Source organism: Myxococcales bacterium, assembly GCA_022563535.1.
GTDB lineage: Bacteria > Myxococcota_A > UBA9160 > UBA9160 > UBA4427 > DUBZ01.
This window is the reverse complement of record JADFNE010000006.1, coordinates 1-57,671: the sequence shown is the minus strand read 5'-3', so window position 1 is coordinate 57,671 and position 57,671 is coordinate 1. Positions and strand designations below refer to the sequence as shown.

The window sequence follows — 57,671 nt, the reverse complement described above, 5'->3', positions numbered from 1 at the left end:
AAAACATTCAGATCACCGCACAAGAGCTTCCCCGTAACCTCGAACAGTTGATCGACCAGGGAGTGATGTTCAACGCCTGCTCCCTGCTGCAATTGGAGCGCTACGGAGAGCTGTATCCGGGCCGCGAGGTGTCGGTGCGGATCAATCCGGGTCTGGGTTCGGGCCACAGCAACCGCACGAACGTTGGCGGTCCCTCGGCGAGCTTCGGGATCTGGCACGAACAACTCGACCAGGTGCTGGAAATTGCCGCCCAGAAAGATCTGTCCATTACCCGGATGCATACTCACATCGGGTCGGGCTCGGATCCGGATAAATGGGTGGTGTGCGCAAAGATGTCCCTCGCCATCGCGGCGCGACTGCCCGATGTCCGCAACCTGAGCCTGGGGGGTGGATTCAAGGTCGGACGCATGGCCAACGAAGACACGACCGATCTCGTGGCCATCGGCCAGAAGATTGTTCCCGAGATCGAAGCTTTTGCGCGGGAGCATGGACGCGAACTCACCCTCGAGGTCGAACCTGGAACCTACATTGCGGCGAGCTGCGGTGCGTTGGTGTGTACCGTGACCGACCTCGTGGAAACCAGCGCGAACGATGGCTACCGCTTCATCAAGATCGATGCGGGGATGTCGGAAATGATACGACCCAGCATGTACGGCGGTCAGCATCCGATCATCGTGGTGCCGGGCAATGATGAGTCGCGGGGCACTGGCGAGTACCTGATCGTGGGCCATTGTTGCGAGAGCGGTGACGTCTTGACTCCCGCGCCCGGCAATCCCGAAGCCCTGGAGACGCGCACCGTGGTCGAACCCCGGGTTGGCGACGCGTTGGTGATCGAATGCGCGGGCGCCTATTGCGCGGGAATGTCCGCAAAGAACTACAACGCCTTTCCCGAATGCGCGGAGGTTCTGCTGCGCAGCGACGGTCGCGCCGAGCTGATTCGTCGGCGCCAGACCCTCGAGCAAATGCTGCAAAACGAGGTCTGACCTTGTTCGAGCGAATCGCCAGCGCGACGATCCTGGTCTTTGTGTTCGCGTGGGTCATTTGTGCGACGGCGATCGCTGATGCGGCGGAAAGCAAACGCGACGGATCTGATCTCGTGGGAACCTGGTTCGTCCTGGTCCACTACCGGGACGCCAATACCTATAACGAGACTTCCGATCGTTGGCTCGACAGGGTGTGGACGTTTGCCATGAAGGGCAGCCGGCTGTACTGGGTCGAGTATCCGATCGTCGTGTTCGAGAGCACCGCCGGCCGATTCGAAGCGTACAAGGGAAACCCGCGCAGCCGTGTTCTCGGCAAGTGGGAGCCAAACGTCGCTCAGCTGGCCGAGATCATGGATGGGCCGCGGGTCAACACTCGGGGGATGAAATCGAACTCGCTCCGGGGCAACGACGCGATGGGTTGGAAAACGACCGGCCGGGGTCGCGTCGCCGGAGTCAACGTGTTGGGCTTCCACGAAGAATGGACCATCGCCCCCCATGGCGAGTGGCGCGAATTCGCGATCAGCGAGGTGATCGGAAACTCGCAGCGAGCTGATGCCGAGGGCAGAACGTCCTATGTCGTCGAGTCGGGAGATGTAGCTGGCCTGGAGTTTGCGGGTCGATACGATCGCGACGGCTCCCGCGTAGGTACATTCAGAATGTTTCGCACCGCCAGCATCCGTCCCTTACGCAGCAGTGAGGAAGCAGGCACGGCGAACGATCGCGCGCGCGCTGGAGTAGCGGTACGCTTTTTCGGATAGGCCGGTAACCAGGCATTAGCTCGGGAGAGTCAGAGAAAGGGAGAAACACGGTGTCAAACGCAACCCCCCAGCTCGAAGGTGAGAAGATTCTGATCACGGGCCCGACCAGCCAGGTCGCGCTCCCCATTGTCAAAGCCCTCGCCCAGAACAATCAGGTCTTTGGCCTCGCGAGATTCAGCAAGCAGGAAGACCGAGAAAAGATTGAAGCCTTGGGCGTCGAAACCCTCGCAGTCGATCTCGCCGGCGCTGATCTCGACGCAGTTCCCCGAGACTTCTCAATCGTGCTCAATTTTGCAGTGGTGAAGAGCGGGGACTTCGAATACGACCTCGCCGCGAATGCCGAAGGTGTGGGCCGATTGATTGCGCACTGTCGACCCGCGAAGGGTTTTCTCCACTGTTCGACAGCCGGAGTTTATGAATCTGCGGGACATCACGCGCTAAAAGAAACCGACCCTCTCGGAGACAACCATCGCGTCCTGATGCCGACCTACAGCATCTGCAAAATCGCGGCAGAAACCGTGGTGCGCTTTGCTGCACGCCAGTGGAACGTTCCAAGCGTGATTGCTCGCTTCAGTGTCCCTTACGGTGACAACGGAGGCTGGCCATGGTTCCACCTCATGATGATGAAGGGCGGCGTACCGATCCCGGTTCACAAGGACAAGCCGAGCATCTACAACCTGATTCATGAAGACGACTACATTTCCATGATTCCCAAACTTCTGGACCTCGCCGACGTACCTCCGGTGACGATCAACTGGGGTGGGAGCGAGCCGACGAGCATCGAAGAGTGGTGCGGCTACATGGGTGAGCTGACGGGCCTCGAGCCCAAGTTCAACTACACCGAGGACACCCTCGCCAGCGTGACCCTGGATCCGAGCAAGATGCACGAGTTGGTGGACAAGACTCGGGTCGATTGGCGCGAGGGCATCGAGCGAATGGTGCGGGCGCGCAATCCGGAGCTGCTACGCGATGCTTCGTGAGCGCAAACGGGCAACCTGCTAGTCATCACCCATGCGCACCTTGAAGTTGCCTCGGCTCTCGTCGTACTCGAGTTTCAGGTAGCCGCGATCTTCCGCGTCCTTGAGTAGATCCGCAAAATTTTTGTAGCCGGAGTTGAGTTCGTTGAACCCGGGGTAGACACGCCGGATGGTCTGCTTGATCATCGATCCCCACAGCGGGTCATAGTCTTGCTCCAGCGAACGAGCAATCTCGATGAGTTGGCCCAAAACCTCCGGCTCCTCCTCGGTCGCCGCCTTTCCGCGGCCCTTGCCGCTCGAGTCCTTGGAGGCCTTCAGGCGCTTTTTCCTGGGCCTGGACTTTTCGGAGGCGCGTACGAGATCATCGTAGTAGATGAATTCGTCGCAACAGCCAATCAGGAGGTTCGAGGTCGAACTCTTGACTCCGCAACCGATGACTCGCTTGTTGTTTTCCTTGAGCTTCGAGGCGAGGGGCGAAAAGTCGCTGTCTCCCGTGAGCAATGCAAAGACATCGATATGGTCCTTGGAGTGACTGAGATCGAGTGCGTCGACGACCATGTGAATGTCCGCACTGTTTTTCCCACTCATTTTGGTGCGCGGAATGTCGATCATCTCGATCCCGTGACCGTGAAACTCCCGCACTTCGGTGCGGTACTGACTCCAATCGCAATACGCACGCTTGTATACGACACGCCCCTTTTCGAGCAGACGCTTGAGGATCAAATCGATCTGAAATTTACCGATCTTCGCGTCCCGGACACCGAGAGCGAGATTTTCATAGTCCACAAATACCGCGATTAGCGCTTCGTCCGCCACACTGCCCCCCTAGGCGTTTTGCGACGCGAAAGATCTCTTCAGCTGCCGAAATGGCAATCGATCATTTCGCGTGTCGATCCGCTCGATTCGGAATCATGAGATCCACTTACCAAGCGAGGTTCCGAACAAGAAGCGTACGGCCTTTTGTATCTGGTCGTCCTTCTGAACACTGAAGGGATAGAACGAGCGCGAGTTCTTGCCCTTGAAGCGATCAACAATCACGGGCATCTGGTGGCAATAGCCGCGAATTCCGTTGTCGCCGTTGATCTGACCCACTCCGCTCGACTTGCGCCCACCAAAAGGAGCTTCGAGACAGCCATAGGTAATGGTCATGTCATTGATACAGACGCTGCCCGATTCGATCTTTTGCGCGAGTCGAACCGCCCTCTGATTGTCCGACGTCCAGATTGTGGCGCCGAGGCCATAGTGCGAGTCGTTGGCGAGTCGGATCGCCTCGTCTTCGTCCTTGACCCGCATGATGGGGAGAATGGGACCGAAGGTTTCGTCGACCATGATTTGCATGTCGTGAGTGACGTCGGTCAGCACCGTGGGTTCGTAGTAGAGACCTTTGAGATCGGGGTTGCGGCGTCCGCCCACCCGCACTGTCACTCCCTTGGCCACCGCATCCGCCATGTGAGCCTCGATGATCTCCATTTGGCGCGGCCAGAAGATCGCCCCGACATCGCTCTCGCCGGTATCCCCCTGACGCAATGCCCCGGCGCGCTTTACCACTTCTTCGATGAATTCGTCGGCAACCGAATCGACGACGTAGACACGCTCGGTACCACAGCAATACTGTCCGGTGTTCATGTACGCGCCGGACAACGCCCCGGCGGCGGCGCTTTCAATGTCGGCATCTTCGCAGACGATCATCGGATCCTTGCCCCCGAGTTCGAGGGTGCAGGGAACCAGGCGACGTCCGCAGACCTCGGCCACTTTGCGTCCCGTGGCGGCACTGCCGGTAAACGTGATCTTGTCGATGTCGGCTTCGCACAACGCCGCGCCGGTCTCGCCGTCTCCCGTCAAGACCTGGAAGACAGCTTCGGGCAATCCGGCCTGCTCGAAGAACTCCGCGAGCAGCTGGGCCGAGAAGGGGGTGACTTCCGAAGGCTTGAGCAATACCGTGTTTCCCGCAACCAGGGCCTGCGCGACGGGATTGACGGCGAGGATGAAGGGACCATTCCAGGGCGTGATGACCCCCACCACTCCGAGTGGAACCTGGTGGATCGTCATCTTCTTCATGAAGCGCATGACACCATGAAGGCTTCGCTTTTGGGGAGCCAGGAGCTTCGACGCGCGCTTCGCATAGTATGCAAGCGAATCGCAAGCCGAGAAGACTTCCATCGTGATCGCTTCGCTGCGAGTCTTGCCGGTTTCGCGAATGACGGTCTCGATCACGTCTTCCTGGCGTTCGATCACGATCTTCAAAACTTTGCGCAGGTAGCCGGCGCGACTTTCGACCGAAAGTGCCGCCCATTCCGGCTGCGCCTTTCGGGCACGTTCGACCGCCGCGCGAACTTCGGCTTCTGCCTGGACTTCGATCTCGCCGATGGGTTGGCTGTCCACAACACTGCGAAGACGCAAGCGACGGGGCTCTCCTGCTGGGGTTGAGGCTACGGGTTCAACGATCGCCATCTCGCGGGTCTCCGATGTGGGGGATTAGGTCGAATCTCTCCCAGAGTCTACCACCACACGCGGGATCCGACCCCCGCCCGGGGGAGGACCGTACTGGTTGTCGCGAATGCTCCAGCAGCACCCCGGCCAGCACACTAAGCTTTCCCGCGATGACCCCAAAGAACGACGACGAGATCACGGCTCTGCTCAATCGGCCTGACCCGTCAGGGGGTCCCGCCGATCAGCTCTGGGAACTGGTCTACCCCGAGCTCCGCCGCCGGGCGAAGAACCTGTTCAAGAACGAGCGCGCCGATCACACCCTCTCGGCCACGGCAGTCATCAACGAAGTCTTTGTGCGCCTCACCACCGCTTCGGCGCGAGAATGGAAAGATCGCACTCACTTCTACTCGGTGGCTTCGGGAATCATGCGGCACGTATTGGTCGATCACGCGAGAGCGCGCGCCGCTGATAAACGCGGCGGAGGTTCGGTGCGGGAAACCCTGGACGAGAACGTATTCCCTGCCGTTCCCACTTCTGAGCAAGGGTATCGCGAAGCCCGAGATTCCCTGGATCAACTCGCGTTCGAGAACGAGCGCGCGGCACTCGTCGTCTCCCTGCGAGTCTTCGGCGGCCTTACGATCGAAGAGATCGCCGAGGAACTCTCGATCTCTGAACGAACGGTCAAGAGCGACTGGGTAGTCGCGCGAGTGCGGCTGAAGAACATCCTCCAAAATCACTGACAGTTCATTGATGCGACTCCCGTGGAGTCAAACGCTCAGCACCTGGTGCAATTTTCGATTGTTGTCTGCCAGCGTGCGACGGGTGCGGAACAGGCTGATCTTTACGGCCTGAGGCGACTTGCCCATTGATTCGGCAATCTCGCGCATCGAGAGATTTTCGATGTAGCGCATTTCGAATGCTTCGCGCTGCGTGTCCGAAACCTTCTCATTGAGTAGCCGACTGCAGTTGCGCAGGATGCGAACAAAGTCTGTTTTCTGGTCAGCCGGGGTCTGGTCGGTGGCGAGCGCATCGACTTCATCGGAGTCGAGCGAAAGCAACAGGGGCCGTCGGCGTCGGTAGCGGCGACATATTTGATTGTGCGCGATACCGAACATCCAGGTCAGTAGCGACGATCGACCTTCGAACTTTGCGAGACCGCGAAACACCTGGAGGAACACTTCCTGGGTGACATCTTCCGCATCCGATGGGTCGCGCATCCGCTTGAGTGCAAAGAAATAAATTCGCCGCTCGTAGTGCCGGCAGAGATCGTCGAAGGCCGATTCCACGCCTGCCAATATTTCGCGGACGAGACGGTCGTCATCCACTTCATTGGGGTCCTCGAGGGGGGCTGTCATTTTGTATTTCCTCCAAATACTCATCTTCTTGGTCCGCTGGCAGCCCATTCGCGGAGTCGGGGGTTTGCATGAGGCTGCCCAGTTAGAGAGGCGAGAAATCGAGCGGAAAAGGGCAATGGAGGGCGAAGATTTCTCGTTTTATCTCAGGAAACCGGGCCCAGGGCCCGGATTCGGGTCTCTGCCGCTCAAGTGCAATGCCTCGCGCAGTCGATAGGTAGACAGCGAGAACGAATCCTCGAACGCTCTGAATCCCCGTGGGGCTTTGGCTCGAGTTGTTGGAGACCGTGATGAAAGAACCGCGAAAAGTTGGCCTTGCCCTGATCTTCCTCGGTGTGGTGATCATGCTCGGCAATACCACTGAAGCCTTGCCGCCCGAGGCGTTCTTCGCAGGACTCTTCCTCTACCCGATCGGCGGACTGCTGTTCTTCAAAGGCAGTCGCGCAGCGATCAACAAAGCTGAGGCTCGCGCCGCGCGCATCGTGGCTCCCCGTCTGCGAAACAAGTCGGCGGAGAAACAAGCCCAACAGCAAAAAGAAAACATCGACGCGCACGGATCGGTCGACGCCCAAGTCCATTCTGCACCGGCTCAATCACGGTCCCAGGCTGTTGCTCCGAGTCAAGACGGACCCGCACCAGACCTCGTCCTGTACGAAGTAGACGCCGACAGTGGCATGGAAGGAAAGGACGACTTCAAGGTCGTCACCGACGTGTCCTTTCCGCTCGAGGTTCAGGAACAGGATTCTCTCGCAGAGCAGATCATGAAGCTCCATCAGCTCCGAGAGAGCGGCATCATCACTGAAGAAGAGATGACGATCGCGAAGGCCAAGCTGCTCAGCTAACGCCCAGGGTCACGAGCCCAACGAGTCCTTCGCGCGACTTCCGAACTGAACTGCTAGCTTTTCGCTTCGACTGAACTCTGCCCGGAGCAAGCTTTGTTGGACAGTGCAAGCCGCCCCCACTCCGATCGATTCCACCTCACCGCGCCCCAGGCCGACGCCAAATTGCCGTCGTTCGCCGACGAAGTCCGCAGGGGATTGTCCGCGAAGTTTCGCAGCCTGCCGTGTCGTTTTTTCTATGACGACGCCGGCTCGAAGATCTTCGAAGAGATCTGCGGTCTCGAGGAGTACTACCTCACCCGGGTCGAGCGGAGCATTCTGCAGGACCAGGCGCAACACATCCGCGAGCACTTCAACCGCGACATTGAGCTCGTTGAACTGGGAAGCGGCAGTGCGGAAAAGACGCGACTCTTGATCGAGTCGTTTCTCGCCAGACAGCAATCGCTGGTCTATGTCCCGATTGACATCTCGCGGACCGCCCTCGAAGAGAGCAGCGAATCACTCTTGCTCGATCATCCGCGGCTCGAGGTCCACGCGATCTGCAGCGAATACGAAGCGGCCCTGTCCATCTTGAACGATCGACACACGACTCCCCGCTTGATCCTGTGGCTCGGCTCTTCGATCGGCAATCTTCACAAACCGGAAGCGCAGGACTTCCTCGCACAACTCCGCGCGAAAATGGGTGAGGAAGACCGGATGCTGATCGGGATCGATCTGCGCAAAGACCGCGAGCGACTCGAGCGCGCCTACGACGACGCCCAGGGCGTGACCGCTCGCTTCAACTTGAACCTGCTGCTGCGAATCAACCGCGAACTCGCAGGAAATTTCCAACCGGATCAGTTCTCGTTCCGCGCCCGCTACCGAGAAGACTCGGGCTCGGTGGAGAGTTTCCTGGTGAGTCTATGCGATCAGAAAGTTGCTATCGGCGCACTCGACGCGAGCTTCAGCTTTCAACAAGGCGAAGAAATCCACACCGAAAATTCCTACAAATACTCAATCGAAGAAATCGAAGCCCTGGCCGATGGCGGAAACATGCACTGCGAAACCCGCTGGCTGGACAACCAAGGCCTCTACACCCTAAACCTCTTCGCCCCCGGATCAACAGCAAATCCCTAGTGAGCAACCCGCCAGTTTTCACCAATGCCAATATCGACCACTAAAGGAACTGCCAACTCAAATACCCCTTCCATGTTCTCCCGCACCAAACCCGAAAGCGAGTCCACCTCCTGCTTCGGCACTTCGAATACAAGTTCATCGTGGACCTGAAGCGTCATGATCACGTCGAGGCCAGAACTGGCGAGCGCCGTATCCACCGCGACCATCGCCGTCTTGATCAAATCCGCAGCCGTACCCTGAATCACCGTGTTGACCGCCATGCGTTCGGCCGCCTGTCGCAAGACCCGATTCTTCGACCCGAGGTCCGGGAAATATCGACGCCGCCCGAGCAACGTCGTCACATGGCCCACCGCCTTTGCATTCTTCACCGTCTCGTCGAGAAACCGACGAACCCCTACATATCGCGCGAAGTAGGCATCGACGATGGCCTGCGCTTCACCGGTGGCAATCCCCAGGTTGTTCGCCAATCCAAAGGCAGACGATCCATAGATGATTCCAAAGTTGACCGCCTTGGCCCGAGCTCGCTGATCCGCATCGACGTCGTCCACTGAAATCCCGGCCACCTCTGCGGCGGTGCGACGATGAATGTCTTCGCCCTTCTGGAAGGCGTCGACCAGGCTCTCATCGCCGGAGTAGTGCGCGAGAATGCGGAGTTCGACCTGAGAGTAGTCGGCCGAAAGCAACAGCCGGTCTTCGGCGGGAATGAACGTCTCGCGAATCCGCACCCCCTCTGCGGTGCGGATTGGAATGTTCTGCACGTTAGGATCTGAAGCCGACAAGCGCCCAGTCGCCGCGCCGATCTGATTGAAGCTCGGATGAATGCGCCCAGTTTTCTCGCTAATGAGTTTCGGCAGCGCATCGATGTACGTGCTCTTCAATTTTGACAGCTGGCGCCACTGCAAGATTTTCCCCGGCAGCTCGTGTTCCGAAACCAGTTGCTCGAGCACCGACTCGGCCGTCGAAAACCCAGTCTTTGTCTTCTTGAGAGGGGTCAGGCGCAACTTTTCGAACAAGATGACCTGAAGCTGCTTGGGCGAACTGACGAGAAACTCCTCTCCCGCGAGTGCGTAGATTTCCTTCTCGAGCGCGGCGAGGCTCACTTCGTATTCCTGCGAGAGGAGGGCGAGCTGCGCTTCATCGACCCGCACGCCATTGCACTCGATTCGCGCCAGTACCGCGGTCAAGGGCAGTTCGACGTCTTCGAACAGTGGCAGCAAGCCATCCTGTTCCAGTCGCTGGTGGATCTTGCCCCGCAGCGCAGTCGCCGCGGAGAGTTGTTGTCCCACCCAGGCTGCGACGTCGTCAACCGGGACCTCCTGTGCCGGAATCGCCTTTGCGCCGCGTCCCGCGAGATCCTCCCAGGACTGGATCGACTGACCCAGGAACTGCATCGCGAGCGGGGCCAGCTCGTGGGAGCCGCCCGGGTCGAGCAAAAACGCGCCAATGCGCACGTCGAAACACGGGGGCGAGACTTCGAGACCGTGTTCCGAGAACAGCGATTGAACGCGCTTCGTACTCCAACCGAACCAAGGCTTGGCGGAGGCCGATGCGAACAGGTGTCTCAGCGATTCGACCACCTCTTCGATCGGTAGTGTCACCGCCTGATCCTGGCCGAGAGGCAGATCCTCCTGAGCGGAGACCACTTCTGCAATGGGGAGATAGACTGCACCTTCACCGGATTCGGGTCCGATCGCCAGGCCCACAATCGGCGCATCGACCGCGCTTCCCTGCCCTTCGACGGCCCATACGACCAGGCATTCGGCCTTCGCAAACTCGGCAGTGGCCTTGCGAAGCCGCTTTGGATCTCGAACCACTTCGAGGTTAATTGCCGCGGTCAGCACCTGGGCCTCAGCGGCTTGCGTCTCGCCAGCTCCCTCGCCCAACCCGAGACTTTCGAGCAGACGCGTAAACCCGAGTCGCTGGTAGAGCGCACGCAAGACTTCCAGATCCGGTGCGGCGATTGCGAGAGCGTCGAACTCGATTCCCAGATCTACGTCGTCGCGCAGGGTCGACAACTCCTTTGAAAGCACCGCGAGATCGGCGTGTTCAATCAACCCTTCGCGCGCACGCTTGCCCGTCACCTCTTCGGCATGGGCGAGAAGGTTTTCCAGGGTGCCCCATTCTCCTATGAGCTTCGCCGCCCCTTTCACGCCGATTCCCTTTACACCGGGAATGTTGTCGCTGGGGTCTCCGACCAGCGCGCGCAGGTCGAGCATCTGATCCGGGGGCACGCCAAACTTTTCGGCTACTTCGGCTGGGCCGAAGCGGCGATCTTTGATGCCATCGACCAACTCGACTCGCTCGCTGCACAACTGCATCAAGTCCTTGTCCGTAGAGATGATCGAAATCGACACATCTTCTGGTGCGCAGCGAACCAGGGTGGCGATGACATCGTCCGCCTCGAAGCCCGGCACTTCGATGCGCGGGATCTGAAACGCATCGATCAGCTCGCAAACCAACGGGAACTGGACGATCAGATCCTCTGGCGTCGCATCGCGGTTGGCCTTGTATTCGGGATACATCTCGTTGCGAAACGAGCCCCCCTTCGGATCCATCGCAACTACGATGAAATCGGGCGCTTCCTCTCGGATGAGCTTGTTCAGGATGTTCGCAAAGCCGAGGACGGCGTTGCTGGGCGTGCCGTCCGGCGCGCGCAATCCCGGGATGCCGAAGAAGGCGCGAAAAATCGCGTTGGCTCCGTCGATCACCACGAGCCGTCGCTGCTTCTTGGACGCAGACTTTTGCGTTGCGGTTTTGCTCTTGCCTTTGGCTACCACGGCGCACCTCGCCTCGTGCTGCGTATGGCTTTCATCTCAGAAAGTGCTCGCGAACGAGACTAGCAGCCCACTCGCCAGAATTTGTCGCTCGCGGCGAGAGGAGACTGTAGGGTTCGCAACGTGAATCTCGACCCAAACCCACCGAGGACGACCCAGCGCGACGGACCGCGGTATCGACCCGTGGCCCTGTTGGGCCTGCTCTATTTCGCATTGCTATTTTTGGGTTTTGGCTTGCTGCTGGTCGTACCTGAACTCGTTCAGGTGTTCGAAGAAATCGCGCCAGGTCCGGAACAACAGGCCGCCGCACAGCAGGCCGTGCACGAGGTTTTCCGACCTCGCTTGCCAATCGCCCTGGTAATGGCATTGGCTGCCACGGCGGTCGGCACGCACTTCAAACTACTGCCTGGATTTCGCGGTTAGTTCTCGGTTTGTGAAGGTCTTGAAGGAAATCGTGGAGCCGCGCTCAGGCCGCAACCTTGGTGATGATGTACCGCTCGATATCCCCGACCGTCTGCATGGCTTCGGCATCTTCGTCTGAAATCTCGATATCGAAGGCTTCTTCGATCGCCATGACGAGCTCGACCACATCCAGCGAGTCGGCACCAAGGTCTTCCAGAATATTGGCTTCCGACTTCATTTCAGCGGGATCGATCCCGAGTTGATCCGACATCAATCCGCGTACGCGTTCGACCAATCCATCACCCATGGCTCTCACCTCCCCATATTGACAGAGCGTCATTCTCATCGATCGGACAGGGCATAGCAACAAAATGCCGCCATCACCCGGACCTAGTCAGGATGCGTCTTCTTTGACTCGCGAAATCCCTAGCAACATCAAGTCGATTGCGTCGCGAAAGACCTCACGCAGGGGGCGTCCCCGCAGTTCCTTGTGAAGGGCCGAAGAGTAATCGGACTGGATTAGAGCGTTTGACATCGTCCAGAATATGTACGCGACCTCCCATGTGTCACAGGGAGCGATATCTCCCTCTTCGACACCGCGATCGAGCACTTCCTTGACTATGGAGAGACATCCCTCCCAGAGGTTGGAGACTTCACGCAGGGCAGCGTCTGGCAGGCCACCGATCAGCGATTGATTGTCGACCGCCCAAAAGATCTGGAAGTATTCGGTGTTCGCCGTCCAGTGTTCGATGTAGAAGTCGCCGAGGCTTCGCAGGGTCTCGCGAGCCGGACCGCCGTTTTCCGCAACTTCTCTCATCTTGGCTACGAATCGCATTCCATTTTCGGCCAACACGGCGACGTAGAGATCGGCCTTGCTTTCGAAGTATCGATAGAGGGTTCCCTTTGCCACGCCGGCTCGGGTTGCGACCTCGTCGAGGTTGGCCAGCATGAAACCGTCGCGAAAAAAGACGTCGCGTGCTGCGTCGAGTATCCGTCGACGCGACTGCATTTTCTTTTCTTCTCTCGAGCTTCGTTCTACGTACTCTTTGGGGTCACGTGTCATTTTCTTGGGTCCAGTTTCGCTAAGACCGGCCGCGGGGGGCATAGTCGGACTAGCCAATATCATCACTCCCTTCGTATCGACAGGCTTCAAAGAGAGCCGTCTGAATGTAGCGCTCACCAAAATCAGCAATTACTGTCACGATCAATTTCTTTTCATTACCCGGCCGTTTCGCATATTCGATTGCGGCGGTTACGTTGGCACCCGAGGAGATGCCGCACAAAATCCCCTCTTCCTGCGCCATGCGCAGGGCCATTGAGATGGCGGCTTCGTTTGAAACAGTGATCACGCCGCTCAGCAGGCTCGTGTCCATCACCTCGGGAATGAAACCCGCGCCAATTCCCTGAATCTTGTGTGGTCCGGGAGCACCGCCAGAAAGCACTGGGCTGGCTTCGGGTTCGACTGCGATCGACTCGAAGGACGCCTTCCGCTTCTTGAGTACCTGCGCAACGCCGGTAATCGTGCCGCCTGTTCCCACTCCTGCAACCAGGGCATCGATCTTGCCGTCGGTGTCCGCCCAGAGTTCTTCCGCAGTCGTTCGTCGGTGGATCTCGACGTTGGCGGGGTTGCGAAACTGCTGGGGAACGAATGAATCCTCAATTTCGTCGGCAATCTGGTTTGCCCGTTCGACCGCGCCGTTCATTCCCTTGGCGCCTTCGGTCAGAACCAGTTTCGCGCCAAAGGCACGCAAGGTGACCCGGCGCTCAGGACTCATGGTGTCGGGCATGGTGAGAATGCAGTCGTAACCCTTGACCGCCGCGACCATTGCGAGGGCAATACCGGTGTTTCCGCTGGTCGGCTCGACGATCACCGTCTTGCCCGGCGTGATGACGCCCTCTTTCTCAGCGGCCTCGATCATCGCCAGCCCGATGCGGTCCTTGACGCTGTTGCTCGGGTTCGCGGATTCGAGCTTCACGAAAATTTCGGCCGTGGCTCCGTCGGTCACCCGATTCAGGCGCACCAGGGGCGTGTTTCCGATCAGCTCGGTGACGTCGCGATAGCTACCCAATTTGAGCACCTCTTCTCAAAATTCGTCGGTTCCCGATTCGGTCCGCGGCCACTGCGCTAGCTGCGCTTCAGGGCCGGAGGCTGTCCCGTCATCCTGGTGTTAAGGGTAACCCTCAGTGACTATCCACACCTAGCTCTATTTGCAGCGGACCGAAGACTTCTTCGAGCAATACCGTGGCATAAGTGCCGCTAACTAGGGTGAAGTCGAGCTTAGCCGCCCCGTCACCCGCGCAGAACGCCAACTCAAGTGGGCGCGCGCGCAGCGCTCTGCGGGCCCCTCGCAGCGAAAGTCCACGAGGCGGCCTTAGATTTGCCGGATCAGGAATTCCGTAGGCCATCAGGGCATCCCTCTCTCGTTCTGCGGGCGCCCCAAGGGGTCTGGACACTTTGGTCCCAAAGATTGGCCCAGTTGGGCTGATTTCGAAGCTCCGGGCGCGTTCATTTTCCGTGGCCACGTCTTCGACGCAGAAGGAACCACCCGATTCGTGTTTGATGGCGAGGTCGCCGACTTCGAACTGATCCAGTGGCAGCGGCCGAGATTCGAGGACGTGATTGAACACGAGAGATTGAAGCGCCGAGACCAGAAACCGCGCCTGCTTGCGCTCTCTCGGCCGCGCTTTTCCCTGCAGGACGGCTAGCCCGCGCTTGGCGTTGTCTCCGTCGCGTCCGAATCGCTGGGCGCCAAAACGATTGGGAAAACCCGTGACCGCGAACGTCTCGATCTTGCCCTGCGCCCGCTTGATCTGTTCGTCCGTCAGATCGCGCACCCAGATCGAGAAGCGGTTTCCCTTCAGATGTCCGGTTCGCAATTTGTTCTGATGCCGAATGGCTTCGAGCACTTGCGCACCGGAGACTTCGAACTCGCTGGCGCGATCGGGGTCGAGATCGGGAACTGAAAACCATTGACGCGTGAGCGCGACCCGATCCTTTCGCCCGGCGCAACCAATGTCGCGACGCTTGACCCCAAACACCCGGGCGAGGTCGCCGATGACTTCTTCGGTTGTGCGCATGCGTTTTTCGATGCGCAAGAAGGTGTGGGGTCCGCTGCCCTGGGCTTCGTACAGCGGGATCTCGTCGACAACGAAATCCTCGGGGCTGGATTTGATCGTGGGCAATGCCATCAGGGTCTGGCGGTTCGGGTCGCCACGGCAGACACCGGCGCAAAGGAACGACGATGAACGGGGCTGGCGCCCAGGCGCTGTAGCGCTTCGAGATGCAAGGCGGTTCCGTACCCCATGTGACGCGCAAAGCCGTATCCCGGATAGCGCGTGTCCAGTTCCCGCATCAAGTGGTCCCGGTGGACCTTTGCAACGATCGACGCGGCCGCGACGGATCCATCGATCGCATCGCCGTGAATCAGTGCCTGCTGCTCGTAGGTTGGCGATTCGCCCGGAACCCCGGGAATCGTGCGGGCGTCGACCAGACAATAGTCGGGTGCGGGGTCGAGCCCTGCGACCGCACGCCGCATGGCTTCGAGGGACGCCTGGAAGATGTTCAAATGATCGATCTCCTGATGCGATACTTCGCCAATCGAGATTGCCACGGCTTGTTGCCGAATCGCGAGGTCGAGTTTCTCCCGTGCAGCGCGGCTGAGCTTCTTTGAATCGTTGATGCCGGGCAGTTCGACGTCGTTGGGAAGAATCACCGCGGCCGCAACCACTGGACCTGCCAGCGGTCCAACCCCGACCTCGTCGACCCCGGCAATCCTCTGCCACCCGGCTTCGAACAGCGAGTGCCGCAGAGCGAACAGGCGAGCAACTCGATCGCGCTCGTCTTTTGCGGCCGCGAGGCGTCGCACCACGCTCTTTACCAGGCTCTGCGCTCCCTGCCTTGGATCATCCGTCAGCGCATCGGCAAACTTCTGCAGCTCGTTTTCCGCCTCCAGCGCGACGATCCCGCGCAAGCGTCGTCGCAACGCGTCGAGAGACTGCGCTTTCAGGGGAGTCGATTCGTCTGATGGAATTGTCATTTCTCCGGCGGATCTTCTGGCTCTGGCTTTTTACTTGGCTCCGGCAGATCATCTATCGAAGTCACTCTCGGCGAATCCGTACTGCCCCGCAACCCCAGGGTTCGTTCGAGTGCGCGCAGGCGCTTCAACATATCGGGAAGCCGCTTGAGCGCCGCCATGGCGCGGTGCCATTGTCGATTTTCCATCTGGGGCGTGCCGTAAACCCGCGCGTGATCGGCCACGTCCTTGTGCAGGCCCGCTCGCGCGCCCAGGAAGGCCCGCGTCCCGATCTCGAGGTGTCCCGCAACACCGACCTGGGCCATCACGATCGTCCCGCGACCGATCTGGACGCCGCCGCTGAACCCCGACTGGGCAGCCACGATCACATCGGGAGCAAACCTGCAGCCGTGCGCGACCTGAATGAGATTGTCGAGCTTCACACGATCGTCAAGCAAAGTCTCGGTAAGGGCCGCGCGGTCGATCGTGGTATTGGCACCGACCTCGACGTCGTCGCCAATGACGACACAACCGATCTGCGGAACCTTGTGCAGGACACCGGTTTCGTCGGGTACGTAGCCAAAGCCATCTCCGCCGATCACGACACCCGGTTGAAGAATCACGCGGGCCCCCAGCACCGAGCCCTCGCGAATCACCACGCCCGCGTGAATCGTACAACTCTCTCCGAGCACAACATCGGGGTAGAGGGTCGCGTTGGGATATACAACGCAGCGCGCACCGATGCGACTGCGCGGGCCAATGCTCACTCCGGGTCCGATGCTGGCGCTTTCGGCAACTTCGGCGCTCTCGGCGACGAACGCACCGGGATCCACTCCGGCGGGCGGGCGCGGCGCGGGACAAATCTTTTCGATCGCTTTGGCAAAGTCGAGCAGGGGATTGTTCGAAAAGATTGCGGCCTTCGCGCCGGGATCGAAACCATCGGAAAGGATGACAGCCCCAGCCGAGCAGGCGTCGAGGCCCGCGACATGTGAGGCGTCCCGCACGTAGACGAGATCGCTCGGCCCCGCACTCTCGAGTGAGCCGACTCCGCAGATCTTGAAATGTGGGTCTCCTGTAAACCGGCAACCGAGAGTTTCGGCCAGGTCTTGGAGACGGACTTCCGGCACGGCGCGCCGACTACCGCGCGAGTAGAACGGCGACCGGAGAGGTGCGAGCCACCGCCGCGGCGTTGCTCCCGGTGAAGAAATCGGTAATTCGGTTGCGCCCGAATGCACCCATGATGATCAATCCCGCACCCGCATCACGCGCTGCGTCGACCAGCTTGACGTCCGGGCGGCCCAAGGTCGAAGAAGTCTCGCGGATCGGATTCGCGAGCCCGACTACGAGCTTTCGCACTTCCTCAAAGCGAGTGATTGCGCGCCCCTTGTCCTTGGAATCGACAAACACATGAACCTGTTCGCCGAGGCCATTGGCGAGGAACACGGTCAGCTTGGCGGCGAGCCTGGACCCGGGTGATCCGTCGAAGCCCAATACGATGGGTCCCGAGAGTGTTGCTCCCGACGGGACAATCAGCACGGGCTTGGTGGTCTTGCGGGTAACTGCCTCGGCGGTCGACCCAAACAAACCGCCGCGCACTGCCTCGGTACGACTGTCGCGACCCAAGACGGTGAGGCTCGAGGCGAGAGAGCGTTCGACGATGCGATCGTCGGCAGTGCCCTGCACGACATCACAGCTGACATTGAGACCCGCGTTCCGGGCGCGCTCGTTGAACCGGCGCAGGACGGCGTCGGCGCGGGCGCGATGATAAGCGGCGAGTTCAGTCTCGGGGAATGCTGGGAGACTCAGACCTTCGCTTGCCGGCGGTCGAACGAGTCGATCTTCGATCACCGTCATTGCGGTAAGGCTCGCGCTGAGCTTTGAAGCCAGCGTGATGGCGCATCCCTCGGCGGCCTGGGCACACTGCGATCCGTCAGACGCGACCAAGATTGTTTCGATCATATTCAGCTCCCTACAATTTCGCCGAACCCGGATGTGATTGGCGATCCGACCGGATGTCTTCCCTGACCTCCCCCGAAAACATTCCCTGAGGGAAGAAATTTTCCCCGCGCGGGTGCCCGGGGGGCAGATCGGGAGAATACGGCACCCCCGAGGGACACGCAAACCTCACGACCCAGGGGAGACAGGTCGTTGGCCCATGTGCCGATTCGGGCTGCCGGACTGGAAAGCGTTGGATGTTAAGATTTTTGTGCTCGATCTCCCCGCTGGATCCTGTCGCCAATTTTTTGAAGATCACTGCTGGAGCGCCAACCGAAGATGACTCCCACGGCTGAGCATGAACCGACGCGTGAAGCGCTGAAGACTCGAGGGCTTTGGGGCTGGCTCAGCGTGGTCGTCAATTTTGGTTATACGGTGTTCGGCTATTACGGTTTCGCGCCGCCCCCCGGAGGCATGCCCACCGACTGGTGGCATGGGCGAACCTACATCCTGGATTTTGAGAGTATGGGCGGGTACGTCGACAACCCGCTCATGGGCGCCTTCCTATTCGCCCTGCCCGCGATCGGCGTCTGTCTCGCGACGTTTCTCAGCAGCAGGTCGGCGATCGCCCGCATGCTTTCACTTTCACTCGCGCTGACTTCGACACTTTTCGCGGTTGCGGGCTACGCCGCGGCTTCTCCGTGGGAACTATTCAGTTGGCGATTTACAGCGGTGCTGGCCTTGACTGGCCTGTCGCTTGCCGCCGCCGTGGTCGCACCCCTGCTGGTAGCAAGTTGGCTTCGGCTTTCGTCGCGAGCGCGCTGCATTGTCTATCTCCCAATCTTTTTTTGCACGATGGCCGCGGTGCGGGGTGCCACCGGGACCAGTGAACACCTGATGTTCATGATTTCGCCGTGGCCGTTGTTCACGACAATGTGTCTCGATGACTGCGTTCTCGTCGTCGCCGGATTCTTGTTTTCCGTAGCACTCGGGGTGGTGTCCGTGGCTCGTCGAAAAGTCGACATCGCGGCCGTGGTGGGAGTTCTGGCCGCGCTCTGGGTGCCTGGTTTCTGGGTCGCGCGAGCCTGTACATCGATCGGACTGCCGGAATTGGCGATTGGAACCGCCGGGCCGTCCGCTTTGCTCGCGGCGGCTTTGATCGCCGCCTGCTCGATCGATCGGCAAAGCCGCAAGCGAAGAGAAACCGCGCTGAACCGCGGCTTTCACCTGGGGCTCGGGGCGACCTTGGTCTTTGTTCCGGTGTTCGCCGGTCATTCTCTGGCGGCGGGAGACTACGCGGTCAATCGCTTCGTGCGCGCGCCCCAGGTCATTCACGCCCTGCAGCAGCACATCATGGCCGAGGAGTTCTACCCCGAGACCCTCGACGATCTGGTCAAAGCCGGATACCTCTCGGAGTCGCCCAGACCGCGCATCGGATTCGGTTTTCTCGAGAAAATCGGTCTCGCCGACGAGGTCAAGTATCGCTACAACGAGTATGGAAGCAGCTTCATCCTCGAATTTGACTCGAACTACTGGGTTCAGTGCGCCTATAGTGGAAACTACTACTTCGATGACGAAGCTGAAGAACTCCAGGAAGATGCTCCCGACTGGACCTGCCTGAACAAGACTCCGATGCTCTTTGACGCTGGTGTTGAATCCGAAGATGAATACGAAAACAAAAGTGGGTACGAAGACGAATAAATAGGAGGCTGGATCCCATGGCGATGGACGCGCTCACGACTGCGTTCAGCTTGAAAGAACGTGCCGAACGCGTCCGCCGCATCAGCCTCACCTTCGGCAAAGTCTACCTGGGCATCAAGACCAACCAATGGATCGCCAAGTACATCGATCCCCCCAACATGTCGAAGCGTTGGTCGCATCATCACCAAGTATCGGCTCGCGCGATCTACCAGACTGCAATTGATCTGCAGGGCCTCATCCTCAAGGGTTGTCAGTTCATCGGCTCGCGAGCGGACGTCGTTCCCGTCGAGTACGTAGAACAACTCTCGAAACTTCAAGATCGCGTCCCTCATCGCTCCTTTCGCGTCGTGCGCGATACGGTCGAAGAAGAACTCGGAGTCCAGCTTCACGAGATCTTCAGCGAGTTTTCCGAGGTGCCCGTCGCCGCCGCCTCCCTGGCCCAGGTGCACGAAGCTCGCCTGCTGAGTGGAGAACGCGTCGCAGTCAAGGTTCAGTACCCCGAGATTGCAGCCACCGTGAGTTCAGATCTCGCCAACCTGCGCGCTCTGATCGGAGCCGTAGGCCTGATCGAACAAGAACTCGATCTCCTGCCGCTACTCAACGAACTCGGAACCCATGTGCCAAAGGAACTCGACTTTCTCAACGAAGCCCAGAACGCCCACCGAATCGCGGGCTTCTTCGAAAATTCCCCCAACGTCGCAGTTCCGTTCATCTACGAAGCCTTCAGCACCAAAAAAGTCCTCGTCATGGAGTTCATCGACGGAATCAAAATCGGCGACCGCCAGGGCATGGTCGATGCGGGAATCGACCCCGCCGAAGTCATGCAGATCATCGGCGCAGCCTACGCCGAACAAATACTGCGCCGCGGTTTTTTTCACGCCGACCCCCACCCCGGAAACCTGCTCGTGCGCAGGCGCACCGATGGGATCGGGGCCGAGATCGTCTTTCTCGACTTCGGGCTCGCCAAAGAATTGCCTCCGTCTTTTCGCGCCGGAATCACGGACTTCACGACTGCGATTTTCAAGAACGACGCAGGCGCAATGGCAGAAGCACTGATTGCGGTCGGGTTCGAGACCCGGGACGGGGACTCGGACTCGCTGCGAGAGATCTCGAAGGTCGTGCTGGAAAGCGCAATCGAGGTGCGGGACGCCGACGATTCAAGCCCGCCCGAGGTGCGCCGGTATGGGAGGAAGATCGTAAAACTCGTGCGAGAGAACCCGATCGTGCAGATGCCCAACCATGTTTACTTGCTGGGGCGGGTTCTCGGTTTGTTGTCGGGACTGGCGAAGACCTTGGGGGTACGGACGAACCTGATGCGGATGATGTTGCCGTTCCTGGTTGGGCGGAAGTGACCTAGAGTCTGCGCGGTAGAAGGCGCAGGCTCCTAGGCCTCGCCCGACTCCTCGTCATCCCGCACGAACGTCACGAACGCCATGGCGGGTCGCTTCGAAGAGTCTCTCATCGCAAACTGAATCGTGTCAAATGTCCACCCCTTGGCGGTCCACGAGTTGAGCGTTTTCTCGATGTCTTCCGCAGAGACCATGCTGAGTTCTACGACCTTGTACACCACTGCCACAGTTGGCTCCTAAAAAAACAAAACTGTCTACGTTCAAGACTTCAGCTTTGCCGCCATGTCGGCGGCGGCGTAGGTGAGGATCCAGTCGGCTCCCGCTCGCTTGATCGAGATCAACGCCTCTTCCATGGCCCGGTCTCCGTCGATCCAGCCACGTTCGGCCGCGGCGTGGATCATCGCGTATTCCCCGGAAACATGATACGCGGCCAGGGGCACGTCGAACTCTCTACGGGCGTCTGCAAGGATGTCCAGATAGGGCAGCGCGGGCTTGACCATCAAGACGTCTGCACCCTCTTCGAGATCTAGTCGCATCTCGCGCAGTGCTTCGCGGCGGTTCGGCGGATCCATCTGGTAGGAACGTCGATCGCCAAACTGGGGGGTGGATTCGGCTGCATCGCGGAACGGGCCGTAGTAGGCGCTCGAGAACTTGGCCGCGTAGGCGAGGATGATGGTGTCCTCGAATTCATTATCGTCCAGGCGCTGACGGATTGCGGCAACGCGGCCGTCCATCATGTCCGAAGGTGCAACGATGTCCGCCCCGGCGCGCGCGTGGGAGAGTGCGGTACTGGCCAGGCGTTCCAACGAGGGATCGTTCAATACCGTTTCATCTTCGATCAAACCACAGTGACCGTGGTCTGTGTACTCGCACAGACACACGTCGGTCATGATGCACAGCTCGGGCACGGAGCGTTTGACCTCGGAGACTGCACGTTGGACGACTCCGTCAGGTGCATCGGCACCGCTGCCAATGGCGTCCTTGGTGTCGGGAATACCGAAGAAGATTACGGCTGGGACACCGAGATCGAAGACGCGCTTTGCTTCATCGACGACCTGATCGACCGAGTATCGAAACACCCCGGGCATCGACGACACTTCTTCCCGCACCCCGCCGCCCTCGACGACAAAGAGGGGCAACACGAGATTGTCCCGGGAAAGCCGGGTTTCGCGAGACATCCGCCGCAGGGTTTCGGTTCGGCGCAAGCGCCGCATACGATTTTTGGGAAAACTCATGACTTCATCTCCACTATCCCGAACTACCCCGAGTTTGCGCCACATATTCTGCCAGCGCCGCAACCAACTCGCTGCCGCCAGGTCGCGCGGGAATTACCTGCGCTACCGCGCCCTGTTGCTCGAGGGCCTGACTCGTGGTCTTTCCCACCGCCGCAATCAACAGACCCTTCGCAGCCGTTTTGGCCGATTCGTCGAGCAGCGCGAAGAAGTTAACCACGGCCGAGGGGCTCGCAAAAGTCAGTACATCGAGGTCGCCCGAGAGTATCGCCCGGCGCAGCGCTGCGGCATCGACGTCCGCCGCAATGTTGCGATACGCCTCGACGACATCCACCTCGGCGCCGGCCTCTCGCAGCGTGTCGGGAACCACGTTGCGACCGATGTCCGATCGGGGCAGCAGAAAACGACGACCCGAGGGCGGCAGAATCGCGATCAGTTCGCGCAGGAAAGATTCGGAGTCTCCGCGGCCCGACCCGGTCAAATGAACAGGCAGTCCCGCTTCCAGGGCGGCCCGGGCCGACTGCGGACCCACACATAGAACCTGAGCACGCAGAGCCGAAAATGCTGCGGCCCGCCCCAACTCTCTCGCGCGCGCGGCAAAGAACCGCACCGCGTTGGCGCTGGTAAAAAGTAGCCCGTCGTAGCGATCGAGTTGAGACAGAGCGAGATCGAGCGCGCTCGTATCTTCGGTCGGCACGAGTTCGATCATCGGAATCAAGACGGGTTCTGCACCCGCCGCCCTCAGTGCACTGCTCATCTCTCCGGCCTGGGCATGGGTGCGGGTGACGAGCACGCGCTTGCCGAACAATGGCGTTCGCTCCCACCAGGCGAGTTGGCTGCGCAGCTTGACCACGTCGCCGATTACAATGACAGCCGGTGCTGTGAGTCCCGCTTCGGCGACCCGGGTAGCGAGTTCGGACAATGGGGCAACGACAACACGTTGTGTTGCCAGGGTGCCGTTCATGACCACCGCGGACGGAGTCGCAGGAGAGCGGCCGCCTTCGATGATGCGCTCGATCAACTGCGGAAGCTTTTGCATTCCCATCAAGATCACGAGGGTATCGACCGCGCTTCCCAACTCTTGCCAGCGCGTCATCTCCGCCGAGGGCACGGGATCTTTGTGTCCGGTCACCACGGCAAACGATGCCGCATGGCGGCGATCGGTCACGGGAATGCCCGCATACGCGAGCGCGCCGATGGGCGAACTCACCCCGGGCACCACCTCGCATGGGATTCCGTTTTCAGCGCAGACGCTCGCCTCTTCTCCGCCGCGACCAAACACGAAGGGATCTCCGCCCTTCAGCCGCACGACCGACTGTCCGAGCTTTGCGCGTTCGACGATCAAGGCGTTGATGTCCGCCTGGCTTCGCGTCGGCAGGTCGTGGCCGCGCTTGCCGACGTTGATCCGCTCGGCGCGCTCGGGCGCCAGATAGAGAAGCTCTTCAGTGGCAAGCTCGTCGAACAGCACGACGTCGGCCGAGGCCAGCGCCGCAGCGCCGCGAACCGTGATCAAATCGGGATCCCCGGGACCCGCACCGACCAGGGTCACTCGCCCTTCCCCAGGGCTGGTTTGTTTCTTGACTGCCATCAGGAATTCACCGAGTGCTCTGCAGTTCGCGGAGAATCTCGGCCCCCCCTCCTTCGAGGACCGCTTCCGCAACCCGGCGACCCGCCGCCGCCGCTTCGGACGACGCCACCTCTTCTTCGGCGCGAACGATCCGCTTGCCGTCCAAACTCGCGACGAGTCCCCGCAACCAGACGCGTCCTTCGCCGCGCTCGACCAGATGAACGGCCATCGGAACCGTGCAATCGCCCTCGATTCGCAAAAGAAAGCTCCGTTCCCCGGCAACGGACAATGCCGCGCTGGGTTCGTCAAGCCGGGCGATCAACTGCGCCACCGCGTCGTCTTTGCGGGTTTCGAGTGCGAGCGTTCCCTGGCAGACCGCGGGAAGCATGACTTCGCAGCTGATGCGCTCGCAAATCAAGTCATCCATGCCGAGCCGTTCGAGACCCGCGCAAGCGAGGATGACCGCGTCGAGATTTTCGCTTTCCAGTTTTGCGACCCGGGTTGGAACGTTTCCTCGCAGGGGAACAATCTCGAGATCGGGTCGATGCGCCAACAGCAGCGCAGCACGGCGCGTACTCCCGGTACCCACCCGTGCGTTTTTTCGCAGGCTTTCCAGGGTGAGAGTGCGGTCCCGCGAAACCAGCGCATCCCGGGGATCCACACGCTCGGGAAACGCAGTCAATACGAGCCCGGGTTCGAGTTGCGCGGGCAGATCCTTTGCGCTGTGGACGGCGACGTCCGCGCGACCGTCGAGCAGCGCCTCTTCAATTTCCTTGACGAACAGACCCTTTCCCCCGATTTCGGCCAGGGGAACATCCAAGATCTTGTCGCCTTGCGTCTTGATCACCAGCAACTCGGTCTCGTGGTCGAGTTCTTTCTGAATGCGGTCCGCGACAAAACGGGCCTGGGCCAGCGCCAGTTCGCTGCCCCGGGTGGCGATCCGAATCACGCTCATCGGTCTTCCCCGTCTTCATCGAGCGCAGGGTCAAACGAACTGTCGTCCTCAGCGACTTCCGTCGCACCACTGGTACCGGCTTCTGCTGACGCCGCTTCTGCCAGGCGAGTGCGCTCCATCTCTTGACGCAGGGCATCGTCGGCTGCGGCGCCGGGAGCTGCGTCGTCGTCCAGCGCAAACAGGACGCGCGCTACTTCGAGAGATTCGACACCCAGTCCACCTTCGGCTTCGTTGCGCAAGTGGGAAAGGGGTGCGTGCAGGAGCTTGTTCACGATCGCGCGGGTAAGGGCTTCAACCCCCTGGCGCTGTTGTTCGTCGAGTCGCAGTCGTCCGGCCATGCGCTCCATTTCGCCGGTGCGAATCTGCTCCGCTCGCGCGCGCAAGTGACGAATGGTCGGCACCGCCCTCAAGGCCGCCATCCAGCTATCGAACTGAAGCTGTTCCTGGCGAACGATGGCTTCCCCTTGATCCGACTCTCGGCGACGTTCTCCCGCATTGGCATCGGCGACGCTCTGGAGATCGTCCATGTCGTAGACGTAGGCGTTGTCCAGGGATTCGATCCGCGGATCGACGTTGCGCGGCACACCCATGTCGATGAAGAAGACAGGACGACTCCGGCGAGCATCGAGGGCACGTTTGACCATTGAATAGCCGAGGAGCGGTTGGTCTCCACCAACACAACAGAGCACGACGTCCGCTTCGGGCAAGAGCGACTCTATCTCATCGAGCCGATGGGGAGTCGCAGAAAACCGAGCGGCGAGTTCCTCCGCATTGGCGAGTGTGCGGTTGGCAACCCGAATCTCGCGCAAGCCTTCACGCTGCAGTGCAATCAGGGAAAGCTCGATCATCTCGCCTGCACCCAGCAGCAACGCGCTCTTGTCCCCCAGGTTCTCGAAGATCTGCCGAGCCAGATCGACCGCGACCCGGGCCACCGACACCGGGCGTTGGGCAATCCGCGTTTCGTTCTTGACCCGCTTCGCAGTCGCGAAGGCGCGCTGAAAGAGCCGGGAGAGTACAGGGCCACAGACTTCGTTCTCAACCGCGAGACGGTACGCGTCCTTCATCTGGCCGAGGATCTGCGGTTCGCCAACCACCATGGAATCGAGGGAGGACGCCACCCGAAATACGTGTTGGACCGCGTCGCGATCCCGGTGTTCATAGGTGAAATCGTCGAGGGACGCTCCCGTGACACCTGCGCTGTCGCCGACTAGATCGGTGCGAAAGAATCGATGCACTCGAAGTACTGCATCTTCGATTTGCCGAGTCGTCACCACGAGATCGACCCGGTTGCAGGTCGATACCAGGACCGCTTCTTCGATCTCCTCGCACATTACGAGTTTGCGCAGCGCGGGACCCGGGTCCTCCGCGGCGTAGCGCTCGCGAACCTCGAGGGGCGCGGTGCGGTGATTCATGCCGATCAGCAGGATCTTCAACTCATGACTCCCACGCCCATGACCCCGAACAACAGGAAGGCGAAACCCGCCAGGGCACTCGCCGCAGCTTGTCGCGCACCTTGTCTACCCGCATAGCGCGCCGCGACCAGACCGGCATAGATGGTCCACGAGATTACCATCCAGGCTTCGTGGGTGGTCCCCATCCAAGCCATGCCCCGGGTCTCGTGCAGCCAGATCATGCCCGTCAAGATTCCGAGGGTCAGTAGCGCAAAGCCCACCGCGGTGGTGACGACGTTGACTCGGTCGAGCGCTTCCAGGGAGGGCAGCGGAATGCTCGCGGCCACGGGTGGCTTTGCTTTGAGTCTTCGGTGTTCCAGCAGAAAGAAGAGACCCGCCAGGCCGGCAATTCCCAGCAACGCGATGCCCCCGCTGGCCAACAAGACATGAATATGCGGCCAGGTGCCGGTCTCGCTGACGTCGATCGGAACGCCACCCCCGGCCTTCCAACCGAGCGACGCGACAAAGACACCGAGAAACGCCAGTGGACCCACCACCGCAGCAAGTCCCGGCAACCGAACCTTTAAACTGAGCAGCACGGCGAAGACCACGGTCATCCAGGCACTCGAAGCCAGCACCACGGACAGCGACGTGATTGGAGGCGAATCCGCGACTCGATGTAGCGTGGCGAAGGCGGCGGTCTGCACCGCCGCTCCGAACACGAGTCCCCAGACCGCACCTCGACTCATGCGCGGCGCAGGCAATACGACACCCACCAAGGCCCCGATCCCCGCTGCGAGATAAATCGCGGCCGCGAGTTGCTGAAACTCAACCACCAGCTGTCTCCGTGTACTTAGTGTACTTGGTGTACTTGGTTTAGACACGATCTGGAAATTCGCCAAGTCCGTACATCGGCAATTTCAGGCGAAAGATCAGCGGTTCAGTATAGGATTGGATGGCCGGATCCGCCGGGAGGGGAATCCCTCAATCGCGCTTGCGCAGTTTGGCCATGCGCTCCATTTGGGCAGCGACCTTGGCCGAGTCGTTGACCATCTCGAAGACCCGAAACGCGGGCTCACCGAACAGCACGAAGCGAATCTCTTCGAGGGAGGTCTCACCGGCCAGGTGAAGCCTGGCCTCTTCGAGGGAAACTTCGGCGCAACGCTGCACCGCGAAACCTCCAATACCGGTCCCGATGGCCGGAATCGCAATCGTGCGAAGCCCCTTCTCGGCGGCGAGCACCAGGGATGCACGCAGCGCATCTCGAACATTCGCTTCCTCGGCAGCACCTCCCGGCGTCATGCCCGCCGCGTGCACGACGTATCGCGCCTTGAGATTACCCGCGCTGGTTACCACCGCAGTGCCGACTTCGATCGGTCCGATCTCGTCGCACTCTTGCTGGATCGTCGGGCCGCCCTTTTCCCGAATGACTCCGGCGACTCCGGTACCGAGAAGCAACTCACTGTTCGCTGCGTTGACGATCGCGTCGACATCCTGATCACTGATGTCGCCCTCCACCAAGTTGATACGGCCCAAGGATCTCCCCTTCTCTGTGCCCTCACGATAGGAGCCTGCGCGGCAGAAGGCGCGGACTCCTAGCCCTTCATTTCTCAGCGTTTGCGGCCACGTCCAGATTTCCGGGAACCGCGAGCCGAAGACTTTTCGTGCGCCTCGATCACCCCGGCCGACATCAGCGGAACCATGATCTCGTGTTGTCCCACCAGCGAGTAGCCCTTGCCCCCCAGTCGCGTGGGCCTTTCGACGATGTTCACCTGGGGCCGATAGTGTCGAATGAAATCGAGATTCACGGCGGTGATGCGCCGAACCGGATTGCCGAGATTGCGCGCCAGTGAAAGCGCTTTCAAAAACACTTCCGGCAAGATCACCGCGGAACCCACGTTGAACACCACCCCGCCCTCGAGTCCCGCCACCACCGAAGACAATTTTTCAAAGTCGCGAAAGCTCGTCTCCCCCAGCGCGGCACCGTCGGCGCTGGGGTGCATGTGATGGATATCGCTCCCCACTGCGATGTGGACCGTGGCTGGAATGCCGAGGCGAACCGCAGCCGCGAGAACAGACCGGTCTTTGTAGCGATATTTACCCTCGAGAATCTCGCGACCGATGCTCTCTCCCATGCCCAGGCCTTCGCCCGCACCCCGGTTGATCGCGCCGTTGAGCTGCTCTCCGGTTTCTCGGGCCATGCCGAAGCTGCCGTCGTCCAGCGCCTCGCCGACTTCCTCGCTGGTGCGTCCCATCAGCGCAATTTCGAGATCGTGCACGCTCCCCGCCCCGTTCATGAAGATTGCCGAGATGGCACCGCGCTCCATCAGGTCGACGACGACGGGCGCGAGTCCCACTTTGATCAGATGTGCGCCGAAGCCCCAGAGGACGCTTCGGTCACCCGTCCAGGCCTTGTCCCAGGCTCCCACGACTTCGCGCAAATCTTTTGCGCCGAGGATATCGGGCAACCCCTTCAGGAACTGCGAGAACGAAGTCCCCGCCTCGTATGGCGTCGCCTCGTCCCGGAGCGTGACCTTGCTGTGTCGGCTCCGCGCGGGAATTGTCTGGACCTTTGCACGATCGATCGCGCGCAGTTTTCGGTTCACGACTTTGAGGTTTTCCGAAACACGCCGCGTATTTTCTGCACTCGCTCTTCGGCTTGCGCCATGGAGTCGCTACCTCGCAATGCTGTCTCGCGTAATCGAGATCACCTTGGGGGGAAAGATACCGAGTCGAAGGAATGCGGGCTATAACCTCAACGCCCAGCGAGACGATCATTTCGAGGAGACGATCCCATGGCAACCATCACCGATGCAACTGACGCGACTTTTCAGGCTGAGGTTCTCGATTCGGATATTCCGGTGATTGTCGACTTTTGGGCCGAATGGTGCGGACCCTGCAAGCAGATCGCTCCGGTGCTCAAGGAGCTCGCCGAGCAATACGAAGGACGGATCAAGATCGTCAAGGTCGACATAGACAATTCGCCGGGCACCCCGGGTCAGTACGGAGTCCGCGCGGTGCCGACGGTCCTCGCCTTTCAGGGCGGCCAGGTCGTACAACAAATCCAAGGCGCCCGGCCGAAGAGCGACTTTGTCGAGATGGCTGAGAAGCTCGTCTAGCAGCCCGCTAGACATCCCCGACACCGGGCTACGGTTCATCAAAAATGCGAATCGGCCAGCCGCGTCGGGTTGCGGTGAGGTAGAGCATCGGGTCGGGATTGGTTGCGACCGGATGACCGACCAGGTCGAGCACCGGCAGGTCAGTGATCGAATCCGTATAGAACCAACTGCGGGCGAGATCGATCTGGTGGCGTTCGATGAAACCCTGAAGCCAATAGATCTTCCCCTCCTCCATGCAGACCGGTTCGACACAACGGCCGGTCAAGATACCGTCGAAGGTTTCGAGTTCGGTACACAGCACGTGCTTGACCGAGAGCGATTCCGCCAGCGGTTCGACCAGGAAGCGGACCGAACCAGAAACGATCGCCACGACGTGGCCCTTGTCCAGATGCTCGGCGATCAGGCGCGCGGCTTCGGGATAGATTTTTGGGGCCATGTATTTTTCGAACAAGGCGCGCCCGTCCTCGAGCAACTCGCTCTCGGGTTGTCCCTCGAGACCGCGCAGCATCTGGACGGTCCAGGCCTGAATGTCCAGGGTCCCGAGCTTGTACTGCAAAAACGCACCCGCGCCCCGCACGAGATCCCAAACAGTAATTTCGCCGCGCTCCCAGCTATGGCGCAAGAAGATCGATCCCGAGTTCTCCGAAATGATCGTCTTGTCCATGTCGAAGAATGCAGCGATTTGACCGCGACTCAAAATAGATACCGGCGCATGGAAATGTTCAGCAACAAGCCCAGCGAAATGAAGGCTGAAAGCATGGCCGACCCACCATAGGAAAACAGCGGCAGCGGCACGCCGATGACGGGGGCGAGCCCGAGCACCATCGCGATATTGATCGCGGCCGGCCAGAAGAGCGTCCCCACCAGGCCCACTGCGAGCATGGCGCCAAACTGGTCCTTCGAACTGGATGCGATCCACAGCCCCCACAACAACATCGACAAGAACAGCGAAAGCATCAGAATGCTGCCGACGAAACCCCACTCCTCGGCGAGCACTGAAAAGATAAAGTCCGTGTGCTGGGTGGGGAGGAAGCGCAGTTGAGTCTGGGTGCCCTCCATCCATCCCCGGCCAAACATGCCACCTGCACCGATCGCGATTCGCGACTGCATCGCCTGGTAGCCCGAAGCGAGGGGGTCGCGTTCGGGGTCCAGAAAATCGAGAATCCGCTGCTGTTGATATGGCCTCAGGCCATAGGCCCAAAGCGCGGTGAGCGCCCCGACCCCGGCCGCCGCAATGCCGACCCAGGCACGCAAAGAAATGCGCACGAAAGGCAGGAACGTCATCGCCACCAACAGGGTCAGCAACGCGACCCCCATGTCCTTTTGCGCAATGATCAGCCCCACGGGCGGTGCCGCGATCAAGACCGGGCGTATCAACTGACGTAACCCTGCGTTGGCCTCGGGGGGATTGCGGTGGAAGTGGCGCGCCAGCACGAGCACCAGCGTGATTTTTGCCAACTCCGAAGGCTGCATGCGTCCCTCGAACAACCACGCGCGTGCGCCGCGGGTTTCGGGCGCGATCACCAGCGTGGCGACCAGCAGGAGCAGGCTGCCGATGTAGAGCAGGAAGGCGAAGCGTTCGAAGTGTCGATAATCGATCATCAAGATGATGACCATCACGACACTGCACAGTCCGACGACCATGCCCTGGCGGCGCACGATGTCGGAGGTGCCGCCTTCGACGCCAGAGTTGGTCGCCGACGTGAGATTGACGAACGCAAACACGATCAGGATCGCCGCAATCGAAAAGAACACCCAGTCGAAGTACTGCAGCGATCGGCGATCAATATTCATTGCCGCCCTTCCTGCGCATGACCTTGTGGATGCCCTTGTAGACGCTCCTGCACAAGCACGACCTGAGTCGGCTCTGGGGCAGGCTCCCGGGGATGTTTTTCGAAATAGCGCGCGAGCACCTTTTGAACGATCGGCGCGGCCACGGTCCCACCGCCTTTACCCGCGTGCTCGACCAGGGCCACAACGACGATCTCCGGCTCCATGGCCGGAGCAAACGCCACAAACAATGCGTGGTCGCGATAGCCAATGGGGATTTCCTCGGGTTCCAGGTTCTTGACGAGATCGAGGCTCACCACCTGGGTCGTACCGCTCTTGCCCGCAACGATAATCCCGGGCACGCGAGCCCTTCCACCGGTTCCCCGTTCGCCTTCGACCACGGCGATCAAAGCATCTCGCACCACTTCGATGATCTCCCGCGAAACCGGCACCCGAGACCGCTCTTCGGGGATCATGATCTTGAGCACCTCCCGGTCCCAGGTCTCGAAGCGTTTGACGAGTTGTGGGCGGAGCACGCGTCCCCCGTTGGCGATGGCCGCATACGCCACCGCGAGCTGAATTGGAGTAACGAGGTTGTAGCCCTGCCCGATCGCGGCCGAGACCGTCTCGCCCTTGATCCACTCCTCACCCTTGACGCGCCGCTTCCATTCCATGGTGGGAATCAAGCCAGCCTTCTCGGCGGCGAGATTGATGCCCGTGGCCCTGCCAAAACCAAAACCCTTGGCGTAATGCGCCATGCGATCAATTCCGAGGCGGACCCCCAGATTATAGAAGTACACATCACACGATTCCTTGAGCGCCTGCTCCATGGCCACGTCTCCGTGACCTCCTCGCTTCCAACAGCGATAGACCCGCCGCCCCATGCGGTAGTAACCGGGACAGAAGATCTCCTCCTCCTGGGTGATCTCCTCCTCCGCCAGTCCAGCCGCCGCAATCACGGCCTTGTAGGTCGAACCGGGAGAATATTCGCCGGACACCGCCCGGTTTCGCAGCGGCTTCCAGGGATCGGAGATCAGTTGATCCCAGGTTTTCGAATCGATACCGCCAGCGAACGAGTTCGGGTCGTAGGAGGGTAGTGAAACTAAAGCCAAGATTTCGCCGTTGCTCGGGTCGATCGCGACGAGTGCCCCCATGTGGTCCGGCACTTCGGGATCGGAGGAGCGAAAAGCTTCCTCTGCAACGCGCTGCAGATCCAGGTCGAGGGTCAACACCACGCGGCCGCCGGGGATTGGCTTGATCTCGTCGAGCAATTCGATCTCACGGCCCGCCACGTCCACGACCAGGTTGCGGCCACCGGCGTGACCGCGCAGATGGGCCTCGAGCTCGGCTTCGAGACCGAACTGTCCCACGATTTCCCCCGCGATGTAATCGCTAAACTGTGGCAGGGCGAGCTGTCGCGTCCCCACTTCACCAATGGTTCCCAACAAATGAGCCGCGAGATCGTCTTCGACGTAATGACGCCTCGGACCGATGTTGGTCACGACCCCGGGCAGTGCGTAGCGGTGTGATTCGACCTGGGCGAAGCGCTCGTAACCGAGATCGCCGCGCAACACGACAGGTTGGAAGCGTCGGCGCCCGGTGGGGTGGCCCACCCGTTTCGAGATCTCCCCCGGCGCCTCACCCAGAATCTGACTCAGCGCGCGGAACGTGCGATCGCCGCGGTGGAGTTCGTTGGGGATGATCTGCACGCGATACGCTGGCCGGGTGGAGGCCAGAATACGGCCCTCGCGATCCACGATATCTCCGCGCGGCGCTTCCAGACGGACGGTTCGCACGAAGTTCTGTTCGGAACGACTCCGAAGCTGCGCCCCATCGACAATTTGCAGCTGGAACAGCCGCAGCGAGAAAGTGAAGAAGGTCAGAATCAGCACCGCAGCGATCACGCCAAGACTTCCCGAATTTTCCTGGGACCCGCCCCCGGAGAGCCGGCCATCGCCATAGCCGGAACTCATGAGGTGGGCCTCCTGGCTTCGATTTCGAGGCCGCGCGGACTGGCTTCACCGTCCGCCCACTCGCAGACTCGGAGCACAAGCGCGGATACGAGCGGCGCACAAACGGCGTTGACGAACGTATGTGGGAACAATCCCCCGATCCCCGTCCATCGGAAGCCGTTTGAGTCGGCGCCGAAGAATCGCATCAAGACAAACAGCCCCAGGGCGTAAAAAATTGTCATACCGCCCGCAAACAAAGCCAGTGCCACCCCACTTCGCAGGTCCATCCGCTGACGCGAGATTGCGGTCGCCGCATAAATGAGAACGCGCATCAATGCGTGTCCACCGAAGATCGAACTCGAAAGCATGTCCGCCGTAAAGCCGAGTACCGAGGCGATGAACAATCCACTCGTCACATCTCGCCAGTGAAGGCCGATTGCGATCACCACCAACAAGCCAAGGTCTGGGCAGAGTTGACGTGGAATGACCATGGACAGGCCGCTCTGAATTCCGAGTGCGATCAAACCGACCACCAACACGGAGAGCAGGCGCTTCATCGAACTTCTCCGCTGGGCCTGGCTGCCACGGCCCTCATGACGCAGGACTTGGCGGGTCGGGACCGGCGGCAACTGCAGCGGCGGACTCCGTACCCGACTTGTTGCCCGATTCGTCGTCACTCGGGGCCGGGTCGTCGTCTTCTTCGTCCCCGGTGAGCGCAGTGGAAGTTCCGTAAAGCAGTTCCATCGTCGGACCCTGATGGAACATCACAAACACTTGCTCGAGACGTTCGAAGTCGACCGCAGGGGTGAGGATTGCGACCTGGATCAGATCACTTCCGCGATCGCGAATCTCGCTCACCGAACCGATGCGCAGCCCTTTGGGATAGACCGCATCGAGACCCGACGTGAGCACAATATCGCCGGGAAGAATGTCACCCTCTCGGGCCACGAATTCGAACTCGAGTTTTCCGGCACCAGTACCGTGCACAACGCCCCGGGTGCGGCTGCGCTGCACGACGCCGTCGACCGCGCTCTGTCGGTCGAGCAACAACATGACCTTGGCCACATGGCTCGATGCCGCAGTGACTAGGCCCGCCACTCCGTTGTTGGTGATGATCGGATTGCCCGCGTTGACGCCGTCGTTGCGTCCGCGGTCGACCACCACCGTGCGAAACCAGAGCGAGATGTCGAGACCCACGACTTGTGCCGGCAGCATGGGGATTTCGAAATCTCCGCGCATGGCGGCAATCCGCTGCAGATGCCCGCTCGCTACCAGGGCTTCTTGATACTGAAGACTGATCTCTTCGAGTTCAGCGACCCGCTCGAGCAGGCGTTCGTTCTCGATGCCGACGTCGATCAGGTTCATGTACCGGCCCCACACGTTGCGAACCGCGGTCGCAGGAACAGAAACCAGCTGCTGCACGGGCGCCACGACCTCGAGCACCAGTTCCCGCCACCACGGGAGTTTCTGATCTGGGTTCTGGGTGTCGCCCACCATCGCGACCGCTGCGATGAGCAGCAGGCCGACAAACGCGATGGGTGCGCTGAAGCGCTTCAGGAACTCGAGCATGTTCCCCCGCTGCGACAGTCAAGATCGCAAATAAACCAACAACTCCAGCGAAGTGCAGCCGACTGCGGCGCGACACTCCGCACCGGTGCAAGGCGAAATTGGGCTCAGAAGCGAATCGAAACTTCCTTGAGCAAACGCGGCTCGTCGAGACAGCGACCGGTCCCCATCACGACAGCGGTCAGCGGATTTTCGGCCAGCATGACCGGCAGACCGGTGACTTCTCGCAACAGGACGTCCAAATTCGACAGCAACGACCCACCGCCAACGAGCACAATTCCCTTGTCGACAATATCTGCCGAGAGTTCTGGGGGAGTTCTCTCGAGCGCCATCTTCACGCTTTCGACGATCGCATTGATCGGCTCGGCGAGTGCCTCACGAATCTCTTCCGACTTGATCTCGAGAGTCTTGGGGATACCCTGCACGAGATCGCGCCCCTTGACTTCCATCGATTTGATTTCATCGGTGGGATACGCGGTGCCGATCGTGATCTTGATCAGTTCCGCCGTCCGCTCACCGATCAGCAGGTTGTACTTGCGCTTGACGAAGTTGATGATGGCTTCGTCCATCTTGTCGCCACCTACCCGGGTCGAGTTTGAGTAGACAACACCCGAAAGTGAAATCACCGCGACCTCGGTCGTACCTCCGCCGATGTCGATGATCATGTTGCCCGAAGGCTCAGTGATCGGAAGACCCGCGCCGATCGAAGCCGCCATGGGCTCTTCGATCAGGTAGACCTCCCGCGCGCCGGCGAGCATGGCGCTCTCTTTTACCGCCCGCTTTTCAACCTCGGTAATCCCCGACGGAACCGCGATCACGATCCGCGGGCGCACCAGGCGCTTGCGATCGTGCACCCGGGCGATGAAGTAACGAAGCATGGCTTCGGTGATTTCGAAGTCGGCGATGACGCCGTCTTTGATGGGACGAATTGCGATGATGTTTCCGGGGGTACGGCCCAACATTTCCTTGGCCCGGATACCGACGGCGCGGACTTTGTCCGGACCGCGACTATCTTTGCAGATGGCCACAACGCTCGGTTCGGAAACGACGATCCCGCGACCCTTGACGTAGACGAGTGTGTTGGCGGTTCCCAGGTCGATGGCGAGGTCGCTCGAGAACAAACCCAAAATTCTGTCGAAAATCATATTGCTTTCCCTCTCGCCTGGTTCTGTCAGACTTGCATCTTCACTGCGTTGCGTAGCGCTTTACCTGCCAGAAATTTTCAGTTCTTTCTCACTCGAACTCCAGCTGAAACGACGATGGCCGCCAACGGAAGTGTCGGCTGCTCACGGGCCGCACCACAGGCATAGTCCACACCTAAGTCCTCGAATTTGCGGAAGTTTGAATGTGTCGCGTCCCGTGTCCGCACGATACCAACCGACCCGAACGTCCACAAGCGCCGAAGCGCGGGCACCGGCCGGCTTGCCCGATGCGAAGTGCATAACTACTCTCCGGCGCCTCCTCGGCGAACCATTTGCCCGCTCACACGATCCCTGATCCGATTGGCGTTGAATTGGCTGTAAAACCACGTGTCGGATCGGGTAGGAACGAATTTTTTCGCAGTCGATTCGGAAGGAGATCTCGTGCTCAAACTAATTCGCAAGAGTCAGCGCTGGCTCACGGTGATATTCATTTTCGCAATCGGCATCGTGTTCGTATTCTTTCTCGGCCAGGGGGGCTCAGCGCCCGGTCCGGGTGCCTCGTCGCCCGGGGCCGATATCGTGGTCGAACTCGACGACACGCAGATCCAGCTCGCCGACTACCTGCGCGTTCGCGCTGAGCAGGAAGAGCAGATCAAGGAGTCTCTCGGGGCAGAATACGACGCAAAGACACTCTCCGCGTACCTCGACGCCCAAGCCTTGAACTCGATCGTCAGCAAGGTGGTGCTGGCCCAGTCCGCACGCGACCTGGGCCTGGTCGCGAGCCCCGATGAGGTCAAGGATCTGCTGCGCCACGATCCAAGCCTGCGCGATGCCGATGGACGATTCGATCAGGCGAATTTCGACGCCAACGTGAAATGGAACTACGGCAGCCAGGCTGCCTTCATGAGCACCGTGCAACGAGACCTGTTACGACAGAAATTGTTCGAGTTGTTGATTGGACAGGTCCAGATCGGCGATGCCGAGGCTCTGAGCGCGGTGGAATTCAGGACCGAGGAGGTGCGGATCGCGTTTGTCGCAGTCTCAGCGGAGACGCTCCCAGAGTCCCAGCGGGCCGGAGATGACGCGGTGACGCGCTACCTCGAAGACAATCGAGAGTCGCTTCAGGACGAGTACGACGCGGAGAACAGTCGCTTCAGTACCCCCGAACAACTGATGATGCGACACATCCTGCTGCGGCCCGCAGACGCAGGCGGAGACACTGCGGCTGCAGACAATCGCATGCGCGCCGAGCAGGTCCTCGAGCGACTCGCCGCGGGCGAGAAGTTTGGCGATCTGGCCCGAGAGCTTTCAGACGATTCGAGTTCCAGAAACGATGGGGGCAAGCTCGGAGCGATCAGTCGGGGCGACGTCGCAGCCAACCTCGAAGCCGTGGCTTTTGATCTCGCATTGGAAACGCCGAGTGAGATCATCGAAGGAAGAGATGGACTGCACATCGTTTGGGTCGACGAAAAGATCGAAGCGAGCAAGCTCGACTTTGACGAAGCGGGCATGACCCTCGCGGCAGCAGGAGCCGCCGCGGAAGCGGCGACCCGGCTCGCACAAGAACTCTCCGACGCAGTCGCTGGAGGGCAGAGCCTCGAATATGCAGCGCGCAATGCGGGATTGACCCTCGAACGGACCGGCCTGTTCACGCGGAGACGCGACGGTTTCATCCCCGGGCTCCCGAGGCCCTCACTCGAACTCCTCGCCACGGCGTTTGCCCTCACCCTCGAGGCGCCGAGTTCAAAGCAGATCTTTTACGTGGGAGATAAACACGTCCTGATCCAATTGCTCGAACGCCAGAAGCCCGACACGGCAACGCTTGCTGTCGCCGTCACGGTGGCCAAGGAAGCACTTTCGGATCAACGCGCGAACGATTTGCTCCAGGCCTGGATCGACGATCGCCGAGACGAATTCCAAAACCAGCAGCGACTGCTGGTCCGGGCGGCCTTGATCGTAGATCGCTGAGCCGTCCGTGCGCTCAGGTGCGCTCAGTAAAAAGAATCTGAACGGTGTCGAATCAGTTCCATGAACTCGGAACGGGTCTTCGAATCGGTTTTGAATCTACCGCGCATGGAACTCGTGGTCGCGATCGAGTTCTGTTTTTCAACGCCGCGCATCACCATGCACAAGTGTTTGGCTTCGACCACCACCGCGACACCTTTCGGGCGCAGGACTTCCTCTATGATGCTCGCCACCTGCATGGTGAACCGCTCCTGTACCTGAAGCCGTCGCGCAAACATTTCGACCAGGCGAGGGATCTTTGACAGCCCGACCACCTTGCCGTCCGGGATGTATCCCACGTGCACCCGTCCGAAAAACGGAACCATGTGGTGCTCGCACAAGCTGTAGAAGTCGATGTCCTTGACCAGCACCATCTCGTCGTAGTCCACTTCGAACAGTGCGTTGTTCAGGGTCTCCATCGGGTCCTGGGCATAGCCCTTGGTAAAGAAGCGCATGGCCGCCGCAACCCGGGCAGGGGTCTTCTGCAGACCATCGCGTTCCGGCTTTTCGCCGATTTCTGTCAGGATGGTCGTGACTGCGGCTTCGATGGGGTCGCTCATCGGGGGTCTCCAAATTCGAAAATATTGCGCGGGGTTTCGGTGAGTCGAACCCGAACCAGTCGGACCGAACCGCAGCGCGCAAAGGCGGGCGCAAGATCTTGATACACGATTTCTGCGAAGTTTTCCGTGGTTGGAACCAGCGCGTCAAACGACTCGCACTGATTCAAAAGCTTGTGGGAGTATCGATCGACAATCGTCTCGGCAAAGATGCTGTCGAAACGCTCGGGCGCGAGGATTTGACCGGTCATAGCGTCCACCGGCCCGGTGATCGTCACCTCGAACTCGTAGTTATGGCCGTGACCATTTTCGTTTGCGCATTTGCCAAAGAGTTTATCGTTCTCCAGTTCGGTGAGCAGCGGGTTCGCCAGCACGTGCGCGGCGGGCAAGCTGTAGCGGCGGGTCAATTCCAGCATTGGTTCCAGCATTGGTGTCTATCCCCGCTCAATTTACGCCACGACTTCGACGTAGAAGTTGGCGTCCTGGTAGAGGCGCAGCCGATCGAACATTCCCGCCGGCAACGCGGCAGCAATGATTTCGTGAATCACGGAAGCCAGGTTTTCTGGGGTCGGGGGCACATCCTTGAAGAACTCGGTGTCGGCGTTCAGGTCCTTGTGGTCGAAGCGCGACATCACCTCGCGCTCCAGAATGGCCTTGAGTTCGGTCAGATTGATCACCATGCCGGACTTCGCGTCCGGCTCGCCCCGCACCGTCACCTCCAGACGGTAGTTGTGGCCGTGCTGCTCGGCGTCCAGGCCAAAGAGGTCTCGATTCTGGGCGTCGCTCAGCCCGTCCGCGCAATAGCGCAGTGAGGCCGAAAACTCGATCGCACGGGTTACCCGCACCACAGCGATAACTCCTTGATTTAAAAGAGAATGAGGAGACTAGAAGTCTGCGCGGTAGAAGCCGCGCAGGCTCCCAGGATAGCGGCCGGGGATTGAGAGCGTCAAGCTTGGGTCCCAGGCTAATAGGTGCGCAGCAGGCCGCGCACGATGCCCTGGATGGTGACGCGCTCGGCGGCCACCACGATCGGCTCCATTTTCTCGTTGGCCGGAACCAGCTTGACCTGGTCCCCGTCTTTGTCTTTGAAGTGGTAGAAGCGTTTGAGGGTGGCGTCACTGCCGTCGATCAGGGCGACGACCGTCTGTCCGTTGCGCGCCTCGGAGCGTTTTTCCACGACGACGAGATCGCCGCTGCAGATCTGGTCCTCGATCATCGAATCTCCCCGCACCCGGAGTACGAAGCTCTCACCGGGTCTACCGGCCATCTCGCTGGGGACCGCCGTGGTCTCGCTATTCTCGATCGCTTCAATGGGTGTCCCCGCAGCGACTGTGCCGACCAGCGGCAACATCGTGATCCCGGCGTCTTCCGCCTGCTCTGTTCTTTCCTGGGTTCTTTCATCTGTTCTTTCATCTGTTCTTTCATCTGTTCTTTCATCTGTTCTTTCATCTGTTCTTTCATCTGTTCTTTCATGTAGAGGCACGGGCTCGACCGAGCGCGATCGATTCCACGCCTTTCGCAGCAGGCCCTTTTCCACCAGGTGCTGCACGTGCTTGTGCACGGTGGCGACGGACGAGAGCCCGAAGTGCGCGGCGATCTCTTCCAGGCTCGGGGAGTAGCCCTGTTCGTCCACGAACGAGGAAATGAAATCGAAGATTTCTCGCTGTCGTCTCGTGAGTGCCATGGTGGCCGCCCTTTCTCTTTAGTTTCGCCCCGCAGGATTCACGAAAATGAGACGAAAGTCAATGGATTGGGTGGATTTCTGGCAACACTGCCCTCAGAAGCGGGGGGTGGGGGGTCAGCTGGCGAGCTTGGTCTCGGGGGATGCCCGGTAGAAGCGGCGCAGCTCTCGGGCCAGCCCTGGGGTGTCGCCGCGTTCGGCAAAACGCCGAGCCAGCTCGCGGCAATAGCGATGGGCCCGCCGGCGCGCGACCTCGTAGCGCTCCCGAGTTTCGGCGTCCATCCAGTCGGCCCATGTGTCGATTTCGAAGCAGTCAAAGCTCAGCTGCCCGGATTCGTGACAAAAGTAGAGGAAACGGTCGATTTCGGACTGGAGCTCGAGAATCAGGGCAGAGACGGGTAAATCGTGCGTAGCGTGCCACAGCAGGCAAACCAGGTGACTGGCTTCTTCCACCAGGGTAACGGGATCATCTCGATCGCTGGGATCCAGGTAGACCCCGAGCTGCAACTCGTCGTCCTGCTCGATCACCAACACCCCAGTCCGGGGGCTCGGGCCCGCCGGAAGTTGTGCTCGAGCGAGCTGGGGGGAGATCAGAAAATCGTCTCCTGTGAGATCGATTTCGAGATCGTAGAGTTCGCTGAAAAAGCGACCCATGCGGGTGATCTCGGCGCCGGGATCGAGCGGTCGCGGCGCTCGGAAATTTCTCTTAAGTATTTGATTTTTCAATGTTTTTATCGAGTTCTAGCGGATTTATTCCAGCTGGGCCTGCTCTGTATTCATCGACCAAACCGCCAGGAAAACTGACCGCTTAGGCGCCACAGAACCCGCTCTTGGCCGCCGCAGACAGGAAAATTTTGGGCCTGCGACTTGACGCTCTCGGCGCAGCGAATAAGTTTCGCCGCCTGTTGGCAGTCGAGCGGTTCGAGTGCCAAAATCACAATCCGCCGAAACGATCGGTAAACGCGTCGTTTCGATCGGCAGGTATTAAAAGTTCACCCAAGCCCTTTCATCGCGCGGCCCAAAGCGGCCATGCGTGCGGGGCCCAGACACAAAAGAAGAGGAAAACGGACTCATGAAGATTCGTCCGCTCCAAGATCGCATTCTCGTGAAGCGCATCGACGAGGAAGACAAGTCAAAAGGCGGGATCATCATTCCCGATAGCGCCAAAGAGAAACCCCAGGAAGGAAGGGTTGTTTCAGTTGGCAGTGGCCGTGTGGCCGAGGATGGCACCGTGCGTCCCCTGGACGTAAAGAAGGGCGACAGAGTTCTGTTCGGCAAGTACGGCGGAACGGAAGTCACTGTCGGCGGTGAAGAGCACCTCATCATTCGCGAGGACGACATCCTCGGGATCATCGAGTAGTAGGAGAATCACGTAATCATGGCCAAAGAAATTAAGTTCGACCAAGACGCCCGTTCGAAGCTGCTCGCCGGCGTCGACGGGCTCGCTAACGCAGTCAAGGTGACCCTCGGCCCGAAGGGCCGCAACGTCATCATCGACAAGAGCTTCGGTTCTCCCACGGTGACGAAGGACGGTGTCACGGTCGCCAAGGAAATCGAGTTCGAAGACAAGTTCGAGAACATGGGCGCCCAGATGGTGAAGGAAGTTGCCAGCAAGACGTCCGACGTCGCCGGTGACGGAACCACGACGGCCACCGTGCTCGCACAGGCGATCTACCGCGAGGGTTCCAAGCTCGTGGTCGCCGGTATGAACCCGATGGACCTGAAGCGCGGTATCGACGCCGCAGTCATCGTTGTTTCCGAGTCGCTGACCAAGCTCAGCAAGGCCACTCGCGACACTGAGGAAATTGCGCAAGTCGGCACCATCTCGGCAAACAATGACGAGACGATCGGCGAAATCATCGCCGAGGCGATGAACAAGGTGGGACGCGAAGGCGTGATCACAGTCGAAGAGGGCAAGAGCCTCGAGACCGAGCTCGACGTGGTCGAGGGCATGCAGTTCGATCGCGGTTACCTCTCGCCCTACTTCGTGACGGATCCGGAAGCGATGGAAGTCGCTCTCGAAGAGCCCCTGATCCTTCTTCACGAGAAGAAGATCTCCAACATGAAGGATCTCCTCCCGCTGCTCGAGCAGATTGCCCGCCAGGGTCGTCCGCTGCTGATCGTGGCTGAGGACATCGACGGCGAGGCCCTGGCCACGCTGGTGGTGAACAAGATCCGTGGCACGCTGAACGTCGCCGCCGTCAAGGCGCCCGGCTTCGGTGACCGCCGCAAGGCAATGCTCCAGGACATGGCGATCCTCACGGGTGGTCAGGTCATTGCTGAAGAACTCGGCCTCAAGCTCGAGAACGTGACGGTCAAGGATCTCGGCAAAGCCAAGAGCATCATCATCGACAAGGACAACACCACCGTGATCGACGGTGGCGGGACCAAGAAGGACATCGAAGGCCGCTGCGCGGAAATTCGCGCACAGGTCGAAGAGACTTCTTCAGACTACGACCGGGAGAAGCTCAGTGAGCGTCTCGCCAAGTTGGTCGGCGGTGTTGCAGTCGTGAAGGTCGGCGCCGCAACCGAGTCGGAGATGAAGGAAAAGAAGGCTCGCGTCGAAGACGCACTGCACGCAACCCGTGCCGCCGTAGAAGAGGGCATCGTGCCCGGTGGTGGTGTGGCGTTGATTCGCGCCCAGAAGGATCTCGACAAGCTCGAACTCGAAGGTGATCAGGCTGCGGGTGTCGAGATCGTGCGCAAGGCGATTGAGATTCCTCTGCGATATATCGCCGAGAACGCCGGGGTCGAGGGCTCGATCGTCGTGGACAAAGTGAAGCGCTTGAGGGGAGCCCATGGCTTCAACGCTCTCACCGAGGAGTACGAAGACCTGCTCAAGGCTGGTGTGATTGATCCGACCAAGGTCGTTCGCATCTCGCTCCAGAATGCAGCCAGTGTTGCAGGTCTGCTTCTCACGACCGAAGCCATGATCGCTGACGCGCCCGAAGAGGGTGGCGGTGGCGGAATGGGTGGCGGAATGCCCGGCATGGGCGGCGGAATGCCCGGCATGATGTAATTCTGCTCCCAGCAGAATCACAGTGTCAATTTGAGGGCCTCGGAGCAACTGCTCCGGGGCCCTTTCTGTTGCTTGCCTTCTCGGGGTCGAACCGCCTCGCGGAAGCCGCCGGCAGCGCCTTCAAGACAAGCCTCAGTTGTGCCGAAAACGAAAGCAGTTGAGAAGGTTGGAGGCGCGACTGCTCGTGAACGAAGCCAGCAACGAATCGAACCAGGCCCGCGTCTCGCGGCGACTCGAGGCGATGGGGATCCGTGTCCGCCCACTCCCGGGTGGCCGCTGTGTGCTGGCGTCGATGCGCTCCTCCGGGCGCCCGCTCGAAACCCTCAACGGAAGCCTTCCGTTCAGCGAATTCGTCTTTTCGACAGTGGGACACGACCGGATCAAGTGCCTGCGCCCTCAGGCGTTGTTCATGCTGCCAATTGTGCGCATGACGAACTGTACCGACGCAGAGTCGCTCGAAGCCCGAATCCTCGGGGCCTGGGCCAGCTACATGCAAGAGCTTCGCAGCGCAGAAGATTGGCTTCGCGGCCTGGGGGTCGATGTCAACGCCGCGAGCAACGGAGCCATGCTCAATGTCGCCATCGCCGGGGAGTGCCAGGCGGTCAAGGTTCAAGTCAACCAACCGCGGAAGGTGATCTTGCCGAGCGACGGACCCCTGTCCGGAGTCACCCTGATGCGCCCCGAAGATCGCATCCTGGAGATCGATCCGTGTGTCGACTCTGCGGTCGACTTCGAGATCATCATCACCTCGCGCCTGGACGAGTTGTCGAGCATGGACAAACGTCTGAAAGAAGAGCAGCGGCGCAAGGCGATGTGGGATTCCGCTGACCTTACGGCAACCAACCATGAACGCGCATCCGATCGACCTCTGCGCATCTTGCTCGTCGGCCAAAGACTCGCAACCGAACGCTCCTGCATCGACTCCCTGCGCCTGCGCAAATACGAAGTCGAGATTGCGCGCAGCCTGAATGAAGCCGTCGATCTCTACAACCACATTTCGCCCGAACTGGTCATTGCAGACGTCAACCTCGGACGTTCAGATGGCATCGAGCTGATCGCTGCCCTGCGCACGGTGGTAGGGATCGAAGAAATCCCGGTGATTCTGGTAGACGATCACCGCCGCAGCAAGCGACGCGCAGCGGCGCAACAGGCGGGGGCAATCGGCTATCTCACCTATCCGATCCAAGTTGCCAAAATTTCTCAGCGACTCGAGGAGATCATCGAGCGGCCCAAACGCCGACGCTTTACGCGCTATCCCCAGCGGACCGCGGTGAAGATCCAGGGCTCGAGCGCGCATTCGACCGCAGTGACGATCGGTCGCGGTGGCATGATGATCCACACAGACGACAATTTCTCGATCAACAGTATTCACAGCTGTGATCTTGTCTTGTCCGAGCTGGGCAGGAACCTGCAGCTGGACGCCGAAGTGCTGTACCGGGTAAACGGCTCCGGTCGGCGGGGCGTTGGTTTTCGCTTTCAGTCGATGACGGCCGAGAACGAGGCCAGTTTGATCGAATACCTGCACTGCTTGCACTGATTTTGCCGCGCTAGTCGCTCGAAACCTGGCGCCCAAAGAAATCTGCGATTGCGGTGGCGATTTCGGGACCGTCGTGGTCTACCGAGACGACATGCCCCGAACGATGACCGATGTGTAGCGCCCGTTCGCTCGCGTTGACTTCAGCAAAAATTTCGCGCGCATCCCGGGGATTCGCGGTCCGATCGAGCGCTCCGTGGCCGACAAAGACCGGCGCCGTGATCTTTGGCAGCCCCTGACGCACGACCTTTTGCATTTTGATGAGCTCGTGAACGCTGGCCAGGGGAAGGGCGTCGAGAGAGGGATGACGCGCCCGGGCCTCTTCGTTCTGGATATCGGTGTTGCCCGATTTTTTGCGATGGGGCACAACGAACTTCAGTAACGGAACTGCCAACCGGATCGGCAGACTCAGTCGCAATGGAGTGCCCATGACCGCCACGGCATCGGCCAAATTTTCTGCGGCCAGCGCGAGGGTCACGAGCCCGCCCATGGACATGCCCGAGATGAACACCTGCTCGGAGTCGGCCCGCAACTTGACGAGTGCGGCGCGTGCAAGTTCGATCCATGCCCGGTAAGGCGTCTTGGCCAGTTCCTCGGCCGTGCGTTCGTGGCCGGCCATGACGGGGCCCACGCAGCGAATCCCTCGACGCACCAATGCTTCGGCGATCGGACGCATCTCGTACGGCGTGCCCGTAAGGCCGTGCAAGCACAAAACGGAGACACGCCCGTCGTAGCCTGGCGGTGTCATCTCGAATGCAGAGCGATCTACCACCGGCCCGCTGGTTTCGCTCACTCGAGCGTATCCTGGGCGGCCAGTTCGGCGGCCTGGATCACTTCTCGTAGGGCAACATCGTGCTTGCGGGCGGCGCGCTTGCAATCGTCGTATTCCGCAGACACATCCATGCGCCCGTCGCTCTTGCGAACAAATTTGACCGCGATGCGACCGTAGGGCGTGATGACTTTTTGACTGTGGCGCGGTAGCACGACCCGGTCCCATTCGACCGTGCGCACACCGAGGGTCGTGGACTCGGCCATCAAGATCTCGGCCAATTCGATCCGTTGATTTGGTCGCGCGAGCACTCGCACGAGAAAACCCGGCCGGTTCTTTTTCATCTGGATGTTCTGCAGCGACACATCGAGCGCGCCACACTTGAACAACCGCTCCATCAGATAGTCGAAGTGCTCCGGCACGAAATCGTCCAAATTGCATTCGAGGGAAACGATGCGGTCGAAGAATTTTTCGCCGGCACTGCCCAGCACCGCCCGCAATATATTGGGCATGGGACCCGGGCGATCGTTCCCCGCACCGTGACCGATCTTTTCCACGGTCATTGCGGGGAGTGGTGAGAACTCGTCGACTATGGTGCGCAAAATGGCTGCGCCGGTTGGAGTCACGGTTTCCCAGGCAACGTGGGCGGGCACGGTGGGAATGCCGCGAAGCAATTCCAGGGTGGCGGGCGCCGGCAACGGCAGCAAGCCGTGTTCGGTCTGCACGCTGCCGTGACCCAGCGCGACCGGTGACGCGGTGACGCGCTCGATGCCCAGACGTTCCAACCCAATGGCCGCACCGGTGATGTCGACGATCGCGTCCACCGCCCCTACCTCGTGAAAATGCACGTCATCCGGTGCTACGCCGTGGACTTTGCCCTCGGCCACCGCCATCGCTTCAAAGATTGCGAGCGCTCGGTTGCGAATGGGCGTTTCGAGATCGGCCTTCTTCAGCAGCGTCCGCACCTGGCGATAACTCTTGCCGTGGCTGTGCGCGTGGGGGTGAACCTGGGCGTGGGTATGGGTATGGGTATGGGTATGGGTATGGGTGTAGTCGTGTGCATGCGGGTGAGGGGCGACCAAGTTTGCCTTCTTCTTCGCTGGGGCTTTCTTCTGGCCCGGAACCAGCACCTCGACATAGCGAGCAGCGAGCGCTCCCCGCGACACGTTCCTCACGCGCAGTTTGTATTCCACGCCGAGGCCCGAGAGATCGCGGTCGAGCTGCTTGCGCGAAAGCCCGAGGTCGAGCAGTGCGCCCAGGAACATGTTCCCCGAAATACCGGAGAACAGATCGAGATGCAGAACACGACTCGATGCCGCGAGCGCCCGCTTCGACCGGCGCCTGGGCTTGGTCTTAGACGTGGTCTTAGACGCGGTCTTGGAGGTAGGCTTGGACGTAGGCCTGGACCCGGCCTTGCGACTAGAGCCGGTTGATGAGGGTCGCGACATATGCGGCACCGTATCCGTTGTCGATGTTGACCGTGGTTACATTGGAGGCACAGCTGGTCAGCATGCCCATCAAAGCAGTCACGCCGCCCAGGGCCACTCCGTAGCCCACGCTCGTCGGTACCGCGATGACCGGCTTGTCCACCAGGCCACCCACCACCGAAGGCAGCGCCCCTTCCATTCCCGCGACCACGATCAGTACGCGCGCCGAGTAGAGAAGCTCTTGCGATGCAAACAGGCGATGGATGCCCGCGACCCCGACATCTGTCAGGGTTTCGACTTTGTTTCCGAAGCGGCGGGCCACCACGGCGGCTTCGGTCGCCACCGGGAGATCGCTCGTCCCGGCACACACGATTGCGATGGTTCCCTTGCCCACAATAGGAACCTCTGCCCTGCCGAACCAGAGCAGCCGCGCGAGGGAGTCGTATTCGCCCGACGGGAATAAACCGAGCACCTCAGTCGCTACCGCTTCTTCGACCCGGGTTACGAGCACGTCCTGTTCCGCTTCGCGCAACGCGGTCACGATTTCGATAATTTGCTCCACGGTTTTTCCGGGGCCGTACACGACTTCAGGAATCCCCATGCGGAGCGAGCGCTGGGTGTCGACGCGTGCACTCGGCGTATCGACAAAGGGGAAGCTCGCGAGGGACTGCATGGCGGCATCGATTTCGACATCGCCTTGCTTTACGTCCTCTAACAACTGCCTGATGCGGTCGCGGTCCATGAAACTTCCTTCTTTACAGAAGGTTCACGGTATCAAAAGCTGATGGGGGGTGCTGGAGTGGCGTCAGCTGGGCTCGGTGGGTTCGAGGTCGGGGACCAGGACTACCATTCCGCCCAGGTTTCCTTCGTCGTCTACCAACTCGCACTCTATCCAGAGTTCGCCGGCGCTGTTGCGGAATTCTGTCACGCTTTCGAGTTGCTCGAAGGCGGAATCGAGGGCCAGCATCGGGATGGAGGGGAGTAGCCGGGCGCCGAGGGTCTCGGCAATTGCGCTGGCTACGTGTGAGGCGAGCACGTTGCCAACTTCCATCAGCGCCGATTCGACGGTCTCGGGCGGGAGATATCCCTCTTCCTGGCCGATCAGGTTTCGCACGACTGCGTCGCGCATGGAGCGTCGGAAGAGAATGGCCACGACGGCGTTCAGGCAGCCGTCGAACTCGAAGATGACTCCGGTCGTCCAGTCGCGATCTTCCCAGCCCGATGGCGTCGCTTCACCGATCACGATCTCACCCTGGCGGACGTCGATCGGCAGACCCGACAAACGAATCCGCGGCACTTTCATCTTGATCGACCGACCCGTGAGCTGGGCAAACGCCCCCGCTGCGTGACCCGCGCCGATGTTGGCGAGTTCGCTCAGTCGATCGATGTCTGTTTCTTGCAGAGCTGTCACGCGAGTTCCATTTTCTTCAGATCAGGTGATTGAGATCCAACAAAAAAACGGGAATTCCGTCTTCCAAAATCGTCATGCCCGCCAGCCCCTTCACGGGTGAAAGCAGGTCGGGAACGGGCTTGACGTAGACTTCGTGCTGACTCACAAACTTGTTGACCCGTAGGGCGACGATCTCACCACGAACGTCGGTCACCGCCAGCGGGACCGGGTCCGGATGATCCGTACTCTCGAGTTCAATACAACGCGCAAGATCCAGTACCAAGATCGGCTCATCGTCGACTAGAGTGAACGTTTCACCGCCACTCTCTTCGATCGAAGCCGCAGGAACTTCGAGGATGCGTTCGACCTTGGAGATCGGCAGGGCTACGCGCTCGCCGGAAACCTCCACCAGCAGGACACGCTGTACGGCGGCTGTAATCGGCACTTCGAGGCGAGTGGTGGTTCCCTGGCCCTGGGTTGTGAGCAGGCTCACCGCGCCGCCGAGGGCTTCGATCGTGGCCTTGACGGCATCCATGCCCACGCCGCGGCCGGAAATATCGGTGACGCTCTCTGAGGTCGAGAGCCCCGGCTTGAAGATCAGGGCCGCGATCTCTTCGTCCGGCAAGTCGTCGGCAAGATTCGAATGCAACAGGCCCGCCTCGATCGCCCGCCTGCGCACCGCGTCGAGGTTGATCCCACCACCGTCGTCGTTGACTTCGATCACGATCGAATTTTGTTCCCTGCGCGCTTCGATCACGAGGTGCCCGACTTCGGTTTTGCCGGCGCGGATCCGGTCTTCGACGCTCTCCAGCCCGTGATCGACCGCATTGCGCACGATATGCAGCAGCGGCTCGTTCAGGCGGTCGAGAATCGAGCGATCGAGTTCGAGTTCGGTGCCCAGCAGTTGTACATCCACACGCTTGCCGAGCGATTCCGCGATTTGACGCGCCACTCGGGGAAGATTTTCCATCACTCGCAGCAGCGGCGTGGTACGCAGATCGAGCACGCGCCGTTGAAGTTCATTGACCCGACGTTCGACTCGATCGAAGTGCTCGGATTGTTCAGCGCTGTGCGCGCCGTGATCGGTGGCGCCACGCAATTGGCGCGAACTCAGGATGACCTCGCCCACGGTACCGAGAAAGCGGTCCAGGGTCTCGGTCCGCACCCGCACGGTGGCCGCGGGTTTTGGCGCCTGGATGCCCGAAAGTTTGCCTGGCGACTGGGCCGGATCTTCGCATTCGTGGGGGAACTCTTCGCGATCGTTACTCGGGACGACCGGTGTCAGTTCAAGTGTTTTTTTTTTGCTCCGGACTCCGCCTCGAGGGCTGCCATTACGGCGACGAGCTCGACATCGAGTTCCGCTGCATCGGCCGGCTCGGGTTCACGCGAGGGGGCCGGGACCGGGGGAGTTTCGAGCGACTCGCTCAACAACGCGATCAAGTCGAAACGTTCTGGGGGCGTCTCTCCGGTTTCACTCACGATCGCGACCATCTGTTCGAGCCCTTCCAGGCCCCGGAACAGCACGCTCAGCGTATCGCCAGCTGGAACACAACCAGCGGTGCGAATGATTTCCATGCGATCTTCGAGGGCGTGCGACAACTCCGTGACCGATTCATAGCCAACCGAAGCGGCCATCGATTTAATGGAGTGGGCCATCCGGAATATCACATCGATGGAATCGGCCGAAGCCGTATCCTTCTCGAGATCGAGCAGCGCGCTGCCGATTTCGGAGAGATGCTCAGCCGCTTCTTCCAAGAAGAGCGCCCGGAATTTGGCCATGTCGAGAGCCACTCGTTATTCGCCCTTGCCGAGAATCTTGTCCAAGGTGGAAATCACCGCGTCGGGCTTGAACGGCTTTACGATGAAGTCCTTTGCGCCAGCCTGCAGCGCCTCCATCACCAGGGTTTCCTGACCCAGCGCACTGCACATCACCACCATGGCCTGCGGGTCTTCGGCGAGAATGCCCTTGACCGCGTCGATCCCCGACCTCTTGGGCATCACGATGTCCATCGTGACGAGGTCCGGACGCAGTTCCAGGAATTGCTCCACAGCTTCGATCCCGTTGGTCGCTTCTCCCACGACCTCGTAGCCTTCAGGCTCGATGATCTCACGGATCATCTGGCGCATGAACGAAGCGTCATCGGCGATCAGAATTCGAGCTTTCATCATTACTCCCAGTCGGCTGCACCACGTTCAGGTGGCAGCACTCTCAATGACTTCTGCCGCACGCGTCACGAGACGCCGCGGATCAATCACACTGACTACTCGGCCATCCACTGGCCGTCTTTCAATTACAACTTGGTTGTCGTGCGGTCTTCCCGGTACCCCATCGACCAATCCGGAGACAAAATCGATAGGTAATCCGAGCGAAGCGGAGGCATCCGGGCGATCTGACACCACCAGGTAGGGCTGAGCCTCTCCAGGAGCGCGGAGAGCGATTGCGGTGCCTCCGAGCAGCAGGTGAGGAGCCACCACCGGCAGCGCTTCGCCGTGCCAGTTGATGATTCCGCCCCGATCGCGCGGGACCATGGGCACACAGTTCACTCCCGTGACTTCGACGACTTCGAGGATGCCGGCGATCGGGAGCGCGTAGCTGGTGCCCGAGACGTCGAAGACCATCAGACGATCGGTGCTCAGCGCTCCAGCCATTTCGCCGCCCATTTCGCTCATGACTGAGCCTCCCAGCCGGGTCGGGCCGTCGCGGTACGGTAGAAGCTCAACAACTCGCGCAACTCTTCGGCCACGGTCAAAAGATCCTGGGAACCGTCGACGATCTTTGACACTGCACTGAGTTGGCCGCGCGCCATGCGCGAAACATCCTCTTGTGCGGAGTCGCTGCCCTCGGCACTCGTCCTGAGTTCGCTCATGGCGGTCACCATGCGCTCGGCGCTCATCACATGGGTGTCTGCGCCGTGAAAAATTTCTTCGGAGCGGGTCGCCGCTTCGCCGACCGCCATGCTGATCTGGCCGAGCGAATCCGCGATGGTGTTCACGTCTTCGCGCCCTTCGCTGATCATCTCGCTCGACTTTCGCATTTCGTCGGCCACGTCGTTGGTGTCCGATTGAATTTCGTTGATGAGCTTTGAGATCTCGTCCGCGCTGCGTCCCGCGCTTTCGGAGAGCTTGCGAATCTCGTCTGCCACGACCGAGAAGCCGCGTCCGGCTTCACCGGCGCGGGCCGCTTCGATTGACGCGTTCAGCGACAGCAAGTTGGTGCGGTGCGCGACACTGGTGATGATCTCCGTGATCTGGTGAACGTGTCGCGTCTTGGCTTCGAGATCGAAGACCATGAGACCCGTTTGTTCGACGCGTTCGAACACGGTGCGCATCTTTTCGATCGCCAACCGGGACACGTCGACACCACTGCTCGCCTTTTGATTGGCCTCGGCCGCAAAACCAAAGGCTTCCCGGGCGCGGCCGGCGTTGAGTTCAATTTCCATCGAGATCTGGCCGATCAGTTCCGTCACCCGTTGCAGCAAATCGCGTTGATGCGCGGTTCCCTCTGCGGCGGCCGCTATGGTGCTCGAAATGCCTTCGTTGCCTTCGCGGACGTGTTCAATCTCGCGATTGAGATTGTGCGCCGAGGCGGTCACGACGTCGGCGTTTTCCTGCACCCGGCCGACGAAGGTGTTGAGCTTGGCCAACATTTCATGAACGCTCTTGGCCAGGTCATCGGTTTCGTCCGGAAAAACAGCAGTGCGGCCCACCGGGAGTTCGACGGTCAAATCACCGTTGCGAATGCGGTCGGTGGCCCGGCTCAGGATTTCAAATTTTTGCCCAAGGCTTCGGGACAACACGAAGCCCAAACCGCCCCCGACTCCGAGCGCGATGAAGACCGATCCCCATTCGGGAAAGTCGAGTCCGAACGCGCGGATACCCCATGGCAATACCGCTGCCGAAGCAGCGACCAAGAGCGATCCGAAGACAAACTTGTGGGTCAAGGCGATTCTCACCTACGGCCTATCGGCCCTCCCGAGTGGCACCTTGATGGCGTATGAGATGCCGAAACTCGATCCGGCAACTGCACTACACCAACGTGCAACTTCAGAAGTGGCGATACCCCACAGCCTTCACCCGACGCGGCAATCCCGTCACGCCCCGGGACTTGGTGATGCACCCCACCTCGCTCACTCTTGCGCCCAAACGCTTGCTGAGCACGGCTTCAGTCGTCCGCTTTGCTGCGGAGGGACGCAGGGTAAACAACAGTTCGTAGTCTTCCCCGGCTCGAATCGCGGTCTGGATGGGGTCGAGTTTTCGTTTCGCACACGCAGTGAGAAAACCTCGGGGCAGCGGGATGCGGGCCGTGTCGATGGCAGCGCCAACGCCAGACGCTTGCAGCACGTGATCGAGATCCGCTTCGAATCCGTCGGAGAGATCAATGCACGCACCGGGCCGCGTCATGCGCGCCAGGGCCCTGCCGGCCGCAATGCGCGGCGTGGGGAGGTGGCGAAGCTTTCCTCCCCGCAGCTGGCTGTTGGCGAGTGCTAGCGCCGCACCACCGAGGGTGCCGGTGACGAAGATGCGGTCGCCCGGGCGGGCGGAACCGCGCAGCAGCGCGCGACCGCGCTTGACCGCACCGACTACCGTGAGCGTCAAGCAGGTTTCGCGTGCGCGACTCAAATTTCCACCGACCAGAGGGCAAGCATGGGTCTTGGCTTCGCGCAGCAAGCCGGTGAGAAAGGCGTCGATGCGGGCAATCTCGAGGGACGGCGGCGCCGCGAGCGCGAGCGTAAAGCCCACGGGTCGCGCGCCCATTGCAGCCAGATCGGAAAGGTTTACGAGAAGCGCACGGCGACCGATCGTCGCCGGGGCTTGATTGTCCCAACAAAAATGGGTGTTTTCTACAAGCGCATCGGTCGAGACCACCAGGTCTTCACCCCGGCGCGGGCGCAGGATGGCCGCATCATCTCCAATACCCACAACGATTTCGGGGGTGCCTAGACCCGCCGCGCGGGCCGCAATGCGGGAGATGAGTTCGAATTCGCCGAGTTGGCCGAGGGTGGACATCGGCCGGAGTGTAGCCTTCCGCGCGACCTGTTTAGCGTTCTTTCACCGACACCACCGGACCGTGGCTGTGGGTCACGATCGGCGGGCCCGGGTTGTCGCTGCGCCAGGTCAGGGGATGCACCAGACATACGTCGAGCACTTCGCGCATGGTCTCGACCGGAATGAACGTGATCTTGCGCTTGAGCTTGGCCGGGATCTCGTCGACTTCGGGCATGCACGACTTCGGCACGATCACATTGGTGATGCCGCTGCGAAGTGCAGCCAAGGCCTTTTCCCGCACTCCGCCCACGGGCAGCACGTGTCCGCGCAGGGTGACTTCGCCGGTCATCGCCACATCGCCGCGGATCGGGATCTTGGTCGCCAGGGACAGCAAGGTCGCGGCCATGGTCACACCAGCCGACGGACCATCTTTGGGAGTCGCACCGGCGGGAACGTGGACATGAATCTGGTTTCCGGTCAGCGCCCGCTCGTCGAGACCCAGGTCACCGAGAATCGAACGCACATAGCTGAGCGCGGTTTGCACCGACTCCTTCATGACGTCGCCGAGCTGTCCTGTGAGCAATAGCCCTTCGCCGTTGGTGAGGGCGGCTTCGATCGTCAACACTTCACCGCCGCTCTCCGTCCAGGCCAGGCCGTTTGCAACCCCGATTTCGTCCTTGCCCGACACCTTGGTGTGTCCAATTGGGGCGGGACCGAGGAAACTCTTGAGGTTGCGCTTGGTGACGTTCACAACGCCCGTATGTCCTTCGGCCGCGCGCTTGGCGATCTTCCGACACACCCGCGCGACTTGCCTTTCCAGGTTCCGCACACCGGCTTCGTGGGTGTAGCCCAGGCAGATCTCGTCTACCGCGGAGCGGGACCAGATCACGTTGGCCGGCAGCAGCCCGTGTTCGGCAACCTGGCGGGGAATCAAGAACTGGGTCGCGATGGCAGACTTCTCTTCGGGCATGTAGCCCGACAGCCGGATGATCTCCATGCGGTCGCGCAACGGCGCCGGAATGGTTTCGAGGTTGTTCGCCGTGGCGATGAAGAGCACCTTGGAAAGATCAAACGGAACGTTCAAGAAGTGATCGCTGAACTTTTCGTTCTGCTCGGAATCGAGGACTTCGAGCAATGCCGCCGAAGGGTCGCCCCTGAAATCGGCGCCGAGCTTGTCGAGTTCGTCGAGCATGAAGACCGGGTTGTTGGTCCCGGCAGTCTTCAGACCCTGAATGATGCGGCCGGGAAGCGCTCCCACGTAGGTGCGGCGATGACCGCGAATTTCGGCTTCGTCGCGAATGCCACCGAGAGACACGCGAATGAACTCTCGTCCCATGGCTCGCGCGATCGAACGTCCTAGCGAAGTCTTCCCCACTCCGGGCGGGCCCACAAAGCACAGGATCGGACCGCGGGAATCCTGGCGCAGCTTGCGCACGCCGAGGAATTCGAGGATGCGCTCCTTCACTCCGTCCAGATGCGCGTGATCGGCGTCAAGAATCTTGCGGGCGTTCTTGAGATCAAGGCGATCGGGTGACGTCGTGGACCAGGGCAGGTCCACCACCCAGTCGAGATAGTTGCGCACCACCTGGGCTTCGGGGCCGTCGGGGTGCATGCGTTCGAGCCTTCGCAGCTGGCGCAGAGACTCTTCCAGGGCTTCCGGGGGAAGCCCTGCCTCTTCGACCTTGAAGCGATACTCGTCAGATTCTTCGCCGCGCGGATCGACTTCACCCAATTCGTTTTGGATCGCCCGCAGCTGTTCACGTAAGAACGTCTCGCGCTGACCGCGAGACATCTCTTCCTTTGCCTGATACTGGATCTCGGCCTGCATGGTGGTGACTTCGAGCTCGCGACGCACCAACGCGTCGACCTTGCGCAGCCGCGCGATCGGATCCTGGACCTCGAGTACCTCCTGGGCTTCCGCCAGGCGCAAGCGCAGGTTGGACGCGACGAGATCTGCGAGCCGCCCGGGCTTGTCGATGTTCGTGGTGATCGACAACACTTCAGGAGGCAAATTCTTGAGAGGCAGAAGCTCTTCTACCCTGGTGCGAACTGCGCGCACCAGCGCTTCGCTCTCGACACTCCAGTCATTGATGTCGTCGTTGGGGATCGAAGTCACCCGGGCCCAGGTGCTCGACTCGCGATCGACGAATGCATCGATCTTGGCCTTGTTGAGCCCCTGAAGCATCACCTTCAAGCGACCGTCCGGCATGCGCAGGCTTCGCATCACCATGGCGACGGTTCCCACACTGTAGAGGTCTTCGTTGGTCGGTTCCTGGGTTTCGGGGTCTCGCTGGGCAACGAGTAGGATCAAGCGGTCGGCGGCGAGCGCATCTTGTACGGCCGCAATCGAAGACTCCCGCGCGACGAACAGCGGAATGACCATGTAGGGATAGAGAACAAATTCCCGTAACGGAAGAATGGGGAGCACTTCGTGCGACAAATTCTCGGGGGGAGATTCAATCATCAAAACGCGTTTCGACCGGGCGGCCAAGTGACTTGAGGCAGCGAGAAAGATCGATCGGAATTGGGGTGGGGGCAAAAGACTCTCGCGAACGCGGGGCGTTGGCAACTAACCGGCGAAATAAATCAAGACGCCCAGACTAACCGGCAACGACCGGTCCGAACCTCGCGACACGCGCGCTGAATCGCTTCTCGTTGTCATTACTCGAAACGAAACATAATCGCGACGAGTGTGAAAACCCTAGTCCAGGGAGATCAAACGCCCGCCCCGTACCTTCAGCAAAAAAGGTCGCTTTTGCGCATTGCCGTCGGGCGCCATATTGATCACACCCGAGGCACCGGGGAATGCCTGAGTGCGCAAGATCCCATTTCTCACGCCCTCCCGGGACTTAACACCGGCCTTCAACTGGACCATGATGAGCCGCGCAGCGTCGTAACCGTGGGCTGCGAATACATCCGCTGATTCGTTGAAGGTGTTCTTGAAGCCTTGGCTAAATTCGGACACGAAGGGAAACTGGCTCTGCTCGTGGAAGAGCGCAGAGATCACCGCGCCGCGCACGTGATTGCGACCAATCGAAAGCAGATCGGGATGGTTCCATCCGCTGGGTCCCATCAAATGGACGCTGCCGCTTTCATGAAAGGAGAGTTGCGGCGCAATCAGCACGATCTTGTCGTGGGAATCGGGAATGAAAAGCACATCGAAATCGACTTGCGGTGGAAGCGGGTCGCCTTCGGGTCCGAGGATCGCGTAGGCGATCGTGCGCACGAGCCGGGCAACGGTAGGCTCGAGCCTTCGCGCGCGACGCAAGAGCGTGCTGCGACGTTCTAGAGCGGCTTGCTCGCCCTCGGTGAGCAGGGTGTAACCGATCATGCTGCGGATAGGTTTGGCAAAGTCAGTCGCGTCCGGATCGTATCCCGAAGACGCCACCACCATGGCGTCCTGCTCCAGAACCGCCTCCCAGAAGTGGTCTCGCATGCCGCGGCCGTAGTTGTCCTTGGGATAAAGAATGGCGTAGCGCTTGGCACCGAGTTCATTGGACGCGTAGTCGATGAGCGTGCGGATTTCGTCCCGGGGCGAGGTCCGCAAGCGGAATACATAGCTGCGATTCTTGGGCACTTCTTCTCGGGATGTCAGCGCGAGCAGCGGGATCCCCAGTGCGTCGGCGATGGGCGCCGCCGCTTCGGCGGTGTCTCCGAGCAGTGGACCGATGATCGCGACCAACCCCTTTTCTGCGGCCAGCGACTCGACTGCCAGCGCCGCGGCTTCGGGAGTGCCTTCGCTGTCGCGGATCACCAGGCGAAGTATTTCCTTGCGCTCCATCACCGCGAGACTGTCACCCGCCGCTCGATTCATCTTGTTGGATGCGGGCCCTCGACTGACAGCAGGCGGAGGTTCTGGTTCGCCTTCTCGTTCGGCGGGTTCGGGGGATGGATCGAACACACTCGCGGCCAGCATGATGCCCTTCAAGCTCTCTTCGCCGTACTTTGCAAAGCGGCCGCTCAAAGGAAGCACCACCCCGATCACACCCGTCGCGTTTTTGAAATCGGGTTGGGGCATGGCGGCCACTTCAGCAAAGCTCGGCAACACGCCGTCACCGTCTACGATGCGTTCCCGCAGTTGCAGGGCGAGGGATACCTCTTCAAACAGCTCTTCGTCTTCTTTCATGAACTCGAGCGACGCGGTCCGGCGGAATTTCTTGCTCGCCTTCGAAAAGTCTCCCTGCTGCAACGCCCGGCGCGACAGCAGCAACAGCACGCGCCCGGCTGGAAGCTGGCCCCGCAAGACCCGCACCGCGCGTTCGAGATCTTCGTCCGCCATGTCGTCGACCGACGCGGCGATCTCCCGCTCGAGATCTTCGAGGCCCCCGCCGAGAACCGGAGACTCGTAGTCGGCGTTTTTCAGTTCTTCGATCACCGCGTCGCGTTCGCGCACTTGCCAACCCAGATGGTCGACCGGATCGTCGCTGAGATCTGCAAAGAGTCGGAACGCAAGCCTGCGCTCGGCCGCACTGAGCCGACCAAAGCGGACCTTGCCGAGCAAGCGCAGGGCGTCCCGGGGACGGTCGGCGCGCGCCTCCATGCCCGCCAGCAACACACGGGCGCGGTCGGCGTTCTCCGCGTTGGGGTAGTCGTTGACAATGAAATAGAGCCAGTCCATCGCCCGTTTCTCGTCCGCCGCCTGCAGCGCGAGTTCGGCCAGCCGGGCCGCGGCGTCGTCGGCCAGGGAACTCTTGCGATTTTGGTTCAAGAACTCGGTCAGCAACCGGGTGGCTTCTTCCGGGTGCTGCTTGGCAAGCTTGACCGCGGCTTGATACTGGCGCGCCTCGGCGTCGCTCGCTTCGCGCGCCCCAGGCCCCGCACACCCCACTAGAAGCAGCGGCACAATCAAGACCGCGCCCAGCCGCAGACTGTTCAGCAAGTTCGACCTCACCCCCACGACCTCCGCCCACTCCACAGAAAACCCGCCGAAAATTCGGCTTCGGAAACGTCGCACCGCCGGACGCCTCCGGCAATGGTCAGA

56 protein-coding genes (1 of these 56 running past the window's edge) are annotated in these 57,671 nt (G+C 60.5%); 14 read left to right on the top strand and 42 right to left on the bottom strand.

Translation table 11 applies throughout. The annotated features are described in order from the left end of the window. The 3 genes in view from IH881_03545 to IH881_03535 are tightly spaced (at most 50 nt apart) and all read left to right on the top strand, a layout consistent with a single transcriptional unit that may run on beyond the window. A protein-coding gene (locus IH881_03545) for a diaminopimelate decarboxylase (GenBank protein ID MCH7866744.1) crosses the window boundary here: on the top strand, positions 1-983 show its 3' portion. 271 nt of this gene lie to the left of the window's left edge; only the last 983 of its 1,254 coding nucleotides appear in the window; the start codon falls outside the window, past its left edge; its stop codon occupies positions 981-983. Between the two features lie 2 nt (positions 984-985). After that, the gene (locus IH881_03540; protein MCH7866743.1) at positions 986-1,741 is read left to right on the top strand and encodes a hypothetical protein; all 756 of its coding nucleotides are present in this window, start codon (positions 986-988) and stop codon (positions 1,739-1,741) included. Between the two features lie 50 nt (positions 1,742-1,791). Beyond that, positions 1,792-2,721, top strand: coding sequence for an NAD(P)-dependent oxidoreductase (locus IH881_03535; protein ID MCH7866742.1), 930 nt, complete (start codon positions 1,792-1,794; stop codon positions 2,719-2,721). Between the two features lie 18 nt (positions 2,722-2,739). Here IH881_03535 and IH881_03530 read toward each other — a convergent pair whose 3' ends face one another. Both IH881_03530 and IH881_03525 read right to left on the bottom strand, forming a co-directional pair. Continuing rightward, positions 2,740-3,534: an NYN domain-containing protein gene (locus IH881_03530; protein ID MCH7866741.1), complete on the bottom strand. Its 795-nt coding sequence runs from the start codon at positions 3,532-3,534 to the stop codon at positions 2,740-2,742. 93 nt (positions 3,535-3,627) lie between these two features. Then, positions 3,628-5,169 (bottom strand): aldehyde dehydrogenase family protein, encoded by a 1,542-nt coding sequence (locus tag IH881_03525; protein ID MCH7866740.1) that lies wholly within the window; start codon positions 5,167-5,169, stop codon positions 3,628-3,630. Between the two features lie 149 nt (positions 5,170-5,318). Between IH881_03525 and IH881_03520 the strand changes: the two genes are divergently transcribed. Further along, positions 5,319-5,888 (top strand): sigma-70 family RNA polymerase sigma factor, encoded by a 570-nt coding sequence (locus IH881_03520; GenBank protein ID MCH7866739.1) that lies wholly within the window; start codon positions 5,319-5,321, stop codon positions 5,886-5,888. 27 nt (positions 5,889-5,915) lie between these two features. Here the strand turns inward: IH881_03520 and IH881_03515 are convergent, their stop codons facing one another. Further along, positions 5,916-6,503 carry an RNA polymerase sigma factor gene (locus IH881_03515; protein ID MCH7866738.1) on the bottom strand — a complete coding sequence of 196 codons (588 nt, stop codon included), beginning with the start codon at positions 6,501-6,503 and terminating at the stop codon, positions 5,916-5,918. Positions 6,504-6,790: 287 nt separating this feature from the next. Here IH881_03515 and IH881_03510 point away from each other — a divergent pair, with 287 nt between their 5' ends. Next, positions 6,791-7,342 (top strand): SHOCT domain-containing protein, encoded by a 552-nt coding sequence (locus IH881_03510; protein ID MCH7866737.1) that lies wholly within the window; start codon positions 6,791-6,793, stop codon positions 7,340-7,342. 96 nt (positions 7,343-7,438) lie between these two features. Then, positions 7,439-8,455: an L-histidine N(alpha)-methyltransferase gene (gene egtD, locus IH881_03505; GenBank protein MCH7866736.1), complete on the top strand. Its 1,017-nt coding sequence runs from the start codon at positions 7,439-7,441 to the stop codon at positions 8,453-8,455. Here egtD and polA read toward each other — a convergent pair. Further along, a complete protein-coding gene (gene polA / locus IH881_03500; GenBank protein ID MCH7866735.1) occupies positions 8,452-11,232 on the bottom strand; it encodes a DNA polymerase I in 2,781 nt (926 codons plus the stop codon). The two genes, egtD and polA, sit on opposite strands and share 4 nt — an antisense overlap. Positions 11,233-11,352: 120 nt before the next feature. On the opposite strand from polA, the gene IH881_03495 reads away from it, so the two are divergent. Next, the gene (locus IH881_03495) at positions 11,353-11,652 is read left to right on the top strand and encodes a hypothetical protein (protein ID MCH7866734.1); all 300 of its coding nucleotides are present in this window, start codon (positions 11,353-11,355) and stop codon (positions 11,650-11,652) included. 43 nt (positions 11,653-11,695) lie between these two features. On the opposite strand, the gene acpP is transcribed toward IH881_03495, so the two are convergent. The 7 genes from acpP to IH881_03460 all read right to left on the bottom strand — a co-directional run bounded on the left by acpP (position 11,696) and on the right by IH881_03460 (position 17,603). Further along, positions 11,696-11,938 (bottom strand): acyl carrier protein, encoded by a 243-nt coding sequence (gene acpP / locus IH881_03490; GenBank protein MCH7866733.1) that lies wholly within the window; start codon positions 11,936-11,938, stop codon positions 11,696-11,698. Positions 11,939-12,025: 87 nt separating this feature from the next. Beyond that, positions 12,026-12,640: a TetR/AcrR family transcriptional regulator gene (locus IH881_03485; protein MCH7866732.1), complete on the bottom strand. Its 615-nt coding sequence runs from the start codon at positions 12,638-12,640 to the stop codon at positions 12,026-12,028. A gap of 103 nt (positions 12,641-12,743) precedes the next feature. Beyond that, positions 12,744-13,700 (bottom strand): cysteine synthase A, encoded by a 957-nt coding sequence (gene cysK / locus IH881_03480; GenBank protein ID MCH7866731.1) that lies wholly within the window; start codon positions 13,698-13,700, stop codon positions 12,744-12,746. Between the two features lie 112 nt (positions 13,701-13,812). Beyond that, complete coding sequence (locus IH881_03475; GenBank protein ID MCH7866730.1) at positions 13,813-14,820, bottom strand: tRNA pseudouridine(13) synthase TruD; 1,008 nt, start codon at positions 14,818-14,820, stop codon at positions 13,813-13,815. Further along, a complete protein-coding gene (locus tag IH881_03470) occupies positions 14,820-15,668 on the bottom strand; it encodes a ribonuclease HII (protein MCH7866729.1) in 849 nt (282 codons plus the stop codon). The genes IH881_03475 and IH881_03470 overlap by 1 nt, the downstream gene beginning before the upstream one ends. Beyond that, positions 15,665-16,771, bottom strand: coding sequence for a UDP-3-O-(3-hydroxymyristoyl)glucosamine N-acyltransferase (lpxD, locus tag IH881_03465; protein ID MCH7866728.1), 1,107 nt, complete (start codon positions 16,769-16,771; stop codon positions 15,665-15,667). Before lpxD ends, IH881_03470 begins: the two co-directional genes overlap by 4 nt. Positions 16,772-16,781: 10 nt before the next feature. Next, positions 16,782-17,603 carry a universal stress protein gene (locus tag IH881_03460; GenBank protein ID MCH7866727.1) on the bottom strand — a complete coding sequence of 274 codons (822 nt, stop codon included), beginning with the start codon at positions 17,601-17,603 and terminating at the stop codon, positions 16,782-16,784. A 315-nt stretch (positions 17,604-17,918) separates the two neighbouring features. Between IH881_03460 and IH881_03455 the strand changes: the two genes are divergently transcribed. Beyond that, positions 17,919-19,280, top strand: a complete 1,362-nt coding sequence (locus IH881_03455) for a hypothetical protein (protein MCH7866726.1) — start codon at positions 17,919-17,921, stop codon at positions 19,278-19,280. A 17-nt stretch (positions 19,281-19,297) separates the two neighbouring features. Continuing rightward, positions 19,298-20,632: an ABC1 kinase family protein gene (locus tag IH881_03450; protein ID MCH7866725.1), complete on the top strand. Its 1,335-nt coding sequence runs from the start codon at positions 19,298-19,300 to the stop codon at positions 20,630-20,632. A gap of 32 nt (positions 20,633-20,664) precedes the next feature. Here the strand turns inward: IH881_03450 and IH881_03445 are convergent, their stop codons facing one another. The 8 genes from IH881_03445 to IH881_03410 all read right to left on the bottom strand — a co-directional run bounded on the left by IH881_03445 (position 20,665) and on the right by IH881_03410 (position 28,380). Next, the gene (locus IH881_03445; protein MCH7866724.1) at positions 20,665-20,823 is read right to left on the bottom strand and encodes a DUF4177 domain-containing protein; all 159 of its coding nucleotides are present in this window, start codon (positions 20,821-20,823) and stop codon (positions 20,665-20,667) included. 66 nt (positions 20,824-20,889) lie between these two features. Continuing rightward, positions 20,890-21,864, bottom strand: a complete 975-nt coding sequence (hemB, locus tag IH881_03440; protein MCH7866723.1) for a porphobilinogen synthase — start codon at positions 21,862-21,864, stop codon at positions 20,890-20,892. 13 nt (positions 21,865-21,877) lie between these two features. Beyond that, a complete protein-coding gene (gene cobA, locus IH881_03435) occupies positions 21,878-23,449 on the bottom strand; it encodes a uroporphyrinogen-III C-methyltransferase (GenBank protein MCH7866722.1) in 1,572 nt (523 codons plus the stop codon). Between the two features lie 7 nt (positions 23,450-23,456). Next, positions 23,457-24,383, bottom strand: a complete 927-nt coding sequence (hemC, locus tag IH881_03430; protein MCH7866721.1) for a hydroxymethylbilane synthase — start codon at positions 24,381-24,383, stop codon at positions 23,457-23,459. Then, positions 24,380-25,816: a glutamyl-tRNA reductase gene (locus tag IH881_03425; GenBank protein MCH7866720.1), complete on the bottom strand. Its 1,437-nt coding sequence runs from the start codon at positions 25,814-25,816 to the stop codon at positions 24,380-24,382. The genes hemC and IH881_03425 overlap by 4 nt, the downstream gene beginning before the upstream one ends. Continuing rightward, the gene (gene ccsA, locus IH881_03420; GenBank protein ID MCH7866719.1) at positions 25,813-26,610 is read right to left on the bottom strand and encodes a cytochrome c biogenesis protein CcsA; all 798 of its coding nucleotides are present in this window, start codon (positions 26,608-26,610) and stop codon (positions 25,813-25,815) included. The genes IH881_03425 and ccsA overlap by 4 nt, the downstream gene beginning before the upstream one ends. A 148-nt stretch (positions 26,611-26,758) precedes the next feature. Continuing rightward, positions 26,759-27,310 carry a macro domain-containing protein gene (locus tag IH881_03415; protein MCH7866718.1) on the bottom strand — a complete coding sequence of 184 codons (552 nt, stop codon included), beginning with the start codon at positions 27,308-27,310 and terminating at the stop codon, positions 26,759-26,761. Between the two features lie 74 nt (positions 27,311-27,384). Next, positions 27,385-28,380, bottom strand: a complete 996-nt coding sequence (locus IH881_03410) for a hypothetical protein (protein ID MCH7866717.1) — start codon at positions 28,378-28,380, stop codon at positions 27,385-27,387. Between the two features lie 189 nt (positions 28,381-28,569). Here IH881_03410 and trxA point away from each other — a divergent pair, with 189 nt between their 5' ends. Continuing rightward, positions 28,570-28,893: a thioredoxin gene (trxA, locus tag IH881_03405; GenBank protein MCH7866716.1), complete on the top strand. Its 324-nt coding sequence runs from the start codon at positions 28,570-28,572 to the stop codon at positions 28,891-28,893. Positions 28,894-28,921: 28 nt separating this feature from the next. Here the strand turns inward: trxA and IH881_03400 are convergent, their stop codons facing one another. The 6 genes from IH881_03400 to IH881_03375 form a co-directional block, all read right to left on the bottom strand. After that, positions 28,922-29,590: an HAD family hydrolase gene (locus tag IH881_03400; protein ID MCH7866715.1), complete on the bottom strand. Its 669-nt coding sequence runs from the start codon at positions 29,588-29,590 to the stop codon at positions 28,922-28,924. Continuing rightward, positions 29,587-30,687: a rod shape-determining protein RodA gene (gene rodA / locus IH881_03395; GenBank protein ID MCH7866714.1), complete on the bottom strand. Its 1,101-nt coding sequence runs from the start codon at positions 30,685-30,687 to the stop codon at positions 29,587-29,589. Before rodA ends, IH881_03400 begins: the two co-directional genes overlap by 4 nt. Then, positions 30,684-32,636, bottom strand: a complete 1,953-nt coding sequence (gene mrdA / locus IH881_03390) for a penicillin-binding protein 2 (GenBank protein ID MCH7866713.1) — start codon at positions 32,634-32,636, stop codon at positions 30,684-30,686. The genes rodA and mrdA overlap by 4 nt, the downstream gene beginning before the upstream one ends. Further along, entirely contained in the window at positions 32,633-33,172 is a 540-nt protein-coding gene (gene mreD / locus IH881_03385) for a rod shape-determining protein MreD (protein ID MCH7866712.1), read from the bottom strand. Before mreD ends, mrdA begins: the two co-directional genes overlap by 4 nt. 34 nt (positions 33,173-33,206) lie before the next feature. After that, on the bottom strand, positions 33,207-34,184 hold the full coding sequence (gene mreC / locus IH881_03380) for a rod shape-determining protein MreC (GenBank protein MCH7866711.1): 978 nt from the start codon (positions 34,182-34,184) through the stop codon (positions 33,207-33,209). Positions 34,185-34,288: 104 nt separating this feature from the next. Next, positions 34,289-35,326: a rod shape-determining protein gene (locus tag IH881_03375; GenBank protein MCH7866710.1), complete on the bottom strand. Its 1,038-nt coding sequence runs from the start codon at positions 35,324-35,326 to the stop codon at positions 34,289-34,291. Positions 35,327-35,764: 438 nt separating this feature from the next. On the opposite strand from IH881_03375, the gene IH881_03370 reads away from it, so the two are divergent. Next, on the top strand, positions 35,765-37,291 hold the full coding sequence (locus IH881_03370; GenBank protein MCH7866709.1) for a SurA N-terminal domain-containing protein: 1,527 nt from the start codon (positions 35,765-35,767) through the stop codon (positions 37,289-37,291). A 23-nt stretch (positions 37,292-37,314) separates the two neighbouring features. On the opposite strand, the gene folE is transcribed toward IH881_03370, so the two are convergent. The 5 genes from folE to IH881_03345 all read right to left on the bottom strand — a co-directional run bounded on the left by folE (position 37,315) and on the right by IH881_03345 (position 40,219). Next, positions 37,315-37,887, bottom strand: coding sequence for a GTP cyclohydrolase I FolE (folE, locus tag IH881_03365; GenBank protein MCH7866708.1), 573 nt, complete (start codon positions 37,885-37,887; stop codon positions 37,315-37,317). After that, positions 37,884-38,312, bottom strand: a complete 429-nt coding sequence (locus tag IH881_03360; GenBank protein ID MCH7866707.1) for a 6-carboxytetrahydropterin synthase — start codon at positions 38,310-38,312, stop codon at positions 37,884-37,886. The genes folE and IH881_03360 overlap by 4 nt, the downstream gene beginning before the upstream one ends. Positions 38,313-38,333: 21 nt before the next feature. Further along, positions 38,334-38,729: a 6-carboxytetrahydropterin synthase gene (locus IH881_03355; protein ID MCH7866706.1), complete on the bottom strand. Its 396-nt coding sequence runs from the start codon at positions 38,727-38,729 to the stop codon at positions 38,334-38,336. A 119-nt stretch (positions 38,730-38,848) separates the two neighbouring features. Next, a complete protein-coding gene (gene lexA / locus IH881_03350) occupies positions 38,849-39,568 on the bottom strand; it encodes a transcriptional repressor LexA (protein MCH7866705.1) in 720 nt (239 codons plus the stop codon). Between the two features lie 114 nt (positions 39,569-39,682). Continuing rightward, positions 39,683-40,219 carry a hypothetical protein gene (locus tag IH881_03345; protein ID MCH7866704.1) on the bottom strand — a complete coding sequence of 179 codons (537 nt, stop codon included), beginning with the start codon at positions 40,217-40,219 and terminating at the stop codon, positions 39,683-39,685. 418 nt (positions 40,220-40,637) lie between these two features. Between IH881_03345 and groES the strand changes: the two genes are divergently transcribed. From groES to IH881_03330, 3 genes are all read left to right on the top strand, one after another. Then, the gene (groES, locus tag IH881_03340; GenBank protein MCH7866703.1) at positions 40,638-40,925 is read left to right on the top strand and encodes a co-chaperone GroES; all 288 of its coding nucleotides are present in this window, start codon (positions 40,638-40,640) and stop codon (positions 40,923-40,925) included. An 18-nt stretch (positions 40,926-40,943) separates the two neighbouring features. Further along, positions 40,944-42,584 (top strand): chaperonin GroEL, encoded by a 1,641-nt coding sequence (gene groL, locus IH881_03335; protein ID MCH7866702.1) that lies wholly within the window; start codon positions 40,944-40,946, stop codon positions 42,582-42,584. Positions 42,585-42,768: 184 nt separating this feature from the next. Next, positions 42,769-44,121: a response regulator gene (locus tag IH881_03330; GenBank protein ID MCH7866701.1), complete on the top strand. Its 1,353-nt coding sequence runs from the start codon at positions 42,769-42,771 to the stop codon at positions 44,119-44,121. Between the two features lie 10 nt (positions 44,122-44,131). Here the strand turns inward: IH881_03330 and IH881_03325 are convergent, their stop codons facing one another. From IH881_03325 to IH881_03270, 12 genes are all read right to left on the bottom strand, one after another. Then, positions 44,132-44,911 (bottom strand): alpha/beta fold hydrolase, encoded by a 780-nt coding sequence (locus tag IH881_03325; protein MCH7866700.1) that lies wholly within the window; start codon positions 44,909-44,911, stop codon positions 44,132-44,134. After that, on the bottom strand, positions 44,908-46,335 hold the full coding sequence (gene larC, locus IH881_03320; protein ID MCH7866699.1) for a nickel pincer cofactor biosynthesis protein LarC: 1,428 nt from the start codon (positions 46,333-46,335) through the stop codon (positions 44,908-44,910). The genes IH881_03325 and larC overlap by 4 nt, the downstream gene beginning before the upstream one ends. After that, positions 46,307-47,056 (bottom strand): nickel pincer cofactor biosynthesis protein LarB, encoded by a 750-nt coding sequence (larB, locus tag IH881_03315; GenBank protein MCH7866698.1) that lies wholly within the window; start codon positions 47,054-47,056, stop codon positions 46,307-46,309. The genes larC and larB overlap by 29 nt, the downstream gene beginning before the upstream one ends. Before the next feature lie 63 nt (positions 47,057-47,119). Next, the gene (locus IH881_03310; GenBank protein MCH7866697.1) at positions 47,120-47,725 is read right to left on the bottom strand and encodes a chemotaxis protein CheC; all 606 of its coding nucleotides are present in this window, start codon (positions 47,723-47,725) and stop codon (positions 47,120-47,122) included. Between the two features lie 16 nt (positions 47,726-47,741). Continuing rightward, the gene (locus IH881_03305; protein ID MCH7866696.1) at positions 47,742-48,875 is read right to left on the bottom strand and encodes a chemotaxis protein CheW; all 1,134 of its coding nucleotides are present in this window, start codon (positions 48,873-48,875) and stop codon (positions 47,742-47,744) included. Positions 48,876-48,985: 110 nt separating this feature from the next. Further along, positions 48,986-49,483, bottom strand: a complete 498-nt coding sequence (locus tag IH881_03300; protein ID MCH7866695.1) for an Hpt domain-containing protein — start codon at positions 49,481-49,483, stop codon at positions 48,986-48,988. 15 nt (positions 49,484-49,498) lie between these two features. Beyond that, positions 49,499-49,870 carry a response regulator gene (locus tag IH881_03295; protein ID MCH7866694.1) on the bottom strand — a complete coding sequence of 124 codons (372 nt, stop codon included), beginning with the start codon at positions 49,868-49,870 and terminating at the stop codon, positions 49,499-49,501. 27 nt (positions 49,871-49,897) lie between these two features. Beyond that, positions 49,898-50,374, bottom strand: a complete 477-nt coding sequence (locus IH881_03290) for a chemotaxis protein CheW (GenBank protein MCH7866693.1) — start codon at positions 50,372-50,374, stop codon at positions 49,898-49,900. Further along, the gene (locus IH881_03285; protein MCH7866692.1) at positions 50,371-51,657 is read right to left on the bottom strand and encodes a methyl-accepting chemotaxis protein; all 1,287 of its coding nucleotides are present in this window, start codon (positions 51,655-51,657) and stop codon (positions 50,371-50,373) included. Before IH881_03285 ends, IH881_03290 begins: the two co-directional genes overlap by 4 nt. 91 nt (positions 51,658-51,748) lie before the next feature. Beyond that, positions 51,749-52,711 carry a thiamine-phosphate kinase gene (gene thiL / locus IH881_03280; GenBank protein MCH7866691.1) on the bottom strand — a complete coding sequence of 321 codons (963 nt, stop codon included), beginning with the start codon at positions 52,709-52,711 and terminating at the stop codon, positions 51,749-51,751. A 31-nt stretch (positions 52,712-52,742) separates the two neighbouring features. Continuing rightward, complete coding sequence (gene lon / locus IH881_03275; protein ID MCH7866690.1) at positions 52,743-55,154, bottom strand: endopeptidase La; 2,412 nt, start codon at positions 55,152-55,154, stop codon at positions 52,743-52,745. Between the two features lie 237 nt (positions 55,155-55,391). Further along, positions 55,392-57,581, bottom strand: a complete 2,190-nt coding sequence (locus tag IH881_03270) for a penicillin-binding protein activator (GenBank protein ID MCH7866689.1) — start codon at positions 57,579-57,581, stop codon at positions 55,392-55,394. Positions 57,582-57,671 lie beyond the last annotated feature (90 nt).

Coding starts and splice junctions, on each gene's coding strand:
- IH881_03525 (MCH7866740.1), bottom strand. CDS start 5,169: ATGGCGATCGTTGAACCCGTAGCCTCAACCCCAGCAGGAGAGCCCCGT.
- IH881_03520 (MCH7866739.1), top strand. CDS start 5,319: ATGACCCCAAAGAACGACGACGAGATCACGGCTCTGCTCAATCGGCCT.
- IH881_03515 (MCH7866738.1), bottom strand. CDS start 6,503: ATGACAGCCCCCCTCGAGGACCCCAATGAAGTGGATGACGACCGTCTC.
- IH881_03510 (MCH7866737.1), top strand. CDS start 6,791: ATGAAAGAACCGCGAAAAGTTGGCCTTGCCCTGATCTTCCTCGGTGTG.
- acpP (MCH7866733.1), bottom strand. CDS start 11,938: ATGGGTGATGGATTGGTCGAACGCGTACGCGGATTGATGTCGGATCAA.
- IH881_03485 (MCH7866732.1), bottom strand. CDS start 12,640: ATGCAGTCGCGTCGACGGATACTCGACGCAGCACGCGACGTCTTTTTT.
- IH881_03475 (MCH7866730.1), bottom strand. CDS start 14,820: ATGGCATTGCCCACGATCAAATCCAGCCCCGAGGATTTCGTTGTCGAC.
- IH881_03470 (MCH7866729.1), bottom strand. CDS start 15,668: ATGACAATTCCATCAGACGAATCGACTCCCCTGAAAGCGCAGTCTCTC.
- IH881_03460 (MCH7866727.1), bottom strand. CDS start 17,603: ATGATCGAAACAATCTTGGTCGCGTCTGACGGATCGCAGTGTGCCCAG.
- IH881_03455 (MCH7866726.1), top strand. CDS start 17,919: ATGACTCCCACGGCTGAGCATGAACCGACGCGTGAAGCGCTGAAGACT.
- IH881_03450 (MCH7866725.1), top strand. CDS start 19,298: ATGGCGATGGACGCGCTCACGACTGCGTTCAGCTTGAAAGAACGTGCC.
- IH881_03445 (MCH7866724.1), bottom strand. CDS start 20,823: ATGGTCTCTGCGGAAGACATCGAGAAAACGCTCAACTCGTGGACCGCC.
- hemB (MCH7866723.1), bottom strand. CDS start 21,864: ATGAGTTTTCCCAAAAATCGTATGCGGCGCTTGCGCCGAACCGAAACC.
- cobA (MCH7866722.1), bottom strand. CDS start 23,449: ATGGCAGTCAAGAAACAAACCAGCCCTGGGGAAGGGCGAGTGACCCTG.
- hemC (MCH7866721.1), bottom strand. CDS start 24,383: ATGAGCGTGATTCGGATCGCCACCCGGGGCAGCGAACTGGCGCTGGCC.
- trxA (MCH7866716.1), top strand. CDS start 28,570: ATGGCAACCATCACCGATGCAACTGACGCGACTTTTCAGGCTGAGGTT.
- rodA (MCH7866714.1), bottom strand. CDS start 30,687: ATGAATATTGATCGCCGATCGCTGCAGTACTTCGACTGGGTGTTCTTT.
- mrdA (MCH7866713.1), bottom strand. CDS start 32,636: ATGAGTTCCGGCTATGGCGATGGCCGGCTCTCCGGGGGCGGGTCCCAG.
- mreD (MCH7866712.1), bottom strand. CDS start 33,172: ATGAAGCGCCTGCTCTCCGTGTTGGTGGTCGGTTTGATCGCACTCGGA.
- mreC (MCH7866711.1), bottom strand. CDS start 34,184: ATGCTCGAGTTCCTGAAGCGCTTCAGCGCACCCATCGCGTTTGTCGGC.
- IH881_03375 (MCH7866710.1), bottom strand. CDS start 35,326: ATGATTTTCGACAGAATTTTGGGTTTGTTCTCGAGCGACCTCGCCATC.
- folE (MCH7866708.1), bottom strand. CDS start 37,887: ATGAGCGACCCCATCGAAGCCGCAGTCACGACCATCCTGACAGAAATC.
- IH881_03360 (MCH7866707.1), bottom strand. CDS start 38,312: ATGCTGGAACCAATGCTGGAATTGACCCGCCGCTACAGCTTGCCCGCC.
- lexA (MCH7866705.1), bottom strand. CDS start 39,568: ATGGCACTCACGAGACGACAGCGAGAAATCTTCGATTTCATTTCCTCG.
- IH881_03345 (MCH7866704.1), bottom strand. CDS start 40,219: ATGGGTCGCTTTTTCAGCGAACTCTACGATCTCGAAATCGATCTCACA.
- groES (MCH7866703.1), top strand. CDS start 40,638: ATGAAGATTCGTCCGCTCCAAGATCGCATTCTCGTGAAGCGCATCGAC.
- groL (MCH7866702.1), top strand. CDS start 40,944: ATGGCCAAAGAAATTAAGTTCGACCAAGACGCCCGTTCGAAGCTGCTC.
- larC (MCH7866699.1), bottom strand. CDS start 46,335: ATGTCGCGACCCTCATCAACCGGCTCTAGTCGCAAGGCCGGGTCCAGG.
- larB (MCH7866698.1), bottom strand. CDS start 47,056: ATGGACCGCGACCGCATCAGGCAGTTGTTAGAGGACGTAAAGCAAGGC.
- IH881_03300 (MCH7866695.1), bottom strand. CDS start 49,483: ATGGCCAAATTCCGGGCGCTCTTCTTGGAAGAAGCGGCTGAGCATCTC.
- IH881_03295 (MCH7866694.1), bottom strand. CDS start 49,870: ATGAAAGCTCGAATTCTGATCGCCGATGACGCTTCGTTCATGCGCCAG.
- IH881_03290 (MCH7866693.1), bottom strand. CDS start 50,374: ATGAGCGAAATGGGCGGCGAAATGGCTGGAGCGCTGAGCACCGATCGT.
- thiL (MCH7866691.1), bottom strand. CDS start 52,711: ATGTCCACCCTCGGCCAACTCGGCGAATTCGAACTCATCTCCCGCATT.
- lon (MCH7866690.1), bottom strand. CDS start 55,154: ATGATTGAATCTCCCCCCGAGAATTTGTCGCACGAAGTGCTCCCCATT.